Source organism: Caenimonas koreensis DSM 17982 (assembly GCF_009646335.1).
Lineage (GTDB): Bacteria > Pseudomonadota > Gammaproteobacteria > Burkholderiales > Burkholderiaceae_C > Ramlibacter > Ramlibacter koreensis.
The window spans coordinates 1-56,247 of sequence record NZ_WJBU01000021.1; the positions used below are offsets into that span (position 1 = coordinate 1).

A 56,247-nucleotide genomic window follows, 5' to 3' on the forward strand; every position below is an offset into this window, starting at 1 on the left:
CGACGCCAAAATCGTCGTGATCGCCGCCGTCAGCGTCGTCTTGCCATGGTCCACGTGACCAATCGTGCCCACGTTCACGTGGGGCTTGGTCCGCTCAAACTTGCCTTTTGCCATTTTTCGAATCTCCGAAAAGAACTCTCAATACAAAACTCTGGTGCCCTTGGCGGGAATCGGACCCGCGACCTCTCCCTTACCAAGGGAGTGCTCTACCACTGAGCCACAAGGGCCAAAACTCTAGGCGCAATTTCTCGGTCTTTCGACCAGCATTGCAGCACCGCAACGAAACCAGCACTGGCGAGATGTGTGGAGCGGGAGACGGGAATCGAACCCGCGTCATTAGCTTGGAAGGCTAGGGTTCTACCATTGAACTACTCCCGCCTAGGGACATTGAATCCCCCGCCGCGGGGTCACTCAACAACCCTTCAGGGCATTCCGAGCCCAACACAAATCATCCAACCACAACTCTTCGCATCACTCGTCACAAAGCTCATCGCCAGACCCAATGCCTCAAAAAAGACACTGGTGGAGGAGGCTGGATTCGAACCAGCGTAGGCGTAAGCCAACAGATTTACAGTCTGCCCCCTTTAGCCACTCGGGCACCCCTCCGGTGAACCTCGAAATATAGCATGGTTCGGCCGAGCCCTCCCTTGGGGTGCCTGCATGAAGTCCGACCGCCCTGGACCGCCAGCCACCCAAGTGTTTCAAAAGGCCGCAGTACAGCCTCTGGCGGCCAGCCACTGGCGGGCAACTTCGAAGTGGCCGCTGCCCAAAAACGGAACCGGTGGCCGCCGAGCGGACAGAGGTGACGGGTGATTGGCTTGAAGCACCAAAAAGTCACGGCCGTTGCGCTTTGCCGTCAGTTCGATCAGCCCAGCCTTGGCCTGGGCATGCGCACCCCATAGAAAAAAGACACAAGGCGATGCGGAGGCGGCGACCTGGGCAAGCAACGCATCCGTCAATTCCTCCCAGCCCTTCCCGGCGTGGCTCCCCGGCCGACCATCTTCCACCGTCAGGCTGGTATTGAGCAGCAACACGCCCCGCCGGGCCCATTCGACAAGCGATCCGCTCGCCGCCATTGGCCCACCTGTTGAGCCACGACTTTCTTTGAAGATGTTCACAAGGGATGGAGGGATCCTGACGCCGGGCGGCACCGAAAATGCCAGCCCTTCAGCCTGACCCGCCCCGTGATACGGGTCCTGCCCCACGATGACGGCATGGACGCCAGCCAGCGGCGTGAGCTCGAGTGCACGCAGGGGTTCGGGTGGATAAATTGTCGCGCCCTCTGCAAGCCGCTGGCGAATGAAGTCGGCCAGTCGATGTCCATGGCGACTGGAAAAAAATTCCTGGACCACCTTGCGCCAACCAGCATCCACCGGCCACTCGTCGGGCGCCCACCTCTGCAGTTGCGGAGGCTGCTCTACAGGAATCAATGTCGCCTGCCTCCTGTCCGGGACTCGTTTGGCCGCCACGTTCAATGGCTGGTCAGTCGTGGAACAGCTCGGCCAGTGCGTCGCCGGGTTCGTCAGCTCGCATGAACGCCTCCCCGACGAGGAACGCGTGCACCCCGGCATCGCGCATCCTGGTCACATCGGCCCTGCTCAGAATTCCCGACTCCGTCACGGCAAGCCGATCAGCTGGGACGTCCTTGAGCATGCCGATGGTCGTGTCCAGCGAGACCTCGAACGTGTGCAAGTTCCGGTTGTTGATTCCCACCAGTTTCGTCTTGAGTTTGAGTGCCCGCTGCAACTCTGCGGCATCATGCACTTCGACCAGAACTGCCATATCGAGGCTGCGTGCGACCGCTTCGAGTTCAGACATCTGCGCATCGTCGAGGCATGCAGCGATCAGCAAGATGCAGTCCGCCCCCATCGCTCTCGACTCGTAGACCTGGTACGGGTCAATCATGAAGTCCTTACGCAGCGTGGGCAAGTCGCACGACGCGCGCGCCTGCTTGAGATAGTCGGGCTCACCCTGGAAGAACTGCCGATCCGTCAGCACCGACAGGCACGCTGCGCCGGACGCCGCGTAACTTTGCGCAATGTCAGACGGAAAGAACTCCGCACGAAGCACGCCCTTGCTCGGGCTCGCCTTCTTGATTTCCGCGATGACCGCGCTCTGTCCAGCCGCGATTTTGCGACGCAGCGCACCTTCGAAGTCTCGCGTGAGGACGCGGCTTTGCGCGTCGGCACGCATGGCAGCCAGCGGCACCCGACGCACAGCTGCAGCCACCTCCTGGCGCTTGACTTCCACGATCTTGTTGAGGATGTCAGACATACACTCAGCTCGCGATCGAGGTGGACAAACGGACCAGGTCATGCAGTTTCGCCTTTGCCGCGCCCGACTCGAGCGCGGCACGCGCCGCCGTGATGCCTTCCTTGATCGAACCGGCGACGTTGGCTGCGTACAGCGCCGCGCCAGCGTTCAGGATCACTATGTCGCGAGCCGGTCCGGGCTGGTTGTCCAGCACGGTCATCAGCATCTCGCGCGACTGCTCGGCCGTCTCGACTTTCAGGCCCCGATTGCTGGCCATCGCCAGGCCGAAGTCTTCGGGATGGACGTCGTACTCGGTGATCTCGCCGTTCTTCAGCTCACCCACCATCGTCGCGGCGCCCAGGCTCACTTCATCCATGCCATCACGTCCATAGACGACCAGTGCATGCTCTGCGCCTAGCCGCTGCAAGGCGCGCACCTGGATGCCGACCAGGTCCGGGTGAAACACGCCCATCAGAATGTTGGGCGCGCTCGCCGGATTCGTGAGCGGCCCCAGGATGTTGAAGATCGTGCGGACGCCGAGTTCCTTGCGTACCGGCGCGACGTTTTTCATGGCCGGGTGGTGATTGGGCGCGAACATGAAGCCAATGCCGACTTCCTGGATGCAACGGGCGATCGCTTCGGGTGACAGGTTGATGTTCAGTCCCAGGCTTTCCAGCACATCGGCGCTGCCGCTCTTGCTCGAAACACTTCGACCGCCGTGCTTGCTCACCTTGGCGCCTGCCGCTGCCGCGACGAACATTGAACACGTCGAAATATTGAAAGTGTGCGAACCGTCGCCACCCGTGCCGACGATATCGACCAGGTGCGTCTTGTCGGGGACGTTGACCTTGGTCGAAAACTCGCGCATCACCTGCGCTGCGGCGGTGATCTCACCAATCGTTTCCTTCTTGACGCGCAGGCCCGTGATCAACGCGGCCATCATGACGGGCGACAGTTCGCCGCTCATGATCATGCGCACCACGGTGAGCATTTCGTCGTGAAAAATCTCGCGATGTTCGATCGTGCGCTGTAGCGCTGCCTGGGGAGTGATCATCACTGCTCCTCGTGTGGTTAGCGGGTGGGATTGTCGGTGAGGGCGAGCTTGACGCCGAAACCAATGAACATGAGAGCGGCAGCGCGATCGAGCCAGTGCATGCCCCGCTGCACCGAATCACTGCGCGCCATCCAGGCAGCAGCAAGTGCCCAAGCCGAGTTCACCGGTATCGAGTTGATGTTGAAGATGACTCCCAACACGATGAAGCTCAACGCCTTGTTGTCGGCACCCGGCGCGATGAACTGCGGAACGAACGCCAGGAAGAAAAGCGCCACCTTCGGATTCAGCACATTCGTCAGAAAGCCGCCCGTGAACACGGCCATCAACGTACGCGGTTTTTCGCTTGCGGCGAGTGCCACGAGATCCGCCTTTGCATCGGGCGTTTTGGACAGCAGTATCTTCACGCCGACATAGAGCAGATACGCTGCGCCAACGTACTTCAACACCGTGAATGCGGTAGCCGATGTTGCGAGCAACGCGCTCACGCCAAGCGCCGCTGCGAAGACGTGAACAAAGCAGCCGCTGGTAATGCCCAGCCCGGCAACCAGGCCCGCCCTGGCTCCAGACTTCAGCGAATTCGTCACGATGTAGAGCACGTCCGGCCCAGGCGTGAGATTCAGCAGCCAACCAGCGGCGATGAAGAGCAGCAAATGCTGTGCATCAGGCATAGCGTCAACGCCCGAAGAAGCTGCGGATCGCAGCTGCTGCCCGGTCCACGCCAGCCGCATCGACATCCAGATGCGTCACAAACCGCAGGCGGTAAAGGCCCGTCGCCATGACGCCCTGACCGGCGAGATGCTTGAGCAGCGCATCCGCCTGATCACGCGCCGATCCAGTCAAGTCAACGAACAGGATGTTCGTTTGCGGCGGCTCGACGACGAGCCCCTCGATACCTTGCAGCCCACGGGCGAGACGCATTGCGAGGTCGTGATCTTCCTGCAGTCTCTCGATGTTGTGGTCCAGCGCGTAGCTCGCCGCCGCAGCCAGCACGCCAGCTTGCCGCATCGCGCCGCCAGCCATCTTGCGCACGCGGCGCGCACGCCCGATCAACTCATTCGATCCGCACAGGGCCGAACCCACGGGTGCACCTAGCCCCTTGCTGAAGCAAACCGACACCGTGTCGAAGCACTGCGCGATTCGCCTCGCCTCGTGCGTCGCACTGCCACCTGTTTGCGCCGCTTGCGCAACAGCCGCATTGAACAGTCGCGCGCCATCCAGATGCGTCGTCAGCCCCTTCGACTTGGCCAACGCGGTCGCTTGCTCAACATAAGCAAACGGCAGCAGCTTGCCACCCAGCGTGTTCTCCAGCGCAAGCATGCGGCTGCGCGCGAAGTGCGGGTCGTCGGGCTTGATCGCCGCTTCGATATCCGCGAGCGCCAGCGTTCCGTCGGGCTGGTGGCTGATCGGTTGCGGCTGCACGCTGCCGAACACAGCGCCACCTCCGGCCTCCCATCGATAGCTGTGCTGCATTTGCCCGACGATGTACTCGTCACCACGCTGGCAATGCGACAGGATGGCGCACAGGTTGCTCTGCGTGCCGGTGGGCACAAACAGCGCCGCTTCAAAACCCAGCATCGCAGCGATTTTTTCCTGCAGTGCATTCACGCTGGGGTCGTCACCAAACACATCGTCGCCAAGTGGTGCGGCCGTCATGGCAGCCTGCATGCCTGCACTCGGCCGGGTCACTGTGTCGCTGCGCAAATCGACGGGCTTCATCACGCTTGCTCCAGGAAGTTTTTCAGCATGGCATGGCCATGTTCCGTGAGGATTGATTCGGGGTGGAACTGCACGCCCTGCACGGCGAGTTCGCGATGGCGCACTCCCATGATTTCGCCGTCATCCGTTCGCGCGGTGACAGCAAGTTCTGCCGGGCACGACTCGCGCTCGATCGCCAGCGAGTGATAGCGATTCACGGTGAACTGCGCTGGCAGTCCGGCGAACACACCCTCCTGTGTGGTTGTGATCACACTCGTCTTGCCGTGCATCAGCTGCTGCGCCCGCACGATCTTGCCGCCGAAAGCCGCACCGATCGACTGGTGACCCAGACAAACGCCCAACACCGGCAGCTTGCCTGCAAAGTAGCGAATCGCCTCAACAGAAATCCCCGCCTCGGCAGGGGAACAAGGCCCGGGCGACACGACCAGCAGATCGGGCTTGCGGTCAGCCACGCCGGCCACCGTGATCTCGTCATTGCGAAACACTTCCACCTGTGCGCCGAGCTCGCCGAAGTACTGCACGAGGTTGTACGTAAAGCTGTCGTAGTTGTCGATCATCAGCAGCTTCATGATGCGATGGCCCCCACGCTTGTCACTTCGTGTCCTGCGCTGTCGCTCGAAGGAGCCCTCGCGCCTTGAAACGGTCCGGCGGCGCTCATTCCAGCCCCTCCTCGACCAGCTCCGACGCACGGAGCAACGCACGCGCCTTCGCCTCGGTTTCCCTCCACTCCATCTCTGGAACCGAGTCCGCCACAACGCCTGCCGCAGCCTGCACGTAGAGCATCTGATCCTTGATGATGCCGGTGCGAATTGCAATGGCCACATCCATGTCGCCGGCATAGCTCAGATAGCCACAGGCACCGCCGTAGAGGCCGCGCTTGCTGGGCTCGAGCTGGTCGATCATTTCCATCGCATGAACCTTCGGCGCGCCCGTCAGCGTGCCCGCGGGAAACGTCGCCTTCAACACATCGATGCTCGTCATGCCGTCGTTCAGGATGCCCTCAACGTTGCTCACGATGTGCATCACGTGGCTGTAGCGCTCCACCGCAAACGCTTCGGTCACCTTCACGGTACCTGTCTTCGCAATGCGCCCGATGTCGTTGCGGGCCAGGTCAATCAGCATCACATGCTCTGCGCGCTCCTTCGGATCAGCGATGAGCTCCTGCTCGACTGCTTTGTCCTGCTCCACAGAGGCAGCGCGCGGGCGTGTGCCGGCCAGCGGCCTGATCGTGATCTTCTGCCCCTCAGCGACCTGCTCCTGGCGCACGAGGATTTCTGGCGACGCGCCCACCACATGGAAGTCACCAAAGTGGTAGTAGTACATGTAGGGGCTCGGGTTAAGCGAGCGAAGCGCGCGGTACAACGACAGCGGCGACTCGGTGTAGCGCTTCCTGATGCGCTGGCCCACTTGCACCTGCATGAAGTCGCCCCCGGCAATGAGCTCCTTCGCGCGCTCAACGGCAGCGATGTACTGGTCCTTCGGAAATTCGCGCTCGCTCGCAAAGGTTTGCGTCTGCTTGATCACCGGCGCGCTCACTGAATATTTCAGCGAGTCCTTCAGTCCGCGCAAGCGCTTCTTCGCGTTGGCAAAGGCTTCGGGCTGAGCCGGGTCCGCATACACGATCAAATACAGCTTGCCCGACAGGTTGTCGATCACGGCCAGCTCTTCACATTGCAGCAGCAGGATGTCGGGGCAGCCCAGCGTATCGGGCGGGCAACTCTTCTCCAGCTTTTTTTCAATGTGGCGGACCGTGTCGTAGCCGAAGTAGCCGGCCAGCCCGCCGCAAAAGCGCGGCAGCCCCGGGCGCAGCGCGACCTTGAATCTCTTCTGGTAGGCAGCAATGAAGTCCAGCGGATTGCCCTGCGCTGTCTCCACCACGGCCCCATCCGTCACAACTTCCGTCTTCGCCTGGGCGCCGAAGCCGCTCGCGCGCAGCAGCGTGCGTGCAGGCAGGCCAATGAAGCTGTAGCGCCCAAAGCGCTCGCCGCCCACAACGGATTCGAGCAGGAAGCTGTGCCTGCCGCCATCGCGGGCGTGCGCCAGCTTCAGGTAGAGCGACAGGGGGGTTTCAAGATCCGCGAATGCCTCGGCGATCAGCGGAATGCGGTTGTAGCCCTGAAGAGCAAGGCTTTTGAATTCAAGTTCAGTGATCAAGGGAAAGAGCCTCCACAAGCTCCGCGGCCTTCTTGCGAAGTAGCCGCTTCAGTTCAATCGGGGTGTCCAACCGGCGCAGCGGGCGGGACGAACGAGGGGCACAGGCTGCCCCGTGCAATCAGGAACGCACGTACGACGGCTTACGCCAAGGCCAGGCTCCCCGGTCGGCCTGACCCGTCATGTTGGTGCGGTGGATGAACATGGCGATCAGTGTAGCAAAGCAACTCACCGTGCCGCGCACCGGCAGTTACGCGAAAACCCTGTTGCCCTCAGGCGGGCACGGATCCAAGAATGAGCCTGACCGCCGGATATTCTGGCGCGACAGGAGACAAAAACATGAAGTCGCTCAAAACCTGGTTGTTCGTGCTGGCAGCTGCGTTCATGACACATGCCGCGCTGGCCGAACCCGTCACAGTCTCGGGTGTGCGCTACGAAGACACCACAGAGCTCAAGGGCAGCAAGCTCGTGCTCAACGGCGCGGGCATTCGCTACAAAGCCATCTTCAAGGTCTACACGGCCGGGCTGTACCTGCAAAAGAAGGCGGGCACCACCGAAGAAGTGCTGGCCATGCCAGGTGCCAAACGTCTGGCCATCACCATGGTCCGCGACATTGACTCGGCCGAGCTGGGCAAACTGTTTTCGCGCGGCATGGAAGACAACATGGACAAGGCAGCGTTTTCCAAGCTGATTCCGGGCGTGCTGCGAATGGGCCAGCTTTTCTCCGACTGCAAGAGCCTGAAGGCAGGCGAGAGTTTCAATATTGACTGGGTACCCGGCACGGGCACCCTCATCTCCATTCAGGGCGCCAAGTGCTTCAAGGATCTCGAGCCCTTCAAGGAGCCGGAGTTCTACAACGCCTTGCTGCGCATCTGGCTGGGTCCCGTACCGGCAGACTACAAGCTGAAGGAAACGCTGCTGGGCCGCACGCCCACCTAGGGCCTGTCAGCCCGCGCGTCCCGGGTGGACGCGCGCACGTGTGCACTCGCGATGCCGGGCCGGTCGAGGCTGATCGGCAACAATCGCGGCCATGGGTGAATTTGACCTGATTGACCGTTACTTCAAGCGCCCTGTGCGGCGCAACACGCTCGGCGTGGGCGACGATTGCGCACTGCTGGCACCTGCTGCCGGCATGCAGATGGCGGTCTCCAGCGACATGCTGGTCGAAGGCAGGCACTTCCTGCCCACCGTCGATCCGTTCAAGCTCGGCCACAAGGCGCTGGCCGTCAATCTCAGCGATCTGGCCGCCTGCGGTGCCAAGCCGCTGGCCTTCACGCTCGCGCTGTCGATGCCCCGTGCCGACGAAGCGTTCCTCGAGCCGTTTTCGCGCGGCCTGCTGGCACTTGCCGATGCGCACGATTGCGAGCTGGTTGGCGGCGACACCACGCAAGGCCCGCTCAATATCTGCATCACCGTTTTTGGCGAAGTACTTCCCGGCCACGCGCTGCTGCGCTCGGGCGCACGGCCGGGCGACGACATCTATGTGAGCGGCAGCCTGGGTGATGCGCGCCTGGCGCTGGAAGTGTTCCGCGGCACGATCGCGGTGTCGCAGCAAGTATTTGCGCAAGCACGCGCACGCATGGAACAGCCGCAACCGCGCATCGCCCTGGGGCAAGCACTGCGCGGCGTCGCCACTGCCGCCATCGACGTGAGCGACGGACTGCTCGGCGACCTGCGGCACATCCTCAGTCGCTCGGGCGTCGGCGCCACGATCGATACCACCGCCGCGATGCTGACCATGCTCACGGGCGAAGGCATTGATGAAGAGCAGCGTATGGAATTCGTGCTGGCCGGCGGCGATGACTACGAACTTGTTTTCTGCGCGCCAGCGGCCAGGCGTGGCGAAGTGGAGGCCGCGTCGCACGCCAGCGCCACACGAGTCACACGCATCGGTCACATCGAAGCGCAGTCCGGGCTGCGCCTGGTCGATGCGCACGGACGCGCCTTCGAGCGAGACTATGCGTCTTTCGATCATTTCGCCTGACGATATGCGCCGCGCAGCCGGCGCGTGGGCCGGCGTCATCGCGCTGGTGCTGACACCTTGCGTTGCGCATGCCAGCCGGTTCACCGGCATCGTGTCGCACGTGACCGACGGCGACACGGTCTGGGTTCGCCGCGACGACGGCAAGCCACCGCTGCGTGTGCGGCTACAGGGCATCGACGCGCCCGAGATCTGCCAGCCGTTCGGCCTGAAATCCCGGCAAGCCCTGGCCAGCATCGTGGCGCATCGACGCGTTACCGTGACAACCCATGGCACAGACAACTACGACCGCACACTGGGCGTGATTGAGCGTGCCCATGAGGACGTCGGCGCGTGGATGGTGCGGCGTGGCTATGCGTGGTCGTATCACTTCAAGGGCAATGCTGGGCCGTATGCCCGCCAGGAGGCGCAGGCCCGACGCACGCGCGCGGGTCTGTGGCAACAAAACCGGCCCGTCGCGCCCCATGAATTCCGGGTGAAACACGGGCACTGCGAGAGAGGCTGAGCCGCAGCCCCTTCGAGCGCAGTCTTGCGTTAGCATGCAATCGAAGGAGACACTTCGCATGCAGATCCATCATTCATTCGCGGCGGCCGCCTTGCTGGCTGGCGCTGTGTGCCTGGGCGTGCAAGCCCAAACACCCGCGCCCGCACCCGCACCCGCAACTGCGCCTGCGGCTTTGGCTGCTTACCCCAGCAAACCGGTCCGCGTGGTCGTCACCTTCCCGCCTGGCGGCAGCACCGACGTCGTCATGCGCCTGCTCGTGCCGCGGCTGAACGACAAGCTGGGCCAGCAGGTCGTGGTGGACAACCGCCCCGGCGCCGGCGGCAACATCGGGTTGACGCTGGTGGCCAAAGCGCCGCCTGACGGCTACATCCTGGGCGTCGGTGCGGCCGGCGCGCTGTCGGCCAACTCAAGCCTTTACGCACAGATGCCGTTCGACGTGCTCAAGGACTTCAAGCCTGTGACGATGCTGGCGGCCATTCCCTTCGTGATCATCGGCCAGCCCTCTTTGGGCCCGAAGACGCAGAAAGAGTTGATCGCCATGGCGAAGGCGCAGCCCGGCAAGTTGTCGATCGCCCACGGCGGCAACGGCACGGCCATGCACCTCACGGCCGAGTTGTTCATGCAGATGGCAGACATCAAGCTGGTGACGATTCCGTACAAGGGCTCGGGCCCCGCAGCGCTCGACGTGCTTGCGGGCCAGGTGCCGCTGGCCGTCGTTGACCTGCCTTCGGCGCTGCAGCAGATCAAGGCCGGCAAGCTGGTCGCCTATGCCGTCACCAGCCCGCAGCGCCTGCCCATGCTGCCCGACGTGCCCACCGTCGCCGAGCAGGGCCTCACGGGCTATGACTCCACCGGCTGGTTCGGCCTCGTCGCGCCTGCGGGCACGCCACCGTCTGTCGTCTCACGCCTGAACACAGAGATCACCGCAGCGCTGAACGACAACGAGATCAAGGCGAGCCTGCGCAATCTGGGCGTCGAGCCCGCGCCAAGCAAGCCGGAAGAATTCGAGGCGTACATCAAGAGCGAAAACCTGAAGTGGGCCAAGGTGATCCGCTCGGCCAACATCAAGCTCGACTGACGTGGCGATGAAAGACTTCGACACTGACGTGCTGGTCGTCGGCGCAGGCCCCGTCGGCCTCACGCTGGCGATGGACCTCGCCTCGCGCGGCGTACGGGTGACCATCGTGGAGACGCGGCGCTACGCCGAGCCGCCCAACGTGAAGTGCAACCACGTGGCTGCGCGCAGCATGGAGACGTTTCGCCGGCTAGGCGTGGCACAAGCACTGCGCAACGCCGGCCTGCCTGCCGATCACCCGAACGACGTCGTGTTTCGCACGAGCGTGTGCGGCACCGAACTCACACGCATTCCCATCCCGTGCCGCCGCGACCGCTACAGCGCCACGGGCGGGCCAGACACGTGGTGGCCAACACCGGAACCTCCGCATCGCATCAACCAGATATTCCTGGAGCCGCTGCTGCTGCAGCACGCCGCTTCGCTCGCGCAAGTGACGCTGCTCAATCGCACACAGTGCATGTCGTTCGAGCAAGGCGATGGATTCGTCACGGCCACACTGCGCAGTCTCGACACTGATGCCGAGCAGCACATCACGGCAGGCTTTCTGGTGGGCTGCGATGGCGGCAGCTCCGGCGTGCGCAAGCTGATGGGCGCAAAGCTCGAAGGCACCGCCGTGATCCAGCGCGTGCAATCGACGTACATCCGCGCGCCGCAACTCAAGGCGATGATCCCGCAGCCACTCGCCTGGTCGTACTACTCGGTGAACCCGCGCCGCTGCGGCACGATGTTCGCCATCGACGGCCACGACACGTGGCTTGTCCATAACCACCTGAACCCCAACGAGCCCGAGTTCGATTCGGTGGATCGCGACTGGTCGATCAAGCAGATCCTCGGCGTGCCGCAGGACTTCGAGTACGAAGTGATCAGCAAGGAAGACTGGGTCGGTCGGCGCCTGGTCGCCGACAAGTTCCGCGATCGAAACGTGTTCATCGCCGGTGACGCCGCGCACCTGTGGGTGCCGTACGCGGGCTATGGAATGAACGCCGGCATTGCCGACGCCACCAACCTGGCATGGGTGTTGGCGGCGCGGGTGCAAGGCTGGGGTGGCGAAGTGATCCTCGATGCGTACGAAGCAGAGCGCATGCCCATCACGATGCAGGTCTCGAACTTCGCCATGGAGCACGCTGCCAAGATGATCAAGGCGCGCAGCGCTGTGCCGGCCAACATCGAAGCGGCCGACACGCAGGGCCAGCAGGCACGCGAGGCGATCGGCCGCGAAGCCTATGAGCTCAATGTGCAGCAGTTCTGCTGCGCGGGCCTGAACTTCGGCTACTTCTATACACACTCGCCAATCCTGGCGGCGGATGATGAGCCCGCGCCCGCGTACTCGATGGGCGGCTTCACCGAGTCCACGGTGCCCGGGTGCCGTGCGCCGCACTTCTGGCTGGCGGACGGCCGCTCTCTCTATGACGCATTCGGGCCGGGCTACACCTTGCTGCGCTTCGATGCAAAGGCCGACATCGCCTCGTGCGCTACTGCGGCGCGGGAGCAGAAGGTGCCGCTGGAAGTGATCGATGTGCAAGGGTCACCCTCCATCCCTGCCGCCTATCGCCACCGGCTCGTGCTGTGCCGCACGGACCAGCATGTCGCGTGGCGTGGCGACGCATTGCCAAATGACGCGCTTGCGCTGCTGAAGCTTTTGACAGGCCGGCACTGAGGCCGGCTCAACCCGCTAAGCCTCCACGCTGCGTTGCGCGCGGTGTTGCGCCGCGTAGCTTCGCACCAGGCGCACAGCCGCGCCCAACACCTTGCGCACCGCGGCGCCTGCGGCATTCCCGAACTCGTTCACGGCGTCGCCGCGAAGCTCGGACGCACGCTTCTTCGCCGTTTCCATCAGGCGGTTGTATTCGCCGGGCTGGTTGAGGTAGGTGTTCATGGCGCTGTCCTTTCTGGTTGGCGGGTCGGGTGAAGTGAATGTAGGAAAAGGCTGCCCTGGCGGAAACGGCGCGCACCGCAAATTGGCGTTGCACGGCGCGCAAAGCCAATGAGTACCATCCACCCATGCGCGACCTCCAGTTCGACGACATGCTTCTCTTTGCCCGCGTGGTGGAACTCGGCACGCTGTCCGCGGTCGCGCGTGAGCGGGATGTGCCCGTCAGCCAGGTGTCGCGCACGCTCTCGCGCATCGAGAAAGCCTGCGGCGCGCGCCTGATCCATCGCTCGACGCACGGGCTCTCGCTCACGCCCGAGGGTGAAACATTCGTCGCGTACTGCCACCGCATCACGAGCACGCTCGACGAGCTCGAAGGCGACTTCGCGCACAAGGCAGGCGATGTGCGTGGCACGGTCAAGGTCGCCGCTTCGACCATCGTCGCGGCCTACCAGCTCGTGCCCAGTCTGGAGGGGCTGCGACAGCTGCATCCGCACTTGCGCGTCGAGCTGGAAGTCAGCGATCGCCTCACCGACATGGCGCGCGACGGCATCGACATTGCGATACGCACGGTGAGCGCGCTGCCCGAGACGGTGGTCGCGCGGCAGATCGGTACGCTGGGCCGCGCGCTGTATGCAGCGCCCTCGTATCTCAAGCGTGCCGGCACACCCAGGCACATCGAAGACCTGCGCGAGCACGTGCTCATCACCAACAGCCACGTCTCATTTCTCAATGCGTGGCCATTCATCGTCAAGGGCAAGCCCATGGTGTTCGAAGCGGACGGCCACTGGCGCACCAACGACACGAACATGGTCGCGACGATGGTGGTGCAAGGCGCCGGCATCGGCCGCCTTGCCACCCTGGTCGGCGACACGCTCGTGCAGCAAAAACTGGTAGTGCCCGTGCTGGAGGCGCTCGTGGACTACGGCCCGGTGCCTGTGTATGCGGTCACCCTCTCGAGTCGCCACCGGCTGCCCAAGATCAAGGCTTGTATCGACTACTGGGCCGCATGGCTCGGCAAGAGCACACACACCGCATTCAAGAAATGACTCCATCGCAAGCTTCACCCCCCACTGCACTGAACCCGCCTGTGCGACCTTCTGTCATCCGCCCCAATGCGCGCTTCATGCTGTCGCATCCGGCGCATTGCATTGCGCTCGGTTTCGGCTCGGGGCTGTCACCCGTCGCGCCGGGCACTGCGGGCACGCTGTGGGCGTGGCTCGCCTATGTCGTGCTGCAGATGTGGCTCACGCCGATGCAGATCGGCCTGGTGATTGCAGCGTCACTCGCGGTCGGCTGGTGGGCCTGCACCGTTGCGGCGGCGAACATGCGCGTGCTCGACCCGGGCGCGATCGTGTGGGATGAAGTGGTCGCCTTCTGGATCATTCTCTGGCTGGTGATGCCCGCAGGCTTCATGGCCCAGCTCGGTGCGTTCATCTTGTTTCGCATCTTCGACGCCGTAAAACCAGGCCCGGTCGCCTGGGCCGATGACCTCTTCCACGGCTTCGGCTGGAAGGGCGGCTTTGGCATCATCTTTGACGACTTGGTCGCTGCGTTCTGCACGCTGTTCGTGATCGCGATCTGGAGGGTCTGGTAATGGCACCGCGTATCGAACAACTGGCGCAAGCCTTGCTCGAGCGGCAATGGATGCTCGCCACGGCAGAAAGCTGCACCGGCGGCATGATCGCCGCCGCCTGCACCGACCTTGCCGGATCGAGCAGCTGGTTCGAGCGCGGCTTCGTCACCTATTCGAATGAAGCGAAGTCCGAGCTCCTGGGCGTCGATGCGCCCTTGATTGCCGCCCACGGCGCAGTCAGCGAAGTGGTCGCCCGTGCAATGGCTTTCGGCGCGGTACGTTTTTCACACGCGCGCGTCAGCGTTGCAGTGACGGGCGTGGCTGGCCCGACGGGTGGAAGCAAGGACAAACCGGTAGGCACGGTGTGGTTCGGCTTCTCGGTCGATGGCCGGCTCGACAGCGAGATGATGCGATTCGAAGGCGACCGCGCTGCCGTGCGGCAAGCAACCGTCTCGCATGCGGTGGACGGGCTGATCGCGCGCATTGCCGCAACAGAACTCTGAGGCATCACGCGCGAAGGATGTGCGCGTCCACGCCTCTGCGCGGCGCGGGCTGTGCGGGCTTGGCATAGCCCAGGCGCGTCCACATCTGCACTGTGCCGCCTTGTGCGCCGGCCAGCTTGTGAATCTGCGCGTAGGGCGCGGCTTGTTCCGGATATTCCTGCAACGCTTGCGAGAGCGGCTGCATCACCAGGCCTTGTGCAGTAGCCGCCAATTGCGCTCGCACATAGGCACGCCCCGCATTGATCTGCGTCTTGCGGTCATTGGCGGCGGTGACCATCCAGTAAAAGGCGGGCGTGGCGGCCATGTTCTTGTTGAACTCGTCGATCTGGCTGCGCGTGGCCGTGTCATCCGGGCCTGGCGCCTTCGTGCGGTCGAACAGGCCCAGCGCATTGATCGCGCGCAACATCGGCGTGTTGACCGAGAGGCCATCACGATGCCTGGCGATTTCGGCCGGCCCAATGCGCAAGACGTTGTAGGACTCCAGTATCGTGCGCGGCGTCACCAGCTCGATGCGCCACGCCTCGCTTGCAATCGCGCGGTGCTGCGACACGAGCGCTGCGTCATCGTCAGTGACGAAGCCATTGCGCGCCCCCGTCATCGTTGCAGCACTGTCGATGGCGGCGAGCGCTGCAGCTTGCGGCACGCGCGGCTCATATGCACCTCTATGGGTATGGCGATGAAGGATCTGCGCGAACAGCGCATCACGCTGCGCTGCCGGGTCTTGCGCAAGACGTATGCGCGCCGTGGGCCGCGCATCGACCTTCACGGGCCCAAACTCGCCTTCGGGAAAGAGTTCAATGTCTGCGCGCAAACCACGCTCGCGTGCAGCGATGGAGAGCAGCTCCAGGAAGGTGCCCTGGCTCATCATCATCTGGCGCGACAGCGGGTCCGTCTCGGGCAGCAAACGCGTGCGATCGCAATAGAGCGTGATTTCGTCAGGCCTGGACAAATCCACCAGCCACGACTGCAGGTTGTGCGAATGCGGCGCAAGAATCGCCCAGCCCAGAATCCAGCGGCGCACATCGCGCTCCTGGCCAGGGCCCGCCCACGCCTGCACAGCCTCAGCCGGGTAGTCACTCGACAGCGAGCAACCTGACAGCGAGAGCGTTGCGGCAGCGACGGAGAGTCCGCCTGCAACACGAAGAAACTGGCGGCGAGGTAGCTGTGACATGGAACGCTCCTGAAGCAAACGGTGTAGGTATGGAGTGATTGTCAGAAGTGCAGAGGTGTTCGACAATTGCCTAACGCTTCATACCAGCTATTCATAGTTGAATACCGCTCTGCCGTGAATCCGCTCGATTTCGACTGGCGACTCATTCGCTCATTCCTGGCCGCGCTCGACCATCGCAGCCTGCTCGGCGCCGCCCGCGCGCTCGGCTCGACACAGCCGACGCTCGGTCGTCACATCGCTGAGCTGGAAAGCCAGCTGGGAGTCGTACTCTTTGAACGCACGGGTCGCGGACTTCTGCCCACCGAAATAGCGCATCGGCTGGCCGAGCCCGCACGAGCCATGGAAGGCGGCGCTCTGCAGCTCGGGCGCAGTGTGTCCGGCGCTCAGCAAGCCGTGTCCGGCTCGGTACGCATCACGGCAAGCGCGACCGTCGCGTGCTTCGTGATGCCCGCTGTACTGGCCCAGATGCGTCTCGCGTTGCCCGACATCCAGATCGACCTGGTCGCCAGCAACGCCGTGAGCAACCTGTTGCGCCGCGAAGCCGACATCGCGCTTCGCATGGTGCCGCCCGACCAGGCCAGCCTCATCGCCAAGCGCATCGGCAAGGTCACGCTAGGCGCATATGCCCATCGCGACTATCTGCGGCGGCGCGGCACGCCCAAGCAGCTGGCCGATCTGGTCAATCACGAGCTGATCGGCCATGACCGCGATGAAGCCATGTTGCGCGGCTTTGCGCAGTTCGGCTTTCCTGTCGAGCGCGAGGCTTTCGCTTTCCGCACCGACGACCTCGTGGCTTACTGGGAGGCGGTGCGCGCCGGGCTTGGCATTGGCTTCGTTGCCGACTACCTGGCGCGCACTGACAACCGGCTCGTTGCTTTGCTGCCGATGCTCAAGATCCCGCCGCTGCCTATCTGGCTGACGGTGCACCGCGAAATTCGCACCAGTCCGCGCATCCGCGCGGTGTACGATTTCCTGGCAGACGCAGTACCGCGCGCGATCTGAAGCCTGGCAGCAGGCGCCCACCCCACCACCACGAGGAGCCGGCATGCATCCCAACCAGCAAACCATTGAGACGTTCTACCGCGCGTTCGCACAGCTCGACGCCGACACCATGGCCACCTGCTATGCCGACAACGCCACATTCCAGGACGAAGTCTTCACCCTCAACGGCAAGCGCGAAGTGATGGGCATGTGGCGCATGCTCGTTGAAGCAACCAAGGCCAAGGGCGCCGACGTGTGGAGCCTGAAGTTCAGCGATGTCAGCGCTGATGCAACCACGGGCCACGCGCATTGGGATGCTCACTATCGCTTCAGCGCCACGGGCCGCATCGTGGACAACAGCATCGACGCGAAGTTTGAATTCGACCCACAAGGCAAGATCGTCAAGCACATCGACAGCTTCGACTTGTGGAAGTGGTCGCGCCAGGCACTCGGCGCACCCGGCCTGCTACTGGGCTGGACACCTGTCATACGCAGCAAAGTCAAGAAGACGGCTGCTGCGAACTTGCAGAAGTTCATGGCGAAGGCAAGTGCATCGTGAGCGGCGCGGCAGGCTGGTTCGACGGCTTCAATGAATCGCGATTTGCCGTCAACGGCACAGAGATCTTTGCGCGCTTCGGTGGCGCGCAAGACAAGCCCGCGCTGCTCCTGCTGCATGGCTTTCCGCAAACGCATGCGATCTGGCATCGCATCGCGCAGCAGCTCAAGAACGACTACTTCCTCGTGATGCCCGACTTGCGCGGCTACGGCGATTCGGTCAAGGTGCCCGGCCTGGAGGACCACTCCAACTACAGCAAGCGAGCCATGGCGCAGGACATGGTGGGCCTCATGGACTTGTTGCAGACCCGTGAGTTCTTCGTCTGCGGCCACGACCGTGGTGCGCGCGTGGCGCATCGGCTCGCCGTCGATCATCCGCAGGCCGTGCGCAAACTGTGCCTGATCGACATCGCACCCACGCTCGACATGTACGACATGACGAGCATGACGTTCGCACGCTACTACTACCACTGGTTCCATTTGATCCAGCCATCGCCGCTGCCTGAAGCGATGATCGGCCCCAACGCAAAGATGTACCTGCACGCCAAGCTGGGCGGCTGGGGCGCCGGCGGGCTCGACTACATCGAGCCACGCGCGCTGGCGGAATACGAGCGCTGCTTTTGCCGCGCGGAATCCATTCATGCAGCGTGCGAGGACTATCGCGCGAGTGCCGGCATTGACCTCGATCACGACCGCGAAAGCCGCGCCAGGGGCGAGAAGATCCAGTGCGACACCCACCTGTTGTGGGGCCAGCGCGGTTTGATCGACAAGCTGTTCAAACCAATCGAGCTGTGGCAGGCGCAATGCGCGGGCAAGGTCACCGGGCACAGCGTGCCGGCCGGGCACTTCATCCCGGAAGAATTGCATGCCGAGACGGCGAAGGAATTGCGGGCGTTCTTCGGCTAGTTATTTGTCGCCGTAGTGGAACCGGCACGAGATCACGGTCAGCACTTTTAAAGCATCCTTGCCATCGACCGCATAGACAAGCCTGTTCTTCTCATCGATGCGGCGCGACCAAAACCCCGAAAGATCACCGACGAGTGGTTCGGGCTTGCCCAAGCCCTCAAAGGGCGTGCGTAGCGCTGACTCGATCAAGGTGTTGATGCGTTTGAGCGTCTTCCTGTCCTGCGACTGCCACCACACATAGTCCGACCAGGCGCTCTGGGTAAAACTGAGATTGGCCGCCACGTCAAGCGGGCGTGAGCTTGCGGGGGCGCGCTTTGCCTTGTCTGTATTGCGCGATGGACTTGGCAAGGTGAGCAGCGTTGGCCGGGCTCGACAGCAGGTGCAGCGTAGCCATGATGCCGTTGTACTGGTCGAGCGACATGACCACGGCATCCGGCCCGTCGCGCCGCGTGATGACAGTGACGTCTGCGTCGTCTGCGCACGTGTCGAGGACGCTCTTGAGTGAGTTGCGTGCTTCGCTGTAGTTAATGAGGCGCATGGCAGATCCTTTTTTGCCAAGTAATTGTACAAATACGACTGCACCATGTCGATAGCCATTGCAGTGGCTTGCCGTTAGCATCGCGCCATGTCCGCATTCCTCTCCCGGCATTACGGCGTCCGGTTCAATTCGCTCCTCGCGTGCTTCGCTGGCCTCGTCGCCAGCCTGGCGTGCATTCCGTATCACCCGAACTGGGGCGTGGCGGGCGTTGTCCTGTTCGCCTTCCTGATCGTCGTGGGCATTCACGACTTGCGGCAGACGCGGCACGCGATTCTGCGCAACTACCCGGTGATCGGGCACCTGCGCTTCCTCTTCGAATACGTGCGCCCTGAAATCCGCCAGTACATCATTGAAGGCGAGGCCGACGGCACGCCGTTCTCGCGCGCGCAACGCTCGCTCGTGTACCAGCGCGCCAAGGGCGATGCGGACAACCGGCCCTTCGGCACACAACTCGATGTGACGCGCCAGGGCTACGAGTGGATCAACCATTCGATGTTCCCCACAAAGCTCGCCTCGTCGGACTTCCGCATCACGATCGGCGCGACTTGCGCGCAGCCGTATGAAGCGAGCATCTTCAACATCTCCGCGATGAGCTTCGGCTCGCTTTCCAGCAACGCGATCCTCGCGCTGAACAAGGGCGCGAAGATGGGCAACTTCGCGCACGATACGGGCGAGGGCTCGATCTCCAGTTACCACCGCGTGCACGGCGGCGACATCATCTGGGAGATCGGCTCGGGCTACTTCGGCTGCCGCGACGAGCACGGCGGCTTCAGCGAAGAACGCTTCATCGCGAACGCGCGCGAGCCGCAGGTCAAGATGATCGAGATCAAGCTGAGCCAAGGCGCCAAGCCCGGTCACGGCGGCATCTTGCCGGGTGCGAAGGTCACTGCTGAAATCTCTCGCGCACGCGGCGTGCCTGCGGGCGTGGATTGCGTCTCGCCGTCATCGCACAGCGCGTTCACGACACCCGTGGAGATGATGAAGTTCATCGCCCGACTGCGTGAGTTGTCGGGCGGCAAACCCACGGGCTTCAAGCTGTGCATCGGACATCCGTGGGAATGGTTCGGCATTGTGAAGGCGATGCTCGCCACCGACGTCACGCCGGACTTCATCGTCGTCGATGGTGCAGAGGGCGGCACGGGCGCTGCGCCCGTGGAATTCAGCGACCACGTCGGCGCGCCGCTGCAGGAAGGCCTGCTGCTCGTTCACAACACGCTGGTCGGCACGGGCCTGCGCGAGCGCATCAAGATCGGCTGCGCGGGCAAGGTGATCAGCGCATTCGACATCGCACGGATGATGGCGCTGGGCGCCGACTGGTGCAATTCGGCGCGCGGCTTCATGATGGCGCTCGGCTGCATACAGGCGCAGACGTGCCACACCGGCAACTGCCCGACGGGCGTCACGACGCAAGATGCATTGCGCGAACGCGCGCTCGTCGTGCCCGACAAGGCGCAGCGCGTTTTCAACTACCAGCGCGCCACGCTCGCGGCATTGAAAGAGCTGGTGCAGGCTGCTGGCCTGAAGCATCCGCAGGAGATCACGGCGCATCACATCGTGCGCCGGCTCACCGATACCGAGGTGCGGCTGCTCGCGAACCTCATCGCACGCGTGGAGCCGGGCTCGCTGCTGTCGGGCGACATGAGCAGCCAGCACAACGTCTACAAGATGTACTGGCCCATGGCACAGGCCGAAGCGTTCTCGGCCTTGCAGATCAAAACGGTGGTTTAGGCAGCAGAGGCAGCAGCGGCGGGCAGCGCCTTCATCACCTGCACATCGAGCCGTTCAAGGCGCTTGCGTGTTTTCAGCACGGCCGCGTCTTTGCTCAAGAGCAGGCATTTGTGCGCGACTGCCAGGTCAATGAACTTCTGGTCGTCGCCGTCTGTGCAAGTGACGGGCGCCTTCTGTGCAGGTTCCACGATCTGCACATAGCGGTCGAAGCCCGCGAGGATGTCTGCGGGTGTGAGCGCGTAGTACGCCAGGCGCGGCTGCAGTTGCGAGTAGTCGAGCACGCGTTCGAGCTCATCGCGCATCACCTGCGTTGCGAGCCACCGCACAGTCCCCGTTTCGAGCAGCGCCTTCAACGGCTTGGCGGCTGCGTCGTCGAACAGGAAGATGTCGAGGACGACGTTGGTGTCAATGACCAGCGGGCGGCTTGTCACGCGCGGAGCCTCTGACCATGTCGAAGCGGAACAGGCGGCATTCGATGGGGCCGTTCCACATGGGCACCCGTCGCGATTCTTTCAGGCGCATGCGCGATGGCAGCTTCAGGTCAGGCGTGAGGATCCACGCCGTCCAGCCCGGGTAGTTCTTCTTCCAGTGCGCAGCCAGCTGCGGGAAGAAGTCGCCACCATCTTCCACATCGGCACGCTCGCGCCCTTGCTGCGTGCGGCCTGCGACGCCTGCCGTTTCAATCCGCGCGCCATAGGGCGGGTTCACGAGCATCACGCCCGGTGTTTCGCAAGGAGGCATGCGCTGCAGCGCGTCACCACCGCGCAGCTTCACCACATCTGCCACGCCCGCACGTTCGGCATTGCGCTGCGCGAAATCAACCATGCGGAAAGCGACGTCGCTGCCGAACACTTCAACGCTCGACTGTTTTTGCGCAGCTACCGCTTCTTCGCGCAGTGCATTCCACACGTGCGGCTGGTAGGGCAGCAAGCGTTCGAAACCGAATCGGCGCAACTGGCCTGGCGCGATGTTGCATGCGATCTGCGCTGCCTCGATGGCAATGGTGCCGCTGCCGCAGCACGGGTCGTAGAGCGGCGTCACGGTGTCCCAGCCGCTCGCGGCAATCATGGCGGCGGCGAGTGTTTCTTTCAGCGGCGCCTCGCCCTTGTCTTCACGCCAGCCGCGCTTGAAGAGCGGCTCGCCTGACGTGTCGATATACAGCGTCATGCGCTCGCTCGTCAGGTGCACATATACGCGTGTGTGCGGCCACTGCGTTTCAACGCTGGGCCGCTCGCCCGTCTTGTTGCGAAAGCGGTCGACGATCGCGTCTTTGACTTTCAGGCCCGCGAAGTTCAGGCTCTTGAGCGGGCTGTGCTGCGCTGTGACTTCAACCTTGAATGTCTCGCGCGTGGTGAACCACACTTCCCACGCAACCTGGCTCGCGCCTTCATACAAGTCCTGCTCGCTTCGATACGGCGTGTTCGACAACTGCACCAGCACGCGCTGCGCAAGGCGGCTGTGCAAGTTCAGGCGCATCGCATCGCGCCACGACGCACGCACTTCAACACCGCCACGCGCCGTGAGCAAGTCATCGCCAGCAAGACCTGTGAGCCTGTGCACTTCGTCGGCCAGGAAGCCCTCGACGCCGGCGGCGCAGGGCAAAAAGAGTTGGAGCGAGTTCACAGTGCTTTTCTCAGGTTCGCGGGCGCGATGCGCAGCGCCTCGCGGTATTTGGCCACCGTGCGACGCGCACATTCGATGCCCTGCTCTTTCAGCATCTCTGAAATCTGGCTGTCCGACAGCGGCTTCTTGAGGTTTTCACTCGCCACAAACTGCTTGATCAGTGCGCGCACGGCTGTGCTCGATGCATTGCCGCCTGTCTCGGTGCCCAGCGCAGAGCCAAAAAAGTATTTCAGCTCGAATGTGCCGAACGGTGTAGCCATGTACTTGGCGGTCGTCACACGGCTGATGGTGGATTCGTGCAGGCCAAGTTCGTCCGCGATCTCGCGCAGTACCAGCGGCCGCATCGCCAGCTCGCCGTGCACAAAGAAGTTTTTCTGGCGCTCAACGATCGCGCTCGACACACGCAAGATCGTGTCAAAGCGCTGCTGGATGTTCTTGATGAACCAGCGCGCTTCCTGCAGCCGCTGCTGCAGCGCCTGGTGGCCTTCGCCCTTGTGCGACTTCAGCGCGCCGGCGTACACATCGTGCACACGCAGCCGCGGCATCACATCGGGATTGAGCTGCACCCGAAAACGCATCGTCGCTCCACGCCCTGTTTTCGTGACGAGCACATCCGGCACAACGATGTTGCGCTCCACGTCAACGAAGCGGCGGCCGGGTTTGGGTTCGAGCCGGCCGATCAGCGCGATGGCGGCGCGGATATTGGCGTCGGTGTCACCGCACAGCTGAACGAGGCGCTTCACGTCGCGGCGTGCAAGCAATTCGATCGGTTGTGCACAGATGTGCAGCGCCGCCGTGCATGCGGCAGTCGCTTGGGGCTGCGAAGCCTGCAGGGCTTTCAATTGGAGCGTGAGGCATTCAGCCAGTGAACGCGCGCCAACGCCCACAGGCTCAAGGTGATGCAGGAGGCCCAACGCGACGGTGAAGCGATGCACCAGCTCTTCCTGCTGCTCCAGGTCATTGGGCGCGAGCCCTGCGGCGAGCGACTCCAGCGTGTCTTCCAGGTAGCCGTCGTCATTGAGCGATTCGATCAGAAAGCGCAGCGCAAAGCGGTCGATTTCCGAGAGCCGCAACGACAGGGCTTGCCGGTGCAAGAAGCTCTGCAGCGACTCGTTGCCGCGCGCGAGATCGGTGGCATCCATCTCCTCGTCGCCCGACAAATTGTTCTTGCGTGGCGTGGCATCGCCGCCCCACTCGCCGTCGTCCGGCACCATGTCCGTGCTGCCGTCGCCCTCCCAGTCGGTGGGCTCTGTTTCGGCACTGGCAGGCGCTTCGGCTTCGGCCGGTGCCGCGCGTTCTTCACTGGCAGGCAGCGCGTAGTCGGCGTGTTCGACTTCGCGGTCGTCTTCGGGTGCAGCAGCATTTTCATGTGCAAGCCCGAATTCTTCGCGCGGTGCTTCGTCCTGGTTCACTTCCAGGAACGGGTTTTCATCGAGCATCTGCTCGACTTCCTGCGACAGCTCCAGTGTCGAGAGTTGCAGCAGCCTGATGGACTGCTGCAGCTGCGGCGTCAACGCCAAATGCTGCGAGACGCGTAGCGATAAGCCCTGCTTCATGGAGCCCCCACGCTTGCCACTGCGTGTGCTGCGCTGCCCCCCGAGGGGGCCCTCGCGGCTAGGGGCGGCCCGTCGCCGCTCAAGAGGGGGCCGAAATGCGACTCAGGCACGCCGGCCATCACATTCTGAAGTGCTCGCCGAGATAAACCCGCCGGACCTCGGCGTTGTTGACGATCTCGGAGGGCGTGCCTTGCGCCAGCACGCTGCCATCACTGATGATGTAGGCGTGGTCGCAGATGCCCAGTGTCTCGCGCACGTTGTGGTCGGTGATGAGCACGCCAATGCCGCGCGACTTGAGGAAGCCGATGATGCGCTGGATCTCGATCACCGCAATGGGGTCGATGCCCGCGAAAGGCTCGTCCAGCAGGATGAAGCGCGGTTGCGTGGCCAGCGCGCGAGCAATCTCCACCCGGCGGCGCTCGCCACCTGAGAGTGCAAGTGCGGGCGAATCGCGCAGGTGATCAACTCGCAGGTCCTGCAGCAGCGCAGTCAGGCGCTTTTCGATTTCTGCGGAATCCAGCGGCTTGCCTTGCGCGTCGCGCTGCAACTCAAGCACCGCACGCACGTTCTCTTCCACATTGAGCTTGCGGAAGATCGATGCTTCCTGTGGCAGGTACGACAAGCCCAGCCGCGAGCGGCGGTGAATGGGCATGTGCTCGACTGAATTGCCGTCGATGGTGATCGTGCCCGCGTCGGCACGCACCAGGCCCACGATCATGTAGAACGACGTGGTCTTGCCGGCGCCATTGGGGCCGAGCAGGCCCACCACCTCGCCCTTGTCCACCGCCAGCGAAACGTCTTTAACCACCGTGCGATTGCCAAAGGTCTTGCGCAAGTGCGCGGCGCGCAGCTGGCTCACGGGCGCATCCTTGTGGGCCGGCGAGGAGGCGTCTGCGCGGTCGTTCATGACCGCCACGTTCACTTCTTGCCCCCGTCGAATGTCAGGCTGGGGCGAAGCTGCACTGGCGCCTGCGGGGCGGGGGCAGCTGGGCCGGATGCAGCAGGCGCGCCGCGAGGCGCCAGCACGGCGCGCACACGGGTGCCACCGAGCGGGCCGCCCACGGTTCCGGGCGGGCCACCGTCGACATTGAACTGGTCGTTCGTGTTGTCGTAGGTGATGAGGCTGCCGACGATCTCGTCGGCCAGGGCCGCACCGCGGAAACGGCGCATTTCTGCCCGCTTGATGAACTTCACGCGGTCGGCCTTGCCGTCGTATTCGATCGTTTCGCCTTCTCCCTCGATGAACTCATCCACGCCTTCGCGCTTCTGGCGGTAGAAGGCCAGTTTGCCTGCCTCAGCCGTCACGGTGCCGTACTGGTAGCCCTCGGGGTCCTGCCGCACTTCGACGCGCGCACCGCGAATCACGATCGTGCCCTTGGTCAGGACAACGTTGCCGGTGAACACACTCGTCTGCTTGAGGTCGTCGTAGCGCAGGGTGTCTGCCTCGACGTTCATCGGTTTTTCCTTGTCAGCCTTCTCGGCCAGGACATTGCCGCAAAGCAGCGCCAGCGCGAGTGGGAACAGGGTGAGGACGTGTGGTTTGGTCATAGAGGCATGAATCTTGCTGAGACGATTATGCCCTGCCGATCCACAGCTTTGCACATGGCGCCTGGCGCCGCACCTGGATCAGGTGTCTTTACCCAACTGCTTCAGGCGCCTTTTCGCACTTGGGCCATCAGGTAATCCGTGACCTGCAACGCCTTGTCCATGTTTCCGGCGAGCGATGCGTCGGTGTAGTAGCGGCCCTGGATGCCGATAGCGGGCACGCCGTCAACCTTGAATGCATCCTGGATCTGTGTGGCGCGGCGCGCTTTCGACGAGATGCCGAACGAGTTGTAGGTCTCGCGGAATTTTGCGACGTCGACGCCCTGCTTTTCGATCCACGCCACGATCAGGTCTTCACGATTGAGCAAGAGGCGGTCCTGGTGGATCGCGCGGAAAACCTTGCCATGCAGTTCGTCGAGCTTGCCCAGCGCTTCCAGCGTGTAGTACAGGCGCTGCTGCGGCACGAACTCATCACGAAAGCCAACCGGAATGCGGCGCATGACGACGTCGGCGGGCAGCTTCTTGATCCAGGCTTCGAGCTTGGGCTCGAACGCATTGCAGTGCGGGCAGCTGTACCAGAAGAACTCGATCACTTCGACTTTGCCGGCGGGCGCATCGACGTTCACCCGCTTGTCGAGCGTCAGGAAATCGACGCCGTCTTGGGGCGGCTTGCCTTGCGCCAGCAACAACTCGGGCCACAGGGCCGCGACTGCCACCGTACCGGCAACCAGGGTCGAAAACTCGCGTCGTTTCATCATGACCATGCTTCCTTGGGGAGAGTTCAGCGCTGCACGCGCACCAAAGCGGTTTCGACACCGGTGGCGTCCAGACGTTCCTTTTGTCTGTCGGCATCGTCCTTCTTCTCGAAGGGGCCGACGCGAACGCGGAACACCTGCCGGCCGGACTGCTCGCGCTCGTTGACCTTGGCGTCGAAGCCCAGCAGCGCGAGCTTGGCGCGCTGCGCCTCTGCGTCTTCGGCTGTGCGGAAAGCGCCCACTTGCACGAAATAGAGGAAAGGATCGCCACCGGTGGGTTGCGCGGACTGTGACTTGGCCATGGCCAGGTCACCCAGCGGGTCGGCGCTGGTGGCGCGGCCAGCCACAGCCGGGGGCAACTGCTTGTCTCTGGAGGCTGCAGACGAAGGCGGGAAGGGCGATGCGAGCGGCGGTGCGGGAATGGTCGCCACCGGCACGCCCGAGCCGGACGCCACGGGCGCCGCAACAACCGCACCGGCAGCCGAAGCGCTCGCACCCGACGCGGGCGGCATGGCGCGCGCAGGATTCTTGCCGTAGAGCGGCGCGTTCGGGTCCCAGTCCTTGTTCTTCCTGGTCTCGGCCGCGTCCTGCTCGGCATTGCGGTTCTGGCCCTTGTTCATGAAGGGCACGGGCACCTTGGTCACGTAGACGGCCACGGCAAGCGCCACGGCAAGGCCAAGCACCACGCCGATGATGATGCCAACGAGAACGTTGCCGGATTGTCTGGTCTTCACTTGGGATGTTCCTGCGCTCACATTTTGCGGGGCGCACTCACGCCCAGCACCGCGAGGCCATTGTGCAACACCTGCGCAGTCGCCGCGACGAGCGCGAGCCGGGCATTTCGCACGTTTTCTTCATCGACCAGGATGCGCTCTGCGTCGTAGTAGCTGTGGTACGCCGCTGCCAGTTCACGCAGGTAGAACGTCACGTCGTGGGGTGCCAGGTCCATCGCGGCGTCGCGCAGCATCTCGGGGTACTTGGCGATCTGCAGCATCAGTGCCAGCGCCTGCGGGCTGGAGAGCGGCGACAGATCGGCCGACGACAGCGATGCGACATCGCCGCCCCACGCGGTGAGCACCGAGCAGATGCGTGCATGTGCGTACTGCACGTAGTAAACCGGGTTGTCGTTGTTCTTCGCGACAGCCAGGTCCACGTCGAACGTGTATTCGGTATCGGCCTTGCGGGAGGTCAGGAAGAAGCGCACGGCGTCCTTGCTGGTCCAGTCGATCAGGTCGCGCAGCGTCACGTAGCCGCCCGAGCGCTTGGAGATCTTCACCTCCACGCCGCCCTTCATCACACGCACCATCGTGTGCAGCACGTAGTCCGGGTAGCCCTTGGGGATGCCGACACTGGCCGCCTGCAAGCCGGCACGCACGCGTGCGATCGTGCCGTGGTGGTCAGTGCCCTGGATGTTCACGGCCTTGGTAAAGCCGCGCTCCCACTTGCTGATGTGATACGCCACATCCGGCAGGAAGTAGGTGTACGTGCCGTCTGACTTGCGCATCACGCGGTCCTTGTCGTCACCGAATTCGGTCGTCGCCAGCCACAGGGCGCCGTCTTTTTCGTACGTCTTGCCCGATGCTTCGATGCGCTTGACCGTCTCGTCCACCTTGCCCGATGTGTACAGGCTCGACTCGAGGAAGTAGTGGTCGAACTTCACCTCGAACGCCTTGAGGTCAAGGTCCTGCTCGTGGCGCAGGTAGGCCACGGCGAACTGGCGGATCGAATCGATGTCGTCGACGTCGCCGCTGGCCGTGAACTCGCGGTCATCGGCCTTCACGGTCTTCTTCGCGAGGAAGTCGTCGGCGATGTCCTTGACGTAGTCGCCGTTGTAGAAATTCTTGCTCTCGGGGTTGTCCGGGTCGGTCGGCCAGCAGTCGTCACCCGGCTTGAAGCCCTTGGCGCGCAGCTGTGTGGACATGGCCAGCTTCTCGATCTGCACGCCGGCGTCGTTGTAATAGAACTCGCGGTGCACGTCCCAGCCCTGGCTCGCATACAGGCTGCAGATCGCGTCACCGAGCGCCGCCTGCCGGCCGTGGCCCAGGTGCAACGGGCCCGTGGGATTGGCCGAGACGAATTCGACCATGATGTGCTGGCCGTTCGCGGGCTGCATGCCATAGCGCTCGCCCGTGGCGAGCACTTCCTTGACGGCCTGCTGCTTGGCCTGCGGCTTGAGCTTGATGTTCAGGAAGCCGGGGCCTGCGATCTCCACTGACTCGACCCACTGCTGGAACGGCGCCGACGCAAGCAGCGAGGCGCGCAGCGTTTCTGCCACCTGGCGCGGGTTGAGTTTGAGCGGCTTGGCGAGCTGCATCGCGGCGGTGCTGGCGAAATCGCCATGCGCTGCCACTTTGGGCGATTCGAAAGCCGCCTTCTCACCCGAGCCGGGCGAAAGCGCTTCCAGCCCGGCTGCAAGCGCGCCGAGCAATTCCTGTTTGACCTGGAGCATCCGATGATTTTACTGGCGGCAACACTGTAAACCCGGGTGTGTGGCCTTGATGAGCAGCGTGTTGTGTGCTGGAATGTTCCACGGTCGTACCACCACACACCCTAACGAGGAGCTCCCATGAAGAAATTGCTTTGCCTGATGACATTCGGATTCGCGCTGTTTTCGATGAGCGGCGCCTACGCTGCCAGCCATGCCGGCGCGCCCATGAAGTCAGGCGATTCGAGCTGCGAAGCCAAGGCCGCTGAAAAGAAGCTCAACGGCGCTGCGAAAACCAGCTTCCTGAAAAAGTGCAACGCCGACAACAGCCCCGCCGCCGCCTGCGAAAAATCCGCAGCCGACAAGAAGCTGCATGGCGCCGCAAAGAAAAGTCACGTGAAGAAGTGCATGGAAGACAGCAAGCCTGCGGCTGAAGCCAAGCCGGCAGAAACCAAGGCTGCCGAGGCCAAGCCGGCTGCATCTGCCAAGAAGTAAGCCCAGCGCTTCCCTTCTAAAAAAACCAAAGCCCCGCCGGCGCAAGCCGTGCGGGGCTTTGTTCTTTTTTCACCAAGACCGAAAGGCAAGCTTCACGCTTCGTGGCACGGCGGCGCTGCTGAACGACGGTTCAATCAAGTCTTCAGCAACCAACCAGGAAGAAAGCAATGAAGCAAATCATTTCCACCATCGTCATCGGCGCCATCCTCGCTTGCGGCAACGCTTACGCGGCCAAAGATGCCGACACCGCATCCGCACCCGCAGCCAAAACCAAGACCCGGACGAAGCAGCAAACGAAGATGGCCGACTGCAACAAGGGCGCGAAGGAAAAGGCCCTGAAAGGCGACGAACGCAAGAAGTTCATGAGCTCGTGCCTGCGGGCCTGATAGTCGCCTGCGTTGCATTGCGGCCATGAGCCGCCATGCAAGGCATGCTGAACAATCCTTCAACGGCCCGCTTCGTTCGGGCTTTTCCCTGCCCACTACTTCGCGCCAAACCCTCGCGCCAGGAACACCGCCACCAGCGGGATGAGCGCCACCAGGTGCGCCTGCACCATCACCCACTTGCGGGTCTCACGGACTTCGCCTTCAGCGGGCAACGCGCCGGTCGCGGCCAGCGCCCGGCTCCACCGGCGAAAGGCAAACGTGGGCTTGATCGAGATCAGCCCCACCGCCACGACCATCACCAGCTTGACGTGAAGCAGGCTGTTGCCCCAGTACCAGCCCGTGCCCTTCATGCCCCAGATGGTGCGGGCAACACCCGTCAACACAACCGCCGCAGCCGCGATGCCGTAGATCATGTCGACACGGCCCAGGCGCGTGACCACCTTGGCGTTGATCCACTCGACGCGGCACAGCGCCGCTTCGCTCGACAGGAAAACGACCATCGTGAGGATCGCCAGGAGGTGCGCATAGGCCAGCAGTGCTTCGAGTGCCATCGTCGATATCGCTTTCTTCAGGGTGCCCAGTAATCAGCGCGGCTATAGGTGTGCTTGAGGAAGTCGATCCACAGGCGCACGCGCAGCGGCAGGTGCTTGCGCTGCGGGAACACGGCATAGATCCCGTTGGGCGGCGCAGCGAAATCGGCCAGCACTTCCACCAGCTTGCCGGACGCGACCTGGCCCTCGACTTCCCAGGTGCTTCGCCATGCGATGCCCAGCCCCGCCATGCACCAGTCGTGCAGCACTTGCCCGTCGGAGCAGTCGAGCGGGCCGCCCGGCTTGAGGTACGTGACTTCGCTGCCCTCACCGCCTTCACGCGGAACTCTGAAAGCCCAACCCCGCGTTTGCGATGCATCGCTGGACAACGCGAGGCAATCGAACTTCACCAGCTCGCCGGGATGCTTCGGCGTGCCGTGCCGCTTGAGGTACGCAGGCGTGGCCACGCACAGCCGCCGGTTGTCTGCCAGGCGCAAACTCACAAGCGACGAATCGGGCAAGTCCCCCACGCGCACGGCGCAGTCGTAGCCCTCACCCGCGAGATCGACGACGCGATCGCTGAGGTTGAGCGACACGGTCACGTCGGCATGTTCGGCACGGAATTTCGGCACGAGCGGCGCCACGTGGCGGCGACCAAAGCCGGCTGGTGCAGTAATGCGCAAGTGGCCGCTCGCCTTCACGCCGCCCGCGCTCACGCTCGCTTCTGCATTCGACAAGTCGGCAAGCAGCCGCTGGCAATCTTCAAGGAACGCACTGCCTTCATGCGTGAGCGTGATGCGCCGCGTGGTGCGCACCAGCAGCTTCACGCCCAACCGCTCTTCCAATGCATCGAGCCTGCGCCCCATGATGGCGGGTGCGACACCTTCAGCGCGTGCCGCCGCCGTCAGGCTGCCCCTGGCCGCGACGGACACGAAGGATTCAAGCTGCTTGAGTTTGTCCATGGCTGCCTAGGCCGGGTCCGCAGGCGCTCGCACTGCGCCGCTTGCTTCGAGCTGCGCGATGTCGCCTTTTGTGTAGCCGACCTGTGCGAGCAACTCACGCGTGTGTTCGCCCACCACCGGCGGCTGCAAACGCACGCCGGGCCGCTGCCCGTCGAGCGTCAGCGGCAACAGCGGCACGCTCGTCTCGCGGCCATCGGGCAAGTGCAAGGGCGCGAGCCCACCTGTGGCTTTCAGGTGCGGGTCGTCGAACAGTGCTTCAGGCCGCGTGATCGGCGCGAACGGCAAGCCGTTCTTCTCGAAGATCGCGCTTAACTCCGAGGCGGAACGATCTGCGAGGCTGGCGCGAAGAACCGGGATCAACCATTCGCGTGCCTGCACCCTGTCGTTGTTGGTCTTCAGTCGTGCATCGGCTTTGAGATCGTCGAAACCGAACGCATCGCAAAACACGGCCCACTGCGAATCGCTCACCGCCGCGAGAAAGATCTGCTCGCCATCTTTCACCGTGAACACGTCGTACACCGCCCATGCCGAAATACGACCCGGCATCGGCGCTGCCGGCTTGCCCGTCACGGCGAACTGCATCATGTGCTGCGCGACGAGGAACACGTTGTTCTCGAACAGCGCGCTCTGCACTTCCTGGCCCACACCCGTCTTCTCGCGCTGGGCCAATGCGGCCATGGCACCGATCGCGCCGAACATGCCACCCATGATGTCATTCACGCTCGTGCCCGCACGCAGCGGATCGCCGAGGCGGCCCGTCATGTACGCGAGGCCGCCCATCATCTGCACGACTTCATCGAGTGCGGTGCGATGGTCGTACGGCCCCGGCAGGAAGCCTTTGTGGCTGATATAGATCAGGCGCGGGTTGAGCCGGGACAACGCCGTGTAGTCGAGGCCCAGCTTCTTCATCGTGCCCGGCTTGAAGTTCTCGCTCACGATGTCGGCCGTGGCCACCAGGCGCAATGCGGCTTCACGCCCTTCGGGGCGCTGCAGGTCCAGCGCAATGCTTTTCTTGTTGCGGTTGAACAGCGGAAAAAATCCTGCGCCTGATCCGAGCAGGTGCCGCGTGTTGTCGCCCGCGACGGGTTCCACCTTGATCACTTCCGCGCCCAGGTCGGCCAGCACCATGCCGCACGTCGGCCCCATCACCATGTGCGTGAACTCGACGACGCGGATGCCCTCGTAGGGAAGCGGCTGCGTCATCGCGCCGACCCTGTGGGCACTGCAAACTGCCACGCGTGGCGCTGCGCGGCTGCCACTGCTTCCACCGCCCGCGCGAGGCGCGATTCGTGCGGCCCGGCCACGACCACGTGCGGCAGGCGCAAGGAGGTGAGCCGCTCGATGAAGCGCGTGGTCATCCAGTCGCGCAGGCGCTCGCCGTCGCGAATCGCGTCCTGCACAAATGGAACGCCTTCGTGATGCGTGACGATGTACAAGTCACCGAAGGGGCGCGCGAGCGCATCGACATCACTCTCGCCGGCGCCCAAGTAACGCTCATGCCAGATACCGGTGGCCAGCGGATCCGTATCGCACACGAGCACCGCGCCGCCGAAGGCGGCCTGTTCCCGCTCGATGCGGCGCTGCTGGCGCGCGATCTCCACGAACTCGGCGGTGTCCCACACCAGTTCACTGAAGGCGGGCGCTGCCTTGCCTTCGAGCTGCGCCCGCGCAATGGCAGTGGCATGTTTACGAACGCTGTACGTGCGGCCGAAATCAGGCACAACCCTTGTGAGCGCATGCGCGCCACCGCGCTTGCGCAGCGTATCGGTGATGGCATGGGCAAGTGTGGTCGAGCCTGAAGATTCAGCACCCACCACCACCACACGCAACGCCAGGTCGCGCCTGACCGGTGTGGCCAGCATGTCCCAATGCGCGGCCAGATCTGCACGCACGCGCGTGCCCGACACCTGGACGTGCGAGCGCCCCGTATCGAGCGTGACAGGCATCGCGTGGAAGCGGCGTGCGAGTTCCGCGCCGTAGGGCTCGGAGGTGAACACGGTTGCCACCGGTGGCGCCCCCAGCGTCCTGAGCCCGCGATGCATCAGCTCGACATGCTGGTCCCACTGGGTGGCGTTACCGTGATCGAGCGCAACGTCGTCGATGACGCCCGTCACATGCACATGCCTCGCATCAGAATGGATTTCGCGCAGCCAGCCCACTCGTGTGGCCAGCGGGATCGTCTCGTGGCTGGCCGCCATCACGATCACGCTGACACGCTCGCACAACTGCGCAGCCGTGCGGATCAGCAGCTCATGCCCCGCATGAGGCGGATAGAAACTGCCGATGACCAGGCCATGCGCGGACGACTTCATGCGCCAAGGCTACCGCAGTTGGACGCTGAGCTGACGGGCGTTGCGCTGGCCCTTTGGCGGACTACTCAGCCTTGAAGCCTGACGCCTTGATCGGCGCTTCCCAGCGCTTGAGGTGCGCGGCCTGCATGGCCATCAATTCGCCCGGCCCCGCGTGATTGGGCACGAGCCCGAACGAATAGACCTTCTCCTGCACTTCCGGCGAGCGCAGCGCTTCTGTCACGGCACGATCGATCCGGGCGACGAGGTCAGGCGCCATGCCGGCGGGCCCGTACAGGCCGAAGAACGCATCGGCTGCCATGTTGATGCCCTGCTCCTTGAGCGTCGGCACTTCCGGCAGGGCCTTGGACCGCTGCTCGCCCGTGACGGCCAGAATGCGCACCTTGCCCGCCTTGTGATGCTCGATCGTCTCCGACGCGGTGTCCACCATCAGCGGCACTTGCCCGCCGATGAGGTCCTGCGCGGCCGGCGCCCCGCCCCGGTAGGCGACGTGCGTCATCGTCACCCCCGTTGCCTGTGCCAGCAACTGGCCGGCGAAGTGCGGCACGGTGCCCGCGCCCGACGTCGCGTAGTTGGCCTTGCCGGGGTTGGCCTTCATCCATGCCATCACGGCTTTCAGGTCGCCCGCTGGTGCACCAGGGCCTGCCGTCACTGCAAAGTCGAACGTGCTCACGAGCGAGACTGGCGTGAAATCCTTGACCGGGTCGTAGCCCAGGTTGGCGAAGAGCCATGGCTGGATCACCAGCGCGCCACTGGGCGACAGGATCAGCGTTTGCCCGTCGGGCGCAGCACGCTTGAGCTCCTGCAGCGCAACGCGCCCGCCCGCGCCCGGCTTGTTGTCCACGATCACGTTCGCGCCGAGCGGGCCGCGCATTTTTTCAGCGAGCAGGCGCGCGATCACGTCGGCGGAGCCGCCCGGCGGAAAACCGACGAGTATCTTGATCGTCTTGTCTTGCGCGAGCGCAGCGGGCACTGTGAATGCGCCGGTGATGGCAGTGGCGGCAAGTGCAGTGAAGTGGCGGCGTTTCATGGCTTCAGGTCTCCTTGGTTGTTGGCTCTTCGCTCTCGCCCAGGATGCGGGCCATGGCGTCGAGCAGCTGGCGGTTCTGTTCAGGCAGGCCGACGCTGATGCGCAGCCATTCGTCCAGCGCGTAAGCGTGCAACGGTGAAACGGCAATGCCGGCCTTGAGCAGGCGCCGATGGACGGCGGACGAGTCACCCACGCGAACCATCACGAAGTTGCCCGCAGAGCGCAAGCATTCCAGGCCGAGCAGCGACAGGCCCGTGGCCAGCTGCTCGCGGCCCGCCGCGTTCATCTCGAACGTTCGCCGGATGAAATCGCTGTCGCCCAGCGCAGCGGCCGCTGCGGCAATGGCAGGTGTCGTCACGTTAAAGCGTGGCCGCGTGGCCTCCAGCCGCGCGGCGAGCGCCGGCTGCGATACGCCGTAGCCGACTCGCAAGCCGGCCAGCCCATAGGCCTTTGAGAAAGTGCGCGCGACGATCAGGTTCGGAAACCGCCGCACCCACGCAATGCTGTCGTAGCGCTGTTCAGGCCGCAGGTATTCCGTGTACGCCTCATCGAGCAGGACCGTCACGCTGGCAGGCACTCGCTCCAGGAAGGCCAGCAGCCGATGCCCGTCGATGAACGTGCCGGTCGGATTGTTCGGGTTGGCCACGAACGCCAGGCGCGTGCCGCCGTCGAGCGCGGCGGCCATTGCATCGAGGTCGTGCCCGAAATTCTTTGCAGGCACGACGATGTGCTTGCCATGCACCTGCGACGTTGCAACGCCGTAGACCAGAAATCCGTATTGCGAGTACACAACGCCGTGGCCCGGCTCCACGAAGGCATGCGCTGCCATCGTGAGCAGTTCGGCGGAGCCACTGCCGAGCGTCAGCCACTCTGCGGGCACGCTAAACCGCGAAGCGAGCGCCTGCTTCAGCAGGGTGCCGTTGGCATCCGGATACCAGGATGCGTCGGTCAGCGCCCGCGTGGCTGCGTCTCGCGCCGCCTGCGGCATGCCCAACGGGTTTTCATTCGAAGCGAGCTGCAGCATGGGGATCTAAATCATTTAAGACATTAAATATATCGGCGGGCCGCAGCCCGGCCCATCAGGTCGTACCCGGTTGGAGCTTGCGCGAATTACCCCCATAAAAGTCAAAGACGAACAACAAATTCACGCATCAATGCGCACCCAGGTTCCGAATACAGTTCAGCTATGGAAAAACCCAAAGCCGTCCTGTTCGATGCCTACGGCACGCTCTTCGACGTTTACAGCGTCGGGCTGCTGGCTGAACAGCTGTTCCCCGGCAAGGGCGAAGCGCTCGGCGTTCTGTGGCGCGACAAGCAGATCGACTACACGCGCCTTGTGACCACCAGCAATCACGGCTCGCACTACCGCCCGTTCTGGGAGCTGACGCGCGCCGCGCTGCGCTACGCCTGCAAGCGCCTCGCGCTCGACTTGCAAAGCGCGGCCGAAGACCGGCTGATGAACCAGTACCGCCACCTCTCCGCCTTCCCGGAAAACCGCGAAGTGCTGCAGGCGCTGAAAGACCGGCACGTGGTCACTGGCATCCTGAGCAACGGCGACCCGGAGATGCTGGGCGTTGCCGTTCGCAGCGCGGGCCTCGAAGGGCTGCTCGATCACGTGATCAGCGTCGACAGCGTCCGCAAGTTCAAGACGCACCCGGATGCGTATGCACTCGGCCCGCAAGTCACTGGCCTCGACATCAAGCAAATCGCTTTCGTGAGCTGCAACGCCTGGGACGCACTTGGCGCCACCTGGTTTGGCTATCGCACGCTGTGGGTGAACCGTTACGGCCTGCCATTCGAAGAGCTTGGCACGCAGCCGGCGCGCACGGGCAACAGCCTGCGCGATGTCCTCGAATTTTTCTGACCGACTTTTATCTTTGGGAGAGCCTCCACCATGACAGCACGCACCACCATTCACGGCCTGCAAGTCGCCACCGAGCTGTATCGATTCATTGAAGACGAAGTGTTGCCCGGCACCGGCGTGCAAAGCGCCGCATTCTGGGCCGGCTTCGACGCGATCGTCAGTGACCTGGCGCCCAAGAACATCGCGCTGCTCGCCGAGCGCGACCGGCTGCAGGCGGAACTCGACAAATGGCATCAGGCCAACCCCGGCCCTATCCTCGACATGGCGGCCTATCGCCGCTTTCTGGAAGGCATCGGCTACCTTGTGCCGCCGCCCGCGGGCGCCAAGGCAACGACGACGAATGTAGATGCTGAACTTGCGCTGCAAGCCGGCCCGCAGCTCGTCGTTCCTATCCTTAACGCACGCTATGCACTGAACGCAGCCAACGCGCGCTGGGGCTCGCTCTATGACGCGCTCTATGGCACCGACGCCATTGCCGAGACCGGCGGCGCAGAAAAGTCCGGCGGCTACAACCCCGTGCGCGGCGCGAAGGTGATTGCGTTTGCGCGCAACGTGCTCGACCAGGCCGCTCCGCTTGCATCGGGCTCGCATGCAGATGCGACAGGCTACTCGGTGAATGGCAGCGACCTCATCGTCGCGCTGAAGGGCGGCGCATCGTCAAAGCTGAAGGACTCGTCGCAGTTCGTGGGCTACCAGGGCGACGCGGCGACGCCATCGTCGGTGCTGCTCAAGCACAACGGCATCCACATCGACATTCGCATCGACCGCACCACCGCCATCGGCAAGAGCGACGCAGCAGGCGTGAGCGACCTGGTGATGGAAGCCGCACTGTCCACCATCCTTGACCTTGAAGACTCTGTTGCCGTTGTCGATGCACAAGACAAGGTCGTCGCGTATCGCAACTGGCTGGGCATCTTGCAAGGCACGTTGACCGAGCAAGTGTCCAAGGGCGGCAAGACCTTCACGCGCGGCCTGAACGCTGACCGCGTGTATCACGCGCCTGCCGGCGGCGAAGTGACGCTGCACGGCCGCTCGCTGCTGTTCGTGCGCAACGTCGGCCACCTGATGACAAACCCGGCCATCCTGTATGCCGATGGCAAGGAAATTCCGGAAGGCATTCTGGATGCCGTCGTGACGACAACGATTGCAATCAATGACCTGCAGCGCCAGGGCAAGCCCGGCATCAAGAACTCACGCACGGGCTCGGTCTATATCGTCAAGCCGAAGATGCATGGGCCGAAGGAAGTCGGCTTCGCGTCGGAGTTGTTCGGCCGTGTTGAAACGTTGCTCGGCCTGCCTGCCAACACCGTGAAGCTCGGCATCATGGATGAAGAGCGCCGCACCAGCGTGAACCTGAAGGCATGCATTGAAGCGGCTGCGTCGCGTGTCGCGTTCATCAACACGGGCTTTCTGGATCGCACGGGCGACGAGATGCATACAGCCATGCTCGCTGGCCCCATGTACCGCAAGGGCGACATGAAGGCCAGCGCGTGGATACAGTCGTACGAGAAGAACAATGTGCTCGCGGGCCTGTCCACCGGCCTGCGTGGCCGCGCGCAGATCGGCAAAGGCATGTGGGCGATGCCTGACCTGATGGCCGCGATGCTCGAGCAAAAAATCGCTCACCCGAAAGCTGGCGCGAACACGGCGTGGGTGCCATCGCCCACTGCCGCAACGCTGCACGCGCTGCACTACCACCTGGTGAACGTGGCGCAAGTGCAGCAAGAGATGGAGCGCAACATGAGCGCCGACGCCGACTACGAGCAACTGCTCACCGGCCTGCTCACCATTCCGGTGGTCGCGCAAGCGAAGTGGACGGCCGAGGAGCGCCAGCAGGAGCTGGACAACAACACGCAGGGCATCCTGGGTTACGTGGTGCGCTGGATCGACCAGGGCGTGGGCTGCTCGAAGGTGCCTGACATCCATAACGTCGGCCTGATGGAAGACCGCGCGACGCTGCGCATCAGCAGCCAGCACATCGCGAACTGGCTCAAGCATGGCGTGGTCACGCACGACCAGGTCAAGGCCACGTTCGAGCGCATGGCTGCGGTGGTGGACCAGCAAAACGCAGGCGACCCGCTCTACAAGCCGATGGCCGGCCACTTCGAGACCTCGGCCGCGTACAAGGCAGCTTGCGACCTCGTGTTCAAAGGCCTGGAGCAGCCGAGTGGTTACACCGAGCCGCTGCTGCACGCGTGGCGGTTGAAGGTGAAGGCTGGCACGGCCTGACTACAGGGGCCTGCGCATCAGGTATTGGTGCATCGGCAACCGCTCGAAGCCGGCGCGCTCGAATGCATCGCCGCCGATATCGGGCCGCTGCAATTGCGGCACCGTGATGCGGCGCATCGCATAGCGGGCTGCCAGCTGCCTGACCAGCACTTCTGCATCGCGCAGGCCAGTGCTGGAATCGACGATGCTTTGCACGGTGACTGCGTCCGCGCTGATCTCTGAGAACACCAGCAGCGCATCGCCGTGACGCCACGCGACAGGCGGCGTCGCGAGGGCGCGCAATGACACCGGCGTCACCTGCAGCGGCAAGTCAGCGCGCCGCAACGCAACAGCATCGAGCCACTCATACGCCGCTTCAGCGGCCAGCGGCTCCACGTTCTGCGGCGCGAGCTCAGGCGTTGCTTCACCCGGTGCACGTGTGTAGCCATAGAGTGGGCTGTCCACATCGAAGCGCCTGCTTTGATACAGGCGCAGGGCCCGCTCGTTTTGCGCGATGCATTCAAGCTCGACACCCCTCATGCCAGCGACACCGGCTCGTTCAATGAAATCATCGAGCAATGCGGGGGCGGCCCCGCAGCCGCGCGCTGCAGGCAATGCGCCCATCGTCGCGAGGCGCCAGCGCCCGAGTTCCGCGCGCGGCGCGACCAGCGCGAATGCGATCACTTCACCGCGCTGCACTGCAACGCGACTGCAGGAAAGATCCACTGCATGGCGCGCAAGAAATGTGGACCACTGCGCCAGGGGCAGCGCGAACGAGCCAATGAGGTAGTCCGCGAAAGCGCCGGTCATCGCTGCATGCAACGCGGCTGGGGCAACCGTCTCGGCGGGGTGAATGCTTTCTGATGCTTGCACGGGTCGAGTCTAGCGATGACACACGCCTGTCACACTTGCACGCTTACGATTTCAAGTTTGTCGGCCGCTGCATGAACACCAACTTCGGGGTACTCACCGACGCGACACCGGTCGCTGAACGTCGGGTAGGTTTCGCGGCCGCCCTGTCGGCGGCGTCGATCACGGTGCCGCATGCGCTCGGCCTCGGCATCGTGGCCTTCGCGCCGCTTGGCGCACAGATGCCGGTGGCCGCCCTCGCGCTGTGGTCTGCAGCATTGCCCGGTGCGCTGCTCACCTTGTTCGCACGCCGGCCTGGCGTGATCTACGCGCCTTCGACTGTTGTCGCGCTCCTGTTCGCTGCCGTGGTGGCGACGGTGAGTGCCAGTTCCAACGCCGTGCAACTCTCGCCTTCGCAGATTCTGGCGGTGTGCGGTGCCACGGTGGCAATGGGTTTCGCTTTTCAGTGGCTGTTTGGTGCAATGCGGCTCGCGTCGCTCGCGCGCTTCCTGCCGATCTCGGTCACGCACGGCTTTGCGGCTGGCGTTGGCCTGTCGATGCTGGTGGCGCAAATCTCGGGCGGTTTCGGCGCTGGCAGCTTTGCGCTGGATGCGGTCACGCTGCGTCACGCGTTGCTGGCCAGCGTGGTGGTCATCGCGGCGCGCGTTGTGCAACACCGGTGGCCCCGGGTGCCTGGCCTGTTACCGGCGGTCGGCATTGTTTCGCTCGTCGTCGTGGCGGCTGGGGGGCTGTCGCATTTCGCGCCGGCAACGCCCGTAGCGCCATTTGCGTGGCCCGCCTTGCCCGACTGGTCCTCCGTGCCGTGGGTGGCCATTGCACGCGCCGAGGGCGTGTCACTCGTGTCGCTGGCGATGCTGATGGCAATCGTGAACAGCCTCGACGTGCTGGTCTTCAACCAGGAGCTCGACCTGGACTATGGCCTGCGCAGCGAGCCCAATCGCGCGCTGCGACGCGAGAGCCTCGTTGGCATCGGCTGCGGCCTGTTCGGGCTGATTCCTGCATCGACCAGTGCGTCACGTTCGCGCATCGCGTTGTCGCGTGTCGGGCCGTCGCCCGTGGTCGCGCCGACGCATGCCGGCGTCTTGCTGGTGGTGGCCGCCACGGGCCAGTGGTGGCTGCCGTATGTGCCGATGGCCTGTCTCGCGGGCGCGTTGTTACTCGCAGGTGCGCTGCAAGTGCCGCGGGTGATGTGGTCGCGCGCTTATGCGCTGGCAGCTCCGGCCACCTGGAGCCAGAGCTGGCTGGTCGCGATGGTGTTCGTCATCTCTGGCGGTGTCGGCGCGCTGGTCGCGGGTCTGGTCGTGGCCACCTTCGTGTTGCTGCATGCGTCGGCGAGCACGGCGCTGCGCAGGTCGCTGCTGGACGGCGAACGCCGTTCGCGTCGATTGCGCCGCGCATCCTCTGACGCCTGGATTGCACCGCGCATGAACGGCGTTGCCGTGTTCGAGTTGCAGGGCGTGGTGTCGTTCGGCGTTGCTGCCCACCTCACTGAGCAAATCACGGCATTGCTTGCGCCACGGCATCGGCGCGTGATCATCGAAGCCTCGCGCGTAGCGGCGTGGGACGCGACGGCACTCGCCCGCCTGGGCGCCATGGCGCGTGAACTCGACCAGCGCCATATCGAGCTCGTCGTGTGCGGCTTGAACAAAGGCACGGCCCCGCGTGCGCCAGCGCATGTGCGTACGGCCGCCGACCTGGACCGCGCGCTCGAATGGGCGGAAGACGCCATCTTGTCCGAGCGGCCAGCTGACGAAGCCCCGCTTGCCAGCGCCGATGACGCGCTGGGCGAACTGGCTGATGGCATCAGCCCCGAGGCGCGGCATGCGCTCGAAGCACGCCTGCAGTGCCACAACATCGAGGCGGGCGAGCAGGTGTTTGCTGCGGGCGATGCCAGCGACGACATGCTGCTGGTGCAGTCGGGCCGCATCACGCTGGGCACGGCGTGGCCGCCCACAAAAGGCGTGCGTATCGCCACCGTCGCGCAGGGCATGGCGTTCGGCGAGATGGCGTTCCTGGATGGGCTGCCACGCACGGCTTGTGCGGGCAGCGAAGACGCGCCAGCGATGCTCATGCGGCTGTCGCGTTCGCAGTTCGATGCGTGGGCGGCGCAGCATCCGGCCGATGCGCTCGTGTTCATGTCGAACCTCGCGAAGATCGGCACACGCCGGCTGGCGGCGACGACGCGGCAGCTGCGCGCGGTGCTGGAGTAGCCGCCCGGCAAGCCTCCTTTGAAGGCGGGCTCACCTCAATCAGTCCGGCGCATTCATGTCGAGATCGGCCTTGGGCAGGTTGAACACGTGGACGTACACCACGCCTAACACGCTATCCGGACCAAACTTGAACCGCACCATGGTTTCATCGGCTGCAGGGTCAGGGCGCGGCTGGCGTTGAGTTTGAAGCTGACCGTCGTCGAATCTGTGCGTCTGTTCGATCATGTCGCCAGGCTCGAAGGGCTCATCGGCGAAGTGTTCGATGTAGTGGATCGGGCACTGCCGCCGGGATGGCTCATCGGCGAACTCGTTGAAGCGGCGCAGGTCGGCGGTGATGACGTAAGCCAGGCGTTTGCGAAGAGACTCCAGCTCATCGCGCAAGCGATCAGCGGGATCAAGCAGCGGCATTGGCGCACGCCCCGCCCTTTGCGCTTCGCGCACTCGCCAGTTCCACTCGTGTATCCGCCAGGCTGAGCCTGCGTCCAATGCCCACCCGGCCGCCGCCTCGACAAGCAATCTTTCGCTGGCGTAGGACGCAGCGGACAACTCGGGCAATTCGGCAAGGCGCTCCGCCTCGCGCATGGCAGGGTAGAGCGCATGGGCCTCGCCGCGAGCGGCACGCGCGTGTGCGATCTCGATGCAGGTGGCGTAGAAGGCTCTGCAAGCAAGTCCGTCGCTGACCTGATAAGTCGTCGACTCATCCCGCGCGCGCGATGCCGCCCGGTACCTTTTGCGCTCCACATATCGAACGTCCTGGTGAGCTGCCCAGCGCGTCGCAAGCGATGTGTGGATCAGGACGGGCAGCTCTTGTGGGGCGAGATACTGGCCGATCAGGCTGGCGATGGCATAGGGCATGCCCACCAGACTGGCCGACACCATGCCAATGGGCTCGGTCAGCAGTCGGGGTGGCAGAACGGGTTGAGGTGGCGCAAGCGGCCGAAGTGGGAGTGGCGGCTGTAGCGCCCACCATCGATGCTTTGCGCCGGACGGCCGGGCCAATTTCAGCAGGGCCGGATTCAGGTCTTGCAAATCGGCTGAATCGGCACGGCGAACCGTGGCGGATGGCGGTGCCGGTTCGACTTGGGTAACTTGCGGCATGACGTCTCTGGCTTTCAAAGTGAAGTCGATGGGGCTCTTCTTATAAGCCGCGCTCGCCCACCCGGACGTCTTGCCGCACCCGGATGACTCAATGCTTCGCTCCCCGCCTCAATCACTCCGGCGCATTCATGTCGAGATCGGCCTTGGGCAGATTGAACACGTGGACGTACACGTGGCCGAACACGCCGTCTGGCCCAAACTTGAATCGCACCATGGATTCACCCGCTTGCGGATCCGGACGCGGCTGGCGTTGGGTTTGAACACGGCCGTTTTTGAGTGTGTGGCTTTGCTCGATCATGTCGCCGGGCTCGAAGGGCTCATCGGCGAAGTGTTCGATGTACTGGATCGGGCGCTGCAGCCCGAATGGTTCCTCGACCCGCTCGCCAGGGCGGCGCAGGTCGGCCGTGATATTTCGAGCCAGGTCGTTGCGAAGGATACACATGCCTCTGCGGAACTCCGTCACGGGATCGTCCTCGAGAGTGGGCGCGCGCCTCGTACTTTGCGCATCCCGCATGCGCCAGTTCTCGTCGTGAATGAGCCACGTAGAGTCTGGGAACGATGCCCACGCTGCCGCGGCCTCAACCAGCAGCCTTTCACTCGCATAAGGCACAGCGGACAAACCGTGCAACTCGGTAAGACGCTCCGCCTCGCGCATAGCAGGGTAGAGCGCGTGAACCTCGCCGCGAGCCGCGCGCGCATGTGCGATCTCGGCGCAGGCGGAGTAAAAGGCTTCGCATGCGCTTCCGTCGGCGCGCGGATTGCGCACCGAGGCATCCCATGCGCGCAGCGCGACCTGGTACTTCTCGAATTCCGCATATCGAACGTCCTGCCGCGCTTGCCAGCGCGTCGCAAGGGACGTATGGATCAGAGGGAGCAGCTCCTGTGGCGAGAGGTACTGGCCAATCCGGAGAATCATCTCGAGGGGCATGCCCTCCATACTGGCCGACGCTGTGCCGTTGGGGTCGGTCTGCAGTCGCGGCAGCGCAGCGGGATGCAGTGGCTGTGGATGCAGGCCCCGTTGAACATTGACGGGACGGCTGGGCAACGCCAGAAGCCGCTGATTGAGCTCTTGCGCATCCTCCGGATCGACACCGATAGCTGTCAGGAACTGCAGGTGAAGGCGGGCGACTTCGGGCGGAATATGTGATGACGAGGGGAAATACGGCATGAGTTTTCTCGTTCCATTTGGTGGTGAATGGGTCCGCACTTTTTATAGGCCCCACACACCCGCGCGCGACCACCCAAACGTCTCAGCCCACCCAAACGACTCGATGCTTCGCTCCCCGCCTCAATCCACTGGCCGCCCCTCCAGCTTCGCCTTGAGAAAACCCACCGTGCCGTAGCGCGTCACGCGCCGATAGAAGCGCTCAGTGAGCCGCTTGACCATCGCGGAATACTCGTCCATCAAATTCACGGCGAGCGTGAAGTTGTCGTAGTTCACGATGACGACCATGCGCTGCTCGGGCGACTGCACCAACGGCGCGAGCAACTGCTCCACCGTGCGTTCGATGTCGTCGATGTCCACACGGTCGCTCACCGCATGGCCTTCGAAGTTGATGAACAGCAGGCGCCTGGATTTGTCGATCTCGAAGCGTTGCGCGAGCGGGCGTGACAACAAGTGCGCACGCAGGCCGAGCAACCCTTCGCCGAAGATCGCCGCGTCCATCAGCTTCAGGCGGGGGCTGATGGCGGGCTCGAACTCCATCAGTGGCAACACGTCGCGCTGCAGGTCGATGCCCGGCGCGATCTCGATAAGTTCCAGCCCGCCTTCCGGTGCGAGCCTGAACACACAGCGCTCGGTCACGTACAGCACGCGCTGGCCGCGCCGTCGCGCTTCGTTGCCGCTGAACGTGCGGTGCTCGACCTGCCGCACGAACTTGGGTGTGGCACCCGCGCCTGCAGTGAACGTGCCGACGAACACCACGGTCTTGGCGTTCTGGCTGATGTTGATGAAGCCGCCTGCACCCGCCAGGCGCGGCCCGAACTTGCTCACGTTCAGGTTGCCCTGCGCATCCGCCTGCGCGAGGCCCAGCACAGCCAGGTCAAGCCCGCCGCCATCGTAAAAATCGAACTGGTTCGGCTGGTCGATGATGGCCTGGCTGTTGACTGCTGCGCCAAAGCTCATGCCACTCGCAGGAATGCCGCCGATCACGCCCGGCTCTGCGGTGAGCGTGACGAGATCGATCACGCGCTCTTCCGCCGCAACGGCCGCCACGCCTTCCGGCATGCCGATGCCGAGGTTGACCACATCGTTGACTTTGAGCTCCAACGCCGCGCGGCGCGCGATGATCTTGCGCACACTCATCGGCATGGGCTTGATGCTGTCCATCGGCACGCGGATCTCGCCGGAGTACGCCGGGTTGTACTGCTCGCTGAACGTCTGCATGTGATGCGCGGGGTCCGTCGCGACTACGACGGCATCGACAAAGATGCCCGGCACTTTCACCTGCCTTGGATTGAGCGTGCCGCGCTCAGCCAGCCGCTCGACCTGCGCGATCACGATGCCGCCGCTGTTGCGCGCTGCCATTGCAATCGCAAGTGCTTCGAGGGTGAGTGCCTCGCGCTCCATCGTGAGGTTGCCGTCTGGGTCGACCGTGGTCGCGCGAATGATGCCCACCGATATCGGGAAGGCTTGGTAGAACAGGTAGTCCTGGCCGTTGATTTGCATCACGCGCACGAGATCTTCCGTCGTGCGCTCATTCACGCGGCCACCGCCGTGGCGCGGATCGACGAAGGTGTCCAGCCCCACGCGCGTCAACGTGCCGGGTTTGCCAGCGGCGATGTCGCGAAACAGGTGCGCGATCACGCCTTGCGGCAAGTTGTAGGCCTCGACCTTGTTGTCCACAGCGAGCTTTTGCAGGGCAGGCACCAGCCCCCAGTGGCCGCCGATCACGCGCCGCACCAGGCCTTCATGGCCGAGGTGATTGAGGCCGCGCGTCTTGCCGTCGCCCTGGCCCGCTGCGTACACGAGCGTGAGGCCTTGCGGTGAGCCCGCGCCGCCTTCTTGCTGCGTCGCGAGAAACCGCGCCTCAAGTGCCACGGCAATCTCTTCAGCAAAGCCGATTCCCACGAACCCGCCCGTTGCGACGGTGTCACCGTCGTGGATGAGCCGCACGGCTTCAGCGGCGCTCACCACCTTGTTGCGGCGCGCGCCCTGCGGCGCCAGATCATTCATGTGTGCGTGCACGGCACCCCTTCGATGTCCCAAGTGCTCCTATCATCGTGAACCATGCGTGCCGCGTCCTCAAGGAAAACCATGCCATCGCGGCAAGAGACGGCCCGTACGTGAACGAACCCGGCTCAATTGGCGCATTGCGCGAGCGCTGGGGCCCACGCTACCGCTGGTTGCTGCTCCTGGCGGTGATGGTCGGCACGATGGCGTCGATCATGTCGTCGACGATCGTCAACGTCGCCATTCCGAGCATGAGCCACTACTTCAACCTGGGGCAAGAGCGCGCGCAGTGGGTCAGCTCCGGCTTCATGGTCGCGATGACGGTGTCCATGCTCACTACGCCATGGCTGCTCTCGCGCTATGGCTACCGCCGCGTGTATGCAGGCTGCATGCTGCTGTTGATGGCGGGCGGCGCGTTGGGCGGCTTTGCGGGCGAATACTGGATCGTGCTGCTGGCGCGCGTGGCAGAAGGTCTGGCGGCCGGCGTCACGCAGCCCATTCCGGCGATCATCATCCTGCGCGCTTTCGAGCCTCACGAGCAGGGGCGCGCGAGCGGCCTGTTCGGCATGGGTGTGGTGCTCGCGCCTGCACTGGGCCCGAGCATCGGCGGCGTGCTGGTCGACCTGTTCGGCTGGCGCTCGATTTTTTTCATGGTGGTGCCGATGTGCGTGGCGTCTCTATGGCTTGCCTTCCTCTTTGTGCCGAATACCGCGCCCGGCGGGGCAGCGGCGCAGCGCGGCGGCCGGCTCGACTGGCGCGGGCTCGTCATCGGCGGCGTCGGCACGCTGTGCCTGCTGAACGGGCTGGTCGAATTGCACAACGGAGGTCCTGCAGGCAGTGTGTTGCTGGGCGTGGCCCTCGGCTGCGTCATCGCTTTCATCGCGTGGGAGCGGCGCGTCAAACGCATGGGCGGCGAGCCATTGCTCGATCTGGCGCTGTTCGAATCGCGGTCATTTGCAATGGGCAGCATCGTGGCCTTCATCTACGGCACGGCGCTCTTCGGCTCGACGTATCTGCTGCCTGTGTACATGCAGCTCGGCTTGAAGATGTCGGCCTCGCACGTGGGGACGATCCTGCTGCCCGCCGGGCTTGTGCTTGCCGTGACGATAGCCGTTGTGGGGCGGCTGGCTGATCGCCACGCCCCGCACGTGCTGGTGACAACGGGGCTTGCCTTGCTCGCCGCTTCGTTCGCGCTGATGTTCACCGTGCACCTGGGCACGTCGCTGATGCTGCTGGTGGCGCTGGCCATCCTCGGGCGCATCGGGCTGGGCTTCATCCTGCCGTCACTCAACCTCGGCTCACTGCGATCGATCGACCGCAACCAGATCGCGCAAGGCTCCAGCGCGATCAACTTCGCCCGTATGCTCGGTGGCGCGACAGGTGTGAGCGTGTGCGGCATCTTCCTGGAGTGGCGCATTGCCGCACATGGCGACGCATTGAGCGTGGCCGAAACCAGCGTTGCCAGACTGGCCGCATTCAACGAAAGCTTCTGGATGCTGGCCGTGCTGTGCGCGCTGGCAATGGCCGCGGCGTGGCGGCTGCGCGAGCGGGCCGAAGCGACGCCCGCCGACAAGCCAGAATAGCGACCATGTGCCAACTGCTTGGAATGAATTGCAATACGCCGACCGACGTGACGTTCAGCTTCACGGGGTTTGCGCAACGCGGTGGCCGCACCGACCATCACGCGGACGGCTGGGGCATTGCGTTTTTCGAAGGCGCGGGGCTGCGGCACTTTGTCGATCACCAGCCGGCATGCGACTCACCGGTGGCTGACCTGATTCGCCGCTACCCGATCAAGAGCCGCAACGTCATCTCGCACATTCGCAAAGCAACGCAGGGCGCTGTGGCGCTGGAGAACTGCCACCCCTTCGTGCGCGAACTGTGGGGCCGCTACTGGGTATTTGCGCACAACGGCAACCTGGAGAATTTTCATCCGCGGCTGCACGGCAGCTTCAAGCCCGTGGGCGCGACAGACAGCGAGCGTGCGTTCTGCTGGCTGATGCAGGAGATGGCGAAGTCGCATGCGGGCGTGCCTGATGTGCACGAGCTCACGCTCACATTGCGCGAGCTCACACCGCAGATTGCCAGGCACGGCACGTTCAACTTTCTGCTGTCGAACGGGCAGGCGCTATGGGCGCATTGCTCGACGAACCTGTACTACGTGGAGCGCAAGCACCCGTTCGCGCATGCGCAGCTGACGGATGAAGACATGAGCATCGACTTCGCGCGCAACACAACGCCGCAGGACAAGGTGGCTGTGGTGGTGACAGCACCGCTCACGACGAATGAGGCGTGGACGCAGTTCGCGCCCGGAGAGTTGCGGGTGTTTGTGGACGGGGCGGTGGCGGGCTAGCGCCTGCCCGCTGCATTCATCACTTCGCCAGCGCAGCTTCCAGCGCGTCGATGAACATCGCCGGCACGTCGAAGCCGGCCTGCTCGTGAATTTCCTGGAAGCAGGTCGGGCTGGTGACGTTGATTTCGGTCAGGTAGTCGCCGATCACATCCAGGCCAATCAACAGCAAGCCGCGTGACGCGAGCACGGGGCCAAGCGCCTCGGCAATTTCGTAGTCGCGCCTGGTGAGCGGCTGCGCAACGCCCTTGCCGCCCGCTGCAAGGTTGCCGCGAATTTCGCTGCCTTGCGGAATGCGCGCGAGCGAAAACGGCACGGGCTTGCCGCCGATCACGAGCACGCGCTTGTCGCCGCTAACGATCTCGGGCACGAAGCGCTGGACCATGATCGTCGTCGCGCCGCCGTGATTCAGCGTCTCAATGATGGAGCCGAGATTCATGCCATCTGGCCCGACGCGGAAGATGCCCATGCCGCCCATGCCGTCGAGCGGCTTCAGGATGATGTCGCGGTGCTCCGCATGGAAGCGTTTGACTTCTGCTTCATCACGCGTGACGAGCGTCGGGCTGCAGTACTGCGGAAACTCCATGATCGCGAGCTTTTCCGGATGGTCGCGCAACGCCGCCGGCTTGTTGAACACACGAGCGCCGTCACGCTCAGCTTGTTCGAGCAGGTGCGTGGCGTAGAAGTACTCGCTGTCGAACGGCGGGTCTTTGCGCATCACGATGGCGTCGAAGTCTTTCAACGCACGAATGTCTGCGCTTGTTTCGCGGAACCAGTCGTCTGCGCGCCCGGTGAGTTCGATGCCGCGCACCTTCGCCGTGACAACGCCACCCGAGCGCCACGAGATGTGGCTCGGCTCGCAGGCCGCCACGCGGTGGCCGCGCCGCTGCGCCTCTCGCATCATCGAGAACGTGGTGTCCTTGTAGGTCTTGAAGACCTCCAGCGGATCGGCAACGAAGAGGATGTTCATGGCGCTAGATTTCGATCTTCGAGCCGAGCTCGACCACTGAATTGTTCGGCAAGCGCAGGAAGTCGGCCGCGCCACTTGCGTTGTGATGCATCTGTGCGAACAGCTTCTCACGCCAGGGCGCCATGCCGCCGCCGATCGTCGGGATGACCGTGTCGCGCGAGAGGAAATAGCTGGTCTTCATCTGCTCGATTTCGCAACCGCGGCCACGAATGGTTTCCAGCGCGCGCGGAATGTCCGGGTCGTTCTTGAAGCCGTAGTGCAGCTTCACCTGCCAGCAGCTGTGGCCGAGCGGTTCGATTTCGACGCGCTTGTTGATGCCGATCCATGGCACTTCATGGCTTTGCACCGTGACGAACAGGTTGTTCTCGTGCAGCACCTTGTTGTGCTTGAGGTTGTGCAGCAGCGCATTGGGCACCGTGCCTGGCTCTGCCGTGAGGAACACCGCCGTGCCTTCCACCCGTGTGGGCGGGCTGATGAAGACGGCTTCGAGGAAGCTGGTCAGGTCGATCGCGTCGGCACGCAGTTTGGCGTTGAGCAATTCGCGGCCGCGCTTCCACGTCATCATCAACGTGAAGATGCAGCCGCCGATCATGAGCGGGAACCAGCCGCCTTCGAACAGCTTGAGCAGGTTCGACGCGAAGAACGTGAAGTCGACGACGAAGAACCAGCCCGTGGCCAGCACGCACAGCGCCAGCGGGTACTTCCAGCCGTAGCGAATAACGAAGAAGGTGAGGATCGTGGTGATCAGCATGTCCATCGTCACGGCGATACCGTAAGCAGCGCCCAGCGCTTCGGACGACCGGAACATCACCACCGCCAGCACGATGGCGGCAAACAGGCCCCAATTCACGAACGGGATGTAGATCTGCCCCGTATCGCGCACGCTGGTGTGCTGGATGTTCAGGCGCGGCAGGTAGCCCAGCTGGATGACTTGCTTGGTGACGCTGAATGCGCCCGTGATGAGCGCCTGCGAAGCCACCACCGTGGCGGCCGTCGCCAGAATCACGAGCGGCACGAGCGCCCAGTCGGGCGCCATCAGGTAGAACGGGTTGGCAACTGCCTTCGGGTTGGAGAGCAGCAGCGCGCCCTGGCCGAAGTAGTTGAGCGTGAGCGACGGCATCACCACACCGAACCACGCGAGGCGGATGGGCCGCTTGCCGAAGTGCCCGAGGTCCGCATAGAGCGCTTCGGCGCCTGTGACGCACAGCACGACAGCGCCCAGGATGATGAACGTGGTCATCGGGTGGTGGAACATGAACAGCACGGCGTGATGCGGGCTGAGCGCCTGCAGGATCTCCGGATGCTGCACGATGTGCGCGACGCCCATCGCCGCAATCACCACGAACCACACCAGTGTGACCGGGCCGAAGAAGCGGCCGATGCCGGTCGTGCCCCGCTTTTGCACGACGAACAGGCATAGCAGCACGATCAGCGTGAGCGGAATCACCCACTCCTTGAAGCGCGGCGAGACGACTTCCAGGCCTTCCACGGCCGAAAGCACCGAGATCGCCGGCGTGATCACGCCGTCGCCATAGAACAGCGAGGTGCCGAAAATACCGACGGCCAGCAGCACTTGCCGCAGCTTGGGTTTGTCCTTCACCGCCTGCGACGCGAGCGCGAGCATCGCAATGAGCCCGCCCTCGCCGTTGTTGTCGGCGCGCAGCACGAGCACGACGTACTTGATCGAGACGATGACGGTCAACGTCCAGAAGAAGATCGACAGGATGCCGTAGACGTTGGCCGGGGTGAATGGAACATGGCCTGTTGAGAAGACGCTTTTGACGGCGTACAGGACACTGGTGCCGATGTCGCCGTAGACGACACCGATGGCGCCGAGGGTCAGCGCCGCTAACGATGATTTTGTTTTTTGCACAAAATCCCCGTCTTACGGCCTCAGCCGCCGCGGGGTAGGTTCCTTTGGGACCGCTATTGTGCACGGCCCCCTTGACAAAGCGGCATCATGTTGCAGTGCAGCAACGATGCGAATGGGCATATTCCCCGCTTCGCTTGCGCTGCGTCAATGCCCGGATTTGGCGCAGGCTGAGAATTTGGGCATGTTCGAGTCCGCCGAGATTGGCCACCGCGTCGACAAGAAAGAATACAAGGCACGCGTGCCCGAGTTGCGCGCGGCCTTGCTCGACGCGCAGTACACCCTGCTGGAGCAGTCGCGGTCCCCGGTGGTGATCCTCGTCAACGGTGTCGATGGCGCGGGCAAGGGCGAGACCGTCAATCTGCTCAATGAATGGATGGACCCGCGGCATATCCGCACGGTGGCATTCGGCCAGCCCAGCGGCGACGAGGCCGCCATGCCCGAGATGTGGCGCTTCTGGCAGGTGCTGCCGCCCAAGGGGCGAATCGGCATCCTGTTCGGCTCCTGGTACACCGACCCGATCCTCGCGCATGTGATGGGGCACGACCGCAAGGCACGGTTCGCGTTGCGGCTCGAGCAGATACGGCAGTTCGAACGAATGCTGGCAGCCGAGGGCGCTGTGCTCCTCAAACTGTGGTTTCACCTGTCGCACCAGGCGGCGAAGGCTCGCTTCAAGGCGCTCGAGAAAGACCCGAAGAATTCCTGGCGCGTGGACAAGGGTGACTGGGAGCGCTTCAAGCACTACAACGAATTTGTCGGTGTCTGTGCAAAGGCGCTTCGCAAGACCAGCACGGCCGAGGCGCCCTGGCAGGTGATTGAGGGTGCTGATCCGGCCTACCGCTCGCTCGCCGCCGGCGATGCGTTGCTGGCTGCGCTGAAGGTGGCAACCGCCAAACCTGCGAAGGGCTCAACGCGCGCGGCACCTCCAGTTGCAAAAACTCGTGCCGCGGTTGAAACGGCGCACAGCCGCACGCTGCTCGGCTCGATGGACTTCACGCGCCACCTCAACCGCAAGAAATACGCCACCGAACTCGAGGCGCTCCAGGCGCGGCTGGCCACGCTCAGCCGCGACCCGCGCATGGCGGCGCGATCACTGGTCGTGGTCTTCGAGGGCACGGACGCTGCCGGCAAGGGCAGCACGATCAGGCGCGTGACGCAGGCGATGGACGCAAGGCACTACCGGGTGATACCGATCGCCGCGCCAAGTGATGAGGAGCGCGCCCAGCCCTATCTGTGGCGCTTCTGGCGCCATGTGCCGCGCCACGGTCACGCGACGCTGTTCGACCGCTCCTGGTATGGGCGCGTGCTGGTCGAACGCGTGGAGAAGTTTTGCGCCGAGGCCGACTGGATGCGCGGCTACGACGAGATCAACAGCTTCGAGGAACAGCTGGCGCAAGCCGGCGCCATCGTCGTGAAATTCTGGATGGCGATCACGCCCGAGGAGCAGTTGCGCCGGTTCGAAGAACGCAAGGCAACGCCGCACAAGACGTTCAAGATCACGGCAGAAGACTGGCGCAACCGCGAGAAGTGGCCGCTCTATGAAAGTGCCGTGAGCGACATGATCGACCGCACGTCGACCGATGTCGCACCGTGGCACGTGGTCGCGTCCAACGACAAGATGTTCTCGCGCATCGAGGTGCTGCGGCACTTGTGCGAACGCATGGAAGCCGCGCTCGGCAGGCAAAAGGCCCAGGCCCGCAGGTGAACGACCTGCTCACTGCGGCTATCAGCCGCCGGCAAGAACTCTTGTGGGCGTGGCTCAGTGTTGCAGCGGTCGCGCTGGCATTCAGGCTGGCCCGCAAACCCGAGCGCCGCTCGCTGCAGCTGGCGTGGGCGCTTTTGCTGCTGGCTATCGTGGCCGACGGCTTTGCACTCGTCATCAACGGGCCCGCCGAACTGATGGCGGCTGCGGTCGCAGCGTCGGTGGTGCTCGGCGGCATTGCCACCATCCAGGTGGTGGCCGCATGGCTGTTTCGCGGCATTGCCCCCACGCTGGGGCTGAAAGCACCGCGCATTGCCGAAGACCTGACTGTCACCGCGTTGTCCATGGCCGGCCTCCTGCTCTGGCTGCGGCTGGCGGGGGTAGATCCGTCACAGGTGTTTGCCACGTCCGCGTTGATCACCGCCGTGCTGGCGATCTCCATGCAGGACACGCTCGGCAATGTCTTGGGCGGCGTCGCACTTCAACTGGACAACTCGCTGCGGGTGGGCGACTGGGTCCGCGCCGATGACGTCAACGGCATGGTGGTCGATGTGCGCTGGCGGTACACCGCAGTGCAAACGCGCAATCGCGAGACTGTCATCGTGCCCAACAGCTGGCTGATGAAAAACCGCTTCGTCGTACTGCGCCCGCCGGCGGACGGCCCGCTGGCATGGCGGCGCGCAGTCACGCTGAACGTCGCTATCGACGCCGCGCCGCATGCCGTCATCGACGCACTGGAGCGTTCAGTCGCCGACGCCGAGATCGACCATGTGCTCAAGTCGCCTGCGCCGAGTGCGCTGCTGACCGATATCGGCCCCGGCTACTGCAAATACACGCTGCGCTACTGGATGAGCGAGCCGCAGCATGACGACCCTGGCGATTCGGCAGTGCGCATCCATGCGCTGGCTGCGCTCGCGCGCGCGGGGCTGCGCCTGGGCGTGCCGCTGCAGGAGGAACTCTCCGTCAAGGAGAACGAGGGCTGGCGCAGGGCGGCGCAAGAGCGCGAGCTGGCGCAAAAGCTGGCCGCCCTCCGCGGGGCAGCGCTGTTCGCGCAACTGCCTGCAAGCGAGCAGGAAGCGCTGGCGGGGCACTTGGTGCACGCGCCCTTTGCGGCGGGAGACGTCATGACGCGCCAGGGTGCGATTGCGCACTGGCTGTACCTCGTGATTCGGGGCGAAGCGAAGGTAACGGTCGAAGGCCCGCAAGGCCCGGTGCAGGTGGCGATGCTGCGCGATGGCGACTTCTTCGGCGAGATGGGCATGCTCACGGGCGCGCCGCGCGGTGCCACCGTGACGGCCGTGACTGCCGTCGAGAGCTATCGGCTCGACAAGGACGGCTTCGCGCAGGTGCTGCAGGCCCGGCGCGAAATAGCGCAGGAGATTTCGGCGATCGTGCAGGCGCGCAACGAGCAGCTCCAGGCGCGGCTTGCACAGGACGGTGCGGGCACCGCCACCAGCGACGACATCCTCAGCCGCATTCGCAAGTTCTTTTCACTGGAAGGCTAAGGCCGGGGCCACGCCAGCCGCCGCTCAGTCGTAGTCTTCAGCTTCAGGGTCGGTGGCCTCGAGTTCGTAACTCGCAGCCAGCATCGCCAGGCGCCCGATCACGCCATACATGTAGAAGCGGTTCGGCGCGCTGGCGCCGGGCTTCTCGCCGGGCTGGGGCAAACGCGTGCTCTCCGCGAACGCAAGCGGCACGTACTGGGAGCCGGGCGCATTGAGGTTTTCGTCGATGCCGCGCTCGGCATGCACACGATAGAAGCCACCGACGACGTAGCGATCCATCATGTAAACCACGGGCTCGGCCACGGCGTCGTTCATGCGTTCGGCCGTCATCACACCTTCCTGGATGATGACCTGGTGCACATGCCCGCCGCCCTGGCCGGTGTCCATCTTCAGGCGCGTCTTGTCGCTCAGGTGCGCGAGGTCTTTCACGTCGCGCACGGTCATGATGCCCATGCCGGAGGTGCCGTTGTCGGCCTTGACCACCACGAACGGCTTTTCACTGATGCCGTATTCCTTGTACTTCTTGCGCACCTTGGCCAGCAGTGCATCGACGTTCGTGGTGAGGCACTCCATGCCTTCATTGGCGCTGAAGTCGACCTCGCCGCACACGTTGAACATCGGGTTGATCAGCCACGGGTCGATGCCCAGCAGCTTGCCGAAGCGCTTGGACACTTCTTCATAGCTCTTGAAGTGATTGCTCTTGCGGCGCACCGACCAGCCCGCATGCAATGGCGGCAGCAGGTACTGCTCGTGGATGTCTTCAAGAATGCCCGGAATGCCCGACGACAGGTCGTTGTTGAGCAGGATCGTGCAGGGGTCGAAATCTTTCAGGCCCAGGCGGCGCTTGGTGCGAATGACGGGTTCGAGCACCACCGTGCCGCCACCGGGCAGCTCGATCGTCCTGGGCGATTTGATGTCCGGGTCGATCGAGCCGATCCGCACATTGAGCCCGGCCATGTGAAAGATGCGCTTCAACTGCGCGAGGTTGCTGAGATAGAACGAATTGCGGTTGTTGTTCTCGGGGATGACCAGCAGGTTCTTGGCTTCCGGGCAGATCTTCTCGATGGCGGCCATCGCAGATTGCACGGCCAGCGGCAGCATCTCCGGCGTCAGGTTGTTCCAGCCGCCGGGGTAGAGATTCGTGTCGACCGGCGCCAGCTTGAAGCCGGCATTGCGGACATCAACTGAGCAGTAGAACGGCGGCGTGTGCTCCATCCATTCGAGGCGGAACCAGCGCTCGATGGCAGGCATCGAATCGAGGACGCGCTGTTCAAGCTCGTTCGTGGGGCCGGTCAGGGCAGTAGTGAGATGGGGGACCATGCGACGCTCTAACCCTTGTTATTTCTCTACGGAATTGTAGGCAGTTGAGGGCCAGCAGACGCAATTGCAACCCCGTCGATACAGCTTACGCAGAGTCCCGCGCGCAGTCGCGCTTAACTGCGCACTTCGCCGTTGCCCAGCACGACCCACTTCAGCGATGTGAGCCCTTCAATGCCCACAGGCCCGCGGGCGTGGAACTTGTCGGTGCTGATGCCGATCTCTGCGCCCAGGCCAAACTCGAAGCCATCGGCAAAGCGCGGGCTGGTATTGACCATCACGCTGGCCGAATCGACCTCGCGCAGGAAGCGCTGCGCGTGCATGTGATCGCGGGTCAATATCGCGTCAGTGTGGTGGCTCGAATAGTGGTTGATGTGTGCGATGGCGGCGTCCAGCCCCTCAACGACCTTGATGCTGATCACGGGCGCGAGGTATTCCTCATACCAGTCCTGCTCGGTCGCGTCCTTGATGATGCCGTGCACGGATTGAAGCAGCGCCTTCGATGCTTCATCGCAGCGCATCTCCACGCCTTTGGCCGCAAACACGGCGCCGATCTTCGGCAGGAAGTCGTTCGCTACACCACGCGCCACGAGCAGCCCTTCGATTGCATTGCACGGGCTGTACTTCTGCGTCTTGGCGTTGTCGGCCACACGCACGGCCATGTCGATGTCGCACGGGTCGTCCACATACACGTGGCAGTTACCGTCGAGGTGCTTGATCACGGGCACCTTCGCCTCACGGCTGATGCGTTCGATGAGGCCCTTTCCGCCGCGCGGAATGATCACGTCGACGTATTGCGGCATTGCGATGAGTTGCCCGACCGCTTCGCGATCGGTGGTCTGCACAAGCTGCACCGCCTCGGTGGGAAGGCCCGCTTCAGCGAGGGCTTGCTGCACGAGCCGCGCCAACGCCTTGTTCGAATCGATCGCTTC

General features: G+C 63.9%; 55 protein-coding genes and 3 tRNA genes (1 of these 58 only partly in view). 21 read left to right on the forward strand and 37 right to left on the reverse strand.

Going from position 1 to position 56,247, the window contains the following annotated elements; all coding sequences use genetic code 11:
* The 11 genes from GHT07_RS18080 to trpE form a co-directional block, all read right to left on the reverse strand.
* Positions 1-114 (reverse strand): GTP-binding protein (locus GHT07_RS18080; RefSeq protein ID WP_228488388.1); only part of this gene is annotated, 114 nt, incomplete at its 3' end.
* 38 nt (positions 115-152) lie between these two features.
* Positions 153-227, reverse strand: a tRNA-Thr gene (locus GHT07_RS18085).
* Positions 228-304: 77 nt separating this feature from the next.
* Positions 305-378: transfer RNA gene (locus GHT07_RS18090), tRNA-Gly, on the reverse strand.
* Between the two features lie 142 nt (positions 379-520).
* Positions 521-606: transfer RNA gene (locus GHT07_RS18095), tRNA-Tyr, on the reverse strand.
* Positions 607-701: 95 nt separating this feature from the next.
* Positions 702-1,430: a uracil-DNA glycosylase gene (locus tag GHT07_RS18100; RefSeq protein ID WP_228488426.1), complete on the reverse strand. Its 729-nt coding sequence runs from the start codon at positions 1,428-1,430 to the stop codon at positions 702-704.
* 52 nt (positions 1,431-1,482) lie between these two features.
* On the reverse strand, positions 1,483-2,274 hold the full coding sequence (gene trpC, locus GHT07_RS18105) for an indole-3-glycerol phosphate synthase TrpC (RefSeq protein WP_153586506.1): 792 nt from the start codon (positions 2,272-2,274) through the stop codon (positions 1,483-1,485).
* A gap of 4 nt (positions 2,275-2,278) precedes the next feature.
* Entirely contained in the window at positions 2,279-3,307 is a 1,029-nt protein-coding gene (gene trpD / locus GHT07_RS18110) for an anthranilate phosphoribosyltransferase (RefSeq protein WP_153586507.1), read from the reverse strand.
* A 17-nt stretch (positions 3,308-3,324) separates the two neighbouring features.
* Positions 3,325-3,975 (reverse strand): LysE family translocator, encoded by a 651-nt coding sequence (locus GHT07_RS18115; protein ID WP_153586508.1) that lies wholly within the window; start codon positions 3,973-3,975, stop codon positions 3,325-3,327.
* Between the two features lie 4 nt (positions 3,976-3,979).
* The gene (gene ltaE / locus GHT07_RS18120; RefSeq protein ID WP_153586509.1) at positions 3,980-5,023 is read right to left on the reverse strand and encodes a low-specificity L-threonine aldolase; all 1,044 of its coding nucleotides are present in this window, start codon (positions 5,021-5,023) and stop codon (positions 3,980-3,982) included.
* Positions 5,023-5,592 (reverse strand): anthranilate synthase component II, encoded by a 570-nt coding sequence (locus tag GHT07_RS18125; RefSeq protein WP_153586510.1) that lies wholly within the window; start codon positions 5,590-5,592, stop codon positions 5,023-5,025. Before GHT07_RS18125 ends, ltaE begins: the two co-directional genes overlap by 1 nt.
* 85 nt (positions 5,593-5,677) lie before the next feature.
* Entirely contained in the window at positions 5,678-7,177 is a 1,500-nt protein-coding gene (gene trpE / locus GHT07_RS18130; RefSeq protein WP_153586511.1) for an anthranilate synthase component I, read from the reverse strand.
* A 336-nt stretch (positions 7,178-7,513) separates the two neighbouring features.
* On the opposite strand from trpE, the gene GHT07_RS18135 reads away from it, so the two are divergent.
* From GHT07_RS18135 to GHT07_RS18155, 5 genes are all read left to right on the forward strand, one after another.
* Positions 7,514-8,113 (forward strand): chalcone isomerase family protein, encoded by a 600-nt coding sequence (locus GHT07_RS18135; protein WP_153586512.1) that lies wholly within the window; start codon positions 7,514-7,516, stop codon positions 8,111-8,113.
* Between the two features lie 91 nt (positions 8,114-8,204).
* Complete coding sequence (thiL, locus tag GHT07_RS18140; RefSeq protein ID WP_153586513.1) at positions 8,205-9,158, forward strand: thiamine-phosphate kinase; 954 nt, start codon at positions 8,205-8,207, stop codon at positions 9,156-9,158.
* Positions 9,159-9,162: 4 nt separating this feature from the next.
* Complete coding sequence (locus GHT07_RS18145; protein ID WP_153586514.1) at positions 9,163-9,660, forward strand: thermonuclease family protein; 498 nt, start codon at positions 9,163-9,165, stop codon at positions 9,658-9,660.
* Positions 9,661-9,718: 58 nt separating this feature from the next.
* Positions 9,719-10,738 (forward strand): Bug family tripartite tricarboxylate transporter substrate binding protein, encoded by a 1,020-nt coding sequence (locus GHT07_RS18150; protein WP_153586515.1) that lies wholly within the window; start codon positions 9,719-9,721, stop codon positions 10,736-10,738.
* A gap of 7 nt (positions 10,739-10,745) precedes the next feature.
* A complete protein-coding gene (locus GHT07_RS18155) occupies positions 10,746-12,392 on the forward strand; it encodes an FAD-dependent oxidoreductase (protein ID WP_153586516.1) in 1,647 nt (548 codons plus the stop codon).
* Positions 12,393-12,407: 15 nt separating this feature from the next.
* Here the strand turns inward: GHT07_RS18155 and GHT07_RS18160 are convergent, their stop codons facing one another.
* The gene (locus tag GHT07_RS18160; protein WP_153586517.1) at positions 12,408-12,611 is read right to left on the reverse strand and encodes a hypothetical protein; all 204 of its coding nucleotides are present in this window, start codon (positions 12,609-12,611) and stop codon (positions 12,408-12,410) included.
* 125 nt (positions 12,612-12,736) lie between these two features.
* On the opposite strand from GHT07_RS18160, the gene GHT07_RS18165 reads away from it, so the two are divergent.
* Genes GHT07_RS18165 through GHT07_RS18175 form a run of 3 tightly spaced genes read left to right on the forward strand, consistent with a single transcriptional unit; the run spans position 12,737 to position 14,684 of the window.
* On the forward strand, positions 12,737-13,654 hold the full coding sequence (locus tag GHT07_RS18165) for a LysR family transcriptional regulator (RefSeq protein ID WP_153586518.1): 918 nt from the start codon (positions 12,737-12,739) through the stop codon (positions 13,652-13,654).
* Positions 13,651-14,202 (forward strand): phosphatidylglycerophosphatase A family protein, encoded by a 552-nt coding sequence (locus tag GHT07_RS18170; protein WP_153586519.1) that lies wholly within the window; start codon positions 13,651-13,653, stop codon positions 14,200-14,202. The genes GHT07_RS18165 and GHT07_RS18170 overlap by 4 nt, the downstream gene beginning before the upstream one ends.
* A complete protein-coding gene (locus GHT07_RS18175; protein ID WP_153586520.1) occupies positions 14,202-14,684 on the forward strand; it encodes a CinA family protein in 483 nt (160 codons plus the stop codon). The genes GHT07_RS18170 and GHT07_RS18175 overlap by 1 nt, the downstream gene beginning before the upstream one ends.
* 4 nt (positions 14,685-14,688) lie before the next feature.
* On the opposite strand, the gene GHT07_RS18180 is transcribed toward GHT07_RS18175, so the two are convergent.
* A complete protein-coding gene (locus tag GHT07_RS18180; protein WP_153586521.1) occupies positions 14,689-15,855 on the reverse strand; it encodes an Acg family FMN-binding oxidoreductase in 1,167 nt (388 codons plus the stop codon).
* A 114-nt stretch (positions 15,856-15,969) separates the two neighbouring features.
* On the opposite strand from GHT07_RS18180, the gene GHT07_RS18185 reads away from it, so the two are divergent.
* The 3 genes from GHT07_RS18185 to GHT07_RS18195 are packed head-to-tail and all read left to right on the forward strand — an operon-like array spanning position 15,970 to position 18,297.
* Positions 15,970-16,857, forward strand: coding sequence for a LysR family transcriptional regulator (locus GHT07_RS18185; protein ID WP_323740997.1), 888 nt, complete (start codon positions 15,970-15,972; stop codon positions 16,855-16,857).
* 43 nt (positions 16,858-16,900) lie between these two features.
* A complete protein-coding gene (locus GHT07_RS18190) occupies positions 16,901-17,395 on the forward strand; it encodes a nuclear transport factor 2 family protein (protein WP_153586523.1) in 495 nt (164 codons plus the stop codon).
* On the forward strand, positions 17,392-18,297 hold the full coding sequence (locus GHT07_RS18195; RefSeq protein ID WP_323740998.1) for an alpha/beta fold hydrolase: 906 nt from the start codon (positions 17,392-17,394) through the stop codon (positions 18,295-18,297). The genes GHT07_RS18190 and GHT07_RS18195 overlap by 4 nt, the downstream gene beginning before the upstream one ends.
* Here the strand turns inward: GHT07_RS18195 and GHT07_RS18200 are convergent, their stop codons facing one another.
* Positions 18,298-18,579: a Txe/YoeB family addiction module toxin gene (locus GHT07_RS18200; protein ID WP_323740999.1), complete on the reverse strand. Its 282-nt coding sequence runs from the start codon at positions 18,577-18,579 to the stop codon at positions 18,298-18,300.
* 1 nt (position 18,580) lies between these two features.
* The gene (locus GHT07_RS18205; protein WP_153586525.1) at positions 18,581-18,835 is read right to left on the reverse strand and encodes a type II toxin-antitoxin system Phd/YefM family antitoxin; all 255 of its coding nucleotides are present in this window, start codon (positions 18,833-18,835) and stop codon (positions 18,581-18,583) included.
* Positions 18,836-18,922: 87 nt separating this feature from the next.
* On the opposite strand from GHT07_RS18205, the gene GHT07_RS18210 reads away from it, so the two are divergent.
* Entirely contained in the window at positions 18,923-20,563 is a 1,641-nt protein-coding gene (locus GHT07_RS18210) for an FMN-binding glutamate synthase family protein (RefSeq protein ID WP_153586526.1), read from the forward strand.
* Here the strand turns inward: GHT07_RS18210 and GHT07_RS18215 are convergent.
* The 8 genes from GHT07_RS18215 to argS all read right to left on the reverse strand — a co-directional run bounded on the left by GHT07_RS18215 (position 20,560) and on the right by argS (position 28,491).
* Positions 20,560-20,994, reverse strand: coding sequence for a putative toxin-antitoxin system toxin component, PIN family (locus tag GHT07_RS18215; protein WP_323741001.1), 435 nt, complete (start codon positions 20,992-20,994; stop codon positions 20,560-20,562). The genes GHT07_RS18210 and GHT07_RS18215 overlap by 4 nt on opposite strands.
* Positions 20,969-22,186, reverse strand: coding sequence for a THUMP domain-containing class I SAM-dependent RNA methyltransferase (locus GHT07_RS18220; protein ID WP_323741003.1), 1,218 nt, complete (start codon positions 22,184-22,186; stop codon positions 20,969-20,971). Before GHT07_RS18220 ends, GHT07_RS18215 begins: the two co-directional genes overlap by 26 nt.
* The gene (locus GHT07_RS18225; protein ID WP_153586528.1) at positions 22,183-23,742 is read right to left on the reverse strand and encodes an RNA polymerase factor sigma-54; all 1,560 of its coding nucleotides are present in this window, start codon (positions 23,740-23,742) and stop codon (positions 22,183-22,185) included. Before GHT07_RS18225 ends, GHT07_RS18220 begins: the two co-directional genes overlap by 4 nt.
* A gap of 118 nt (positions 23,743-23,860) precedes the next feature.
* Entirely contained in the window at positions 23,861-24,649 is a 789-nt protein-coding gene (gene lptB, locus GHT07_RS18230) for an LPS export ABC transporter ATP-binding protein (RefSeq protein WP_153586529.1), read from the reverse strand.
* Between the two features lie 11 nt (positions 24,650-24,660).
* Positions 24,661-25,290, reverse strand: coding sequence for a lipopolysaccharide transport periplasmic protein LptA (lptA, locus tag GHT07_RS18235; protein ID WP_153586530.1), 630 nt, complete (start codon positions 25,288-25,290; stop codon positions 24,661-24,663).
* Positions 25,291-25,391: 101 nt separating this feature from the next.
* Entirely contained in the window at positions 25,392-26,042 is a 651-nt protein-coding gene (locus tag GHT07_RS18240; protein ID WP_153586578.1) for a thiol:disulfide interchange protein DsbA/DsbL, read from the reverse strand.
* Between the two features lie 26 nt (positions 26,043-26,068).
* Positions 26,069-26,776 (reverse strand): SPOR domain-containing protein, encoded by a 708-nt coding sequence (locus GHT07_RS18245; protein ID WP_323741004.1) that lies wholly within the window; start codon positions 26,774-26,776, stop codon positions 26,069-26,071.
* Positions 26,777-26,793: 17 nt separating this feature from the next.
* A complete protein-coding gene (gene argS / locus GHT07_RS18250; RefSeq protein WP_153586531.1) occupies positions 26,794-28,491 on the reverse strand; it encodes an arginine--tRNA ligase in 1,698 nt (565 codons plus the stop codon).
* A 117-nt stretch (positions 28,492-28,608) separates the two neighbouring features.
* Between argS and GHT07_RS18255 the strand changes: the two genes are divergently transcribed.
* Both GHT07_RS18255 and GHT07_RS18260 read left to right on the forward strand, forming a co-directional pair.
* Positions 28,609-28,962, forward strand: a complete 354-nt coding sequence (locus tag GHT07_RS18255; protein ID WP_228488427.1) for a hypothetical protein — start codon at positions 28,609-28,611, stop codon at positions 28,960-28,962.
* 167 nt (positions 28,963-29,129) lie between these two features.
* Positions 29,130-29,348 (forward strand): PsiF family protein, encoded by a 219-nt coding sequence (locus tag GHT07_RS18260; protein ID WP_153586532.1) that lies wholly within the window; start codon positions 29,130-29,132, stop codon positions 29,346-29,348.
* 95 nt (positions 29,349-29,443) lie between these two features.
* Here GHT07_RS18260 and GHT07_RS18265 read toward each other — a convergent pair whose 3' ends face one another.
* From GHT07_RS18265 to hisC, 6 genes are all read right to left on the reverse strand, one after another.
* The gene (locus tag GHT07_RS18265; RefSeq protein WP_153586533.1) at positions 29,444-29,899 is read right to left on the reverse strand and encodes a DUF2214 family protein; all 456 of its coding nucleotides are present in this window, start codon (positions 29,897-29,899) and stop codon (positions 29,444-29,446) included.
* Positions 29,900-29,916: 17 nt separating this feature from the next.
* On the reverse strand, positions 29,917-30,840 hold the full coding sequence (locus GHT07_RS18270; protein WP_153586534.1) for a LysR family transcriptional regulator: 924 nt from the start codon (positions 30,838-30,840) through the stop codon (positions 29,917-29,919).
* Between the two features lie 6 nt (positions 30,841-30,846).
* On the reverse strand, positions 30,847-32,043 hold the full coding sequence (locus GHT07_RS18275; RefSeq protein WP_153586535.1) for a CaiB/BaiF CoA transferase family protein: 1,197 nt from the start codon (positions 32,041-32,043) through the stop codon (positions 30,847-30,849).
* Positions 32,040-33,152 carry an AAA family ATPase gene (locus GHT07_RS18280; RefSeq protein ID WP_153586536.1) on the reverse strand — a complete coding sequence of 371 codons (1,113 nt, stop codon included), beginning with the start codon at positions 33,150-33,152 and terminating at the stop codon, positions 32,040-32,042. The genes GHT07_RS18275 and GHT07_RS18280 overlap by 4 nt, the downstream gene beginning before the upstream one ends.
* A 61-nt stretch (positions 33,153-33,213) precedes the next feature.
* Positions 33,214-34,179: a Bug family tripartite tricarboxylate transporter substrate binding protein gene (locus GHT07_RS18285; RefSeq protein WP_153586537.1), complete on the reverse strand. Its 966-nt coding sequence runs from the start codon at positions 34,177-34,179 to the stop codon at positions 33,214-33,216.
* Positions 34,180-34,183: 4 nt separating this feature from the next.
* Positions 34,184-35,203 carry a histidinol-phosphate transaminase gene (gene hisC / locus GHT07_RS18290; protein ID WP_153586538.1) on the reverse strand — a complete coding sequence of 340 codons (1,020 nt, stop codon included), beginning with the start codon at positions 35,201-35,203 and terminating at the stop codon, positions 34,184-34,186.
* 162 nt (positions 35,204-35,365) lie between these two features.
* Between hisC and GHT07_RS18295 the strand changes: the two genes are divergently transcribed.
* Together GHT07_RS18295 and GHT07_RS18300 are read left to right on the forward strand one after the other, a co-directional pair.
* The gene (locus GHT07_RS18295) at positions 35,366-36,043 is read left to right on the forward strand and encodes a haloacid dehalogenase type II (RefSeq protein ID WP_153586539.1); all 678 of its coding nucleotides are present in this window, start codon (positions 35,366-35,368) and stop codon (positions 36,041-36,043) included.
* Between the two features lie 30 nt (positions 36,044-36,073).
* Positions 36,074-38,272: a malate synthase G gene (locus tag GHT07_RS18300; protein WP_153586540.1), complete on the forward strand. Its 2,199-nt coding sequence runs from the start codon at positions 36,074-36,076 to the stop codon at positions 38,270-38,272.
* Here the strand turns inward: GHT07_RS18300 and GHT07_RS18305 are convergent, their stop codons facing one another.
* Positions 38,273-39,124, reverse strand: a complete 852-nt coding sequence (locus tag GHT07_RS18305; RefSeq protein WP_153586541.1) for a GNAT family N-acetyltransferase — start codon at positions 39,122-39,124, stop codon at positions 38,273-38,275. It abuts the gene before it with no gap.
* Positions 39,125-39,195: 71 nt separating this feature from the next.
* Between GHT07_RS18305 and GHT07_RS18310 the strand changes: the two genes are divergently transcribed.
* Positions 39,196-41,331, forward strand: a complete 2,136-nt coding sequence (locus GHT07_RS18310) for a SulP family inorganic anion transporter (protein ID WP_153586542.1) — start codon at positions 39,196-39,198, stop codon at positions 41,329-41,331.
* 39 nt (positions 41,332-41,370) lie between these two features.
* Here the strand turns inward: GHT07_RS18310 and GHT07_RS18315 are convergent, their stop codons facing one another.
* The 3 genes from GHT07_RS18315 to GHT07_RS18325 all read right to left on the reverse strand — a co-directional run bounded on the left by GHT07_RS18315 (position 41,371) and on the right by GHT07_RS18325 (position 45,604).
* A complete protein-coding gene (locus tag GHT07_RS18315) occupies positions 41,371-42,360 on the reverse strand; it encodes a hypothetical protein (protein WP_153586543.1) in 990 nt (329 codons plus the stop codon).
* 181 nt (positions 42,361-42,541) lie between these two features.
* Positions 42,542-43,597, reverse strand: coding sequence for a hypothetical protein (locus GHT07_RS18320; protein ID WP_153586544.1), 1,056 nt, complete (start codon positions 43,595-43,597; stop codon positions 42,542-42,544).
* Between the two features lie 120 nt (positions 43,598-43,717).
* Positions 43,718-45,604, reverse strand: coding sequence for an acyl CoA:acetate/3-ketoacid CoA transferase (locus GHT07_RS18325; RefSeq protein ID WP_153586545.1), 1,887 nt, complete (start codon positions 45,602-45,604; stop codon positions 43,718-43,720).
* A 110-nt stretch (positions 45,605-45,714) separates the two neighbouring features.
* On the opposite strand from GHT07_RS18325, the gene GHT07_RS18330 reads away from it, so the two are divergent.
* Both GHT07_RS18330 and GHT07_RS18335 read left to right on the forward strand, forming a co-directional pair.
* Positions 45,715-47,184, forward strand: a complete 1,470-nt coding sequence (locus GHT07_RS18330) for an MFS transporter (protein WP_323741005.1) — start codon at positions 45,715-45,717, stop codon at positions 47,182-47,184.
* 5 nt (positions 47,185-47,189) lie between these two features.
* Positions 47,190-47,954: a class II glutamine amidotransferase gene (locus tag GHT07_RS18335; protein WP_153586546.1), complete on the forward strand. Its 765-nt coding sequence runs from the start codon at positions 47,190-47,192 to the stop codon at positions 47,952-47,954.
* A 19-nt stretch (positions 47,955-47,973) separates the two neighbouring features.
* On the opposite strand, the gene gshB is transcribed toward GHT07_RS18335, so the two are convergent.
* The gene (gene gshB / locus GHT07_RS18340; RefSeq protein WP_153586547.1) at positions 47,974-48,921 is read right to left on the reverse strand and encodes a glutathione synthase; all 948 of its coding nucleotides are present in this window, start codon (positions 48,919-48,921) and stop codon (positions 47,974-47,976) included.
* Between the two features lie 4 nt (positions 48,922-48,925).
* Positions 48,926-50,794 (reverse strand): potassium transporter Kup, encoded by a 1,869-nt coding sequence (locus GHT07_RS18345; RefSeq protein WP_323741006.1) that lies wholly within the window; start codon positions 50,792-50,794, stop codon positions 48,926-48,928.
* A 181-nt stretch (positions 50,795-50,975) separates the two neighbouring features.
* On the opposite strand from GHT07_RS18345, the gene pap reads away from it, so the two are divergent.
* Positions 50,976-52,496: a polyphosphate:AMP phosphotransferase gene (pap, locus tag GHT07_RS18350; protein WP_153586548.1), complete on the forward strand. Its 1,521-nt coding sequence runs from the start codon at positions 50,976-50,978 to the stop codon at positions 52,494-52,496.
* A complete protein-coding gene (locus tag GHT07_RS18355) occupies positions 52,493-53,998 on the forward strand; it encodes a cyclic nucleotide-binding domain-containing protein (protein ID WP_153586549.1) in 1,506 nt (501 codons plus the stop codon). Before pap ends, GHT07_RS18355 begins: the two co-directional genes overlap by 4 nt.
* Positions 53,999-54,022: 24 nt before the next feature.
* Here GHT07_RS18355 and gshA read toward each other — a convergent pair whose 3' ends face one another.
* Together gshA and GHT07_RS18365 are read right to left on the reverse strand one after the other, a co-directional pair.
* Positions 54,023-55,318, reverse strand: coding sequence for a glutamate--cysteine ligase (gshA, locus tag GHT07_RS18360; protein ID WP_153586550.1), 1,296 nt, complete (start codon positions 55,316-55,318; stop codon positions 54,023-54,025).
* 113 nt (positions 55,319-55,431) lie between these two features.
* Positions 55,432-56,247, reverse strand: the 3' portion of a protein-coding gene (locus GHT07_RS18365; RefSeq protein ID WP_228488428.1) for a glutamate-5-semialdehyde dehydrogenase. The gene runs 462 nt beyond the window's last position; the window shows 816 of its 1,278 coding nt (coding positions 463-1,278); its start codon lies beyond the right edge, outside the window; its stop codon occupies positions 55,432-55,434.

Coding starts and splice junctions, on each gene's coding strand:
- GHT07_RS18210 (WP_153586526.1), top strand. CDS start 18,923: ATGTCCGCATTCCTCTCCCGGCATTACGGCGTCCGGTTCAATTCGCTC.
- GHT07_RS18225 (WP_153586528.1), bottom strand. CDS start 23,742: ATGAAGCAGGGCTTATCGCTACGCGTCTCGCAGCATTTGGCGTTGACG.
- GHT07_RS18155 (WP_153586516.1), top strand. CDS start 10,746: ATGAAAGACTTCGACACTGACGTGCTGGTCGTCGGCGCAGGCCCCGTC.
- GHT07_RS18180 (WP_153586521.1), bottom strand. CDS start 15,855: ATGTCACAGCTACCTCGCCGCCAGTTTCTTCGTGTTGCAGGCGGACTC.
- GHT07_RS18125 (WP_153586510.1), bottom strand. CDS start 5,592: ATGAAGCTGCTGATGATCGACAACTACGACAGCTTTACGTACAACCTC.
- GHT07_RS18240 (WP_153586578.1), bottom strand. CDS start 26,042: ATGAAACGACGCGAGTTTTCGACCCTGGTTGCCGGTACGGTGGCAGTC.
- lptA (WP_153586530.1), bottom strand. CDS start 25,290: ATGACCAAACCACACGTCCTCACCCTGTTCCCACTCGCGCTGGCGCTG.
- GHT07_RS18280 (WP_153586536.1), bottom strand. CDS start 33,152: ATGAAGTCGTCCGCGCATGGCCTGGTCATCGGCAGTTTCTATCCGCCT.
- GHT07_RS18310 (WP_153586542.1), top strand. CDS start 39,196: ATGAACACCAACTTCGGGGTACTCACCGACGCGACACCGGTCGCTGAA.
- gshB (WP_153586547.1), bottom strand. CDS start 48,921: ATGAACATCCTCTTCGTTGCCGATCCGCTGGAGGTCTTCAAGACCTAC.
- GHT07_RS18115 (WP_153586508.1), bottom strand. CDS start 3,975: ATGCCTGATGCACAGCATTTGCTGCTCTTCATCGCCGCTGGTTGGCTG.
- GHT07_RS18270 (WP_153586534.1), bottom strand. CDS start 30,840: ATGGACAAACTCAAGCAGCTTGAATCCTTCGTGTCCGTCGCGGCCAGG.
- pap (WP_153586548.1), top strand. CDS start 50,976: ATGTTCGAGTCCGCCGAGATTGGCCACCGCGTCGACAAGAAAGAATAC.
- GHT07_RS18285 (WP_153586537.1), bottom strand. CDS start 34,179: ATGAAACGCCGCCACTTCACTGCACTTGCCGCCACTGCCATCACCGGC.
- GHT07_RS18295 (WP_153586539.1), top strand. CDS start 35,366: ATGGAAAAACCCAAAGCCGTCCTGTTCGATGCCTACGGCACGCTCTTC.
- GHT07_RS18205 (WP_153586525.1), bottom strand. CDS start 18,835: ATGCGCCTCATTAACTACAGCGAAGCACGCAACTCACTCAAGAGCGTC.
- GHT07_RS18325 (WP_153586545.1), bottom strand. CDS start 45,604: ATGAATGATCTGGCGCCGCAGGGCGCGCGCCGCAACAAGGTGGTGAGC.
- trpD (WP_153586507.1), bottom strand. CDS start 3,307: ATGATCACTCCCCAGGCAGCGCTACAGCGCACGATCGAACATCGCGAG.
- GHT07_RS18135 (WP_153586512.1), top strand. CDS start 7,514: ATGAAGTCGCTCAAAACCTGGTTGTTCGTGCTGGCAGCTGCGTTCATG.
- GHT07_RS18265 (WP_153586533.1), bottom strand. CDS start 29,899: ATGGCACTCGAAGCACTGCTGGCCTATGCGCACCTCCTGGCGATCCTC.
- GHT07_RS18260 (WP_153586532.1), top strand. CDS start 29,130: ATGAAGCAAATCATTTCCACCATCGTCATCGGCGCCATCCTCGCTTGC.
- GHT07_RS18335 (WP_153586546.1), top strand. CDS start 47,190: ATGTGCCAACTGCTTGGAATGAATTGCAATACGCCGACCGACGTGACG.
- ltaE (WP_153586509.1), bottom strand. CDS start 5,023: ATGAAGCCCGTCGATTTGCGCAGCGACACAGTGACCCGGCCGAGTGCA.
- GHT07_RS18190 (WP_153586523.1), top strand. CDS start 16,901: ATGCATCCCAACCAGCAAACCATTGAGACGTTCTACCGCGCGTTCGCA.
- GHT07_RS18165 (WP_153586518.1), top strand. CDS start 12,737: ATGCGCGACCTCCAGTTCGACGACATGCTTCTCTTTGCCCGCGTGGTG.
- lptB (WP_153586529.1), bottom strand. CDS start 24,649: ATGAACGACCGCGCAGACGCCTCCTCGCCGGCCCACAAGGATGCGCCC.
- trpC (WP_153586506.1), bottom strand. CDS start 2,274: ATGTCTGACATCCTCAACAAGATCGTGGAAGTCAAGCGCCAGGAGGTG.
- GHT07_RS18170 (WP_153586519.1), top strand. CDS start 13,651: ATGACTCCATCGCAAGCTTCACCCCCCACTGCACTGAACCCGCCTGTG.
- hisC (WP_153586538.1), bottom strand. CDS start 35,203: ATGCTGCAGCTCGCTTCGAATGAAAACCCGTTGGGCATGCCGCAGGCG.
- gshA (WP_153586550.1), bottom strand. CDS start 55,318: ATGGTCCCCCATCTCACTACTGCCCTGACCGGCCCCACGAACGAGCTT.
- GHT07_RS18175 (WP_153586520.1), top strand. CDS start 14,202: ATGGCACCGCGTATCGAACAACTGGCGCAAGCCTTGCTCGAGCGGCAA.
- GHT07_RS18160 (WP_153586517.1), bottom strand. CDS start 12,611: ATGAACACCTACCTCAACCAGCCCGGCGAATACAACCGCCTGATGGAA.
- GHT07_RS18145 (WP_153586514.1), top strand. CDS start 9,163: ATGCGCCGCGCAGCCGGCGCGTGGGCCGGCGTCATCGCGCTGGTGCTG.
- GHT07_RS18300 (WP_153586540.1), top strand. CDS start 36,074: ATGACAGCACGCACCACCATTCACGGCCTGCAAGTCGCCACCGAGCTG.
- GHT07_RS18150 (WP_153586515.1), top strand. CDS start 9,719: ATGCAGATCCATCATTCATTCGCGGCGGCCGCCTTGCTGGCTGGCGCT.
- argS (WP_153586531.1), bottom strand. CDS start 28,491: ATGCTCCAGGTCAAACAGGAATTGCTCGGCGCGCTTGCAGCCGGGCTG.
- GHT07_RS18255 (WP_228488427.1), top strand. CDS start 28,609: ATGAAGAAATTGCTTTGCCTGATGACATTCGGATTCGCGCTGTTTTCG.
- thiL (WP_153586513.1), top strand. CDS start 8,205: ATGGGTGAATTTGACCTGATTGACCGTTACTTCAAGCGCCCTGTGCGG.
- GHT07_RS18320 (WP_153586544.1), bottom strand. CDS start 43,597: ATGCCGTATTTCCCCTCGTCATCACATATTCCGCCCGAAGTCGCCCGC.
- GHT07_RS18275 (WP_153586535.1), bottom strand. CDS start 32,043: ATGACGCAGCCGCTTCCCTACGAGGGCATCCGCGTCGTCGAGTTCACG.